General features: G+C 67.1%; 55 protein-coding genes and 3 pseudogenes (1 of these 58 running past the window's edge). 27 read left to right on the top strand and 31 right to left on the bottom strand.

The genetic code is table 11. The features are described 5' to 3' along the window. Nucleotides 1–691 carry the 5' portion of a thymidine kinase gene (locus ACVBEQ_RS23215; protein ID WP_447155767.1) on the bottom strand. 65 nt of this gene lie to the left of the window's left edge, so 691 of the gene's 756 nt are visible here — the first part of the coding sequence; the start codon lies at nt 689–691; the stop codon falls past the left edge of the window. 30 nt (nt 692–721) lie between these two features. After that, the gene (locus ACVBEQ_RS23210; RefSeq protein WP_447155766.1) at nt 722–1,480 is read right to left on the bottom strand and encodes a glycerophosphodiester phosphodiesterase family protein; all 759 of its coding nucleotides are present in this window, start codon (nt 1,478–1,480) and stop codon (nt 722–724) included. Nucleotides 1,481–1,662: 182 nt separating this feature from the next. Between ACVBEQ_RS23210 and ACVBEQ_RS23205 the strand changes: the two genes are divergently transcribed. Beyond that, nucleotides 1,663–2,031 carry a hypothetical protein gene (locus ACVBEQ_RS23205; protein ID WP_447155772.1) on the top strand — a complete coding sequence of 123 codons (369 nt, stop codon included), beginning with the start codon at nt 1,663–1,665 and terminating at the stop codon, nt 2,029–2,031. Between the two features lie 275 nt (nt 2,032–2,306). Here the strand turns inward: ACVBEQ_RS23205 and ACVBEQ_RS23200 are convergent, their stop codons facing one another. The 6 genes from ACVBEQ_RS23200 to ACVBEQ_RS23175 form a co-directional block, all read right to left on the bottom strand. Further along, nucleotides 2,307–2,963: a LuxR C-terminal-related transcriptional regulator gene (locus ACVBEQ_RS23200; protein WP_447155765.1), complete on the bottom strand. Its 657-nt coding sequence runs from the start codon at nt 2,961–2,963 to the stop codon at nt 2,307–2,309. A 34-nt stretch (nt 2,964–2,997) separates the two neighbouring features. Then, nucleotides 2,998–4,137 carry a sensor histidine kinase gene (locus tag ACVBEQ_RS23195; protein ID WP_447155764.1) on the bottom strand — a complete coding sequence of 380 codons (1,140 nt, stop codon included), beginning with the start codon at nt 4,135–4,137 and terminating at the stop codon, nt 2,998–3,000. A 92-nt stretch (nt 4,138–4,229) separates the two neighbouring features. Continuing rightward, nucleotides 4,230–5,426 (bottom strand): metallophosphoesterase, encoded by a 1,197-nt coding sequence (locus ACVBEQ_RS23190; RefSeq protein ID WP_447155763.1) that lies wholly within the window; start codon nt 5,424–5,426, stop codon nt 4,230–4,232. Further along, entirely contained in the window at nt 5,423–7,849 is a 2,427-nt protein-coding gene (locus tag ACVBEQ_RS23185; protein ID WP_447155762.1) for an FUSC family protein, read from the bottom strand. Before ACVBEQ_RS23185 ends, ACVBEQ_RS23190 begins: the two co-directional genes overlap by 4 nt. Nucleotides 7,850–7,953: 104 nt before the next feature. Then, a complete protein-coding gene (locus tag ACVBEQ_RS23180) occupies nt 7,954–9,045 on the bottom strand; it encodes an S-adenosylmethionine:tRNA ribosyltransferase-isomerase (protein WP_447155761.1) in 1,092 nt (363 codons plus the stop codon). After that, a complete protein-coding gene (locus ACVBEQ_RS23175; protein WP_473163201.1) occupies nt 9,042–9,878 on the bottom strand; it encodes an SDR family NAD(P)-dependent oxidoreductase in 837 nt (278 codons plus the stop codon). The genes ACVBEQ_RS23180 and ACVBEQ_RS23175 overlap by 4 nt, the downstream gene beginning before the upstream one ends. Nucleotides 9,879–9,922: 44 nt before the next feature. On the opposite strand from ACVBEQ_RS23175, the gene soxR reads away from it, so the two are divergent. Together soxR and ACVBEQ_RS23165 are read left to right on the top strand one after the other, a co-directional pair. Next, a complete protein-coding gene (gene soxR / locus ACVBEQ_RS23170; protein ID WP_447155759.1) occupies nt 9,923–10,423 on the top strand; it encodes a redox-sensitive transcriptional activator SoxR in 501 nt (166 codons plus the stop codon). A gap of 277 nt (nt 10,424–10,700) precedes the next feature. Continuing rightward, the gene (locus tag ACVBEQ_RS23165) at nt 10,701–11,789 is read left to right on the top strand and encodes a winged helix DNA-binding domain-containing protein (RefSeq protein WP_447155758.1); all 1,089 of its coding nucleotides are present in this window, start codon (nt 10,701–10,703) and stop codon (nt 11,787–11,789) included. Between the two features lie 3 nt (nt 11,790–11,792). Here ACVBEQ_RS23165 and ACVBEQ_RS23160 read toward each other — a convergent pair whose 3' ends face one another. Further along, the gene (locus tag ACVBEQ_RS23160) at nt 11,793–13,337 is read right to left on the bottom strand and encodes a DUF4389 domain-containing protein (protein ID WP_447155757.1); all 1,545 of its coding nucleotides are present in this window, start codon (nt 13,335–13,337) and stop codon (nt 11,793–11,795) included. Between the two features lie 133 nt (nt 13,338–13,470). Here ACVBEQ_RS23160 and ACVBEQ_RS23155 point away from each other — a divergent pair, with 133 nt between their 5' ends. The 6 genes and pseudogenes from ACVBEQ_RS23155 to ACVBEQ_RS23130 all read left to right on the top strand — a co-directional run bounded on the left by ACVBEQ_RS23155 (nt 13,471) and on the right by ACVBEQ_RS23130 (nt 19,099). Then, nucleotides 13,471–13,920 carry a helix-turn-helix transcriptional regulator gene (locus ACVBEQ_RS23155; protein WP_447155756.1) on the top strand — a complete coding sequence of 150 codons (450 nt, stop codon included), beginning with the start codon at nt 13,471–13,473 and terminating at the stop codon, nt 13,918–13,920. Between the two features lie 5 nt (nt 13,921–13,925). Then, nucleotides 13,926–14,336, top strand: coding sequence for a VOC family protein (locus ACVBEQ_RS23150; RefSeq protein WP_447155755.1), 411 nt, complete (start codon nt 13,926–13,928; stop codon nt 14,334–14,336). Between the two features lie 53 nt (nt 14,337–14,389). Then, the gene (locus ACVBEQ_RS23145; protein WP_447155754.1) at nt 14,390–14,785 is read left to right on the top strand and encodes a pyridoxamine 5'-phosphate oxidase family protein; all 396 of its coding nucleotides are present in this window, start codon (nt 14,390–14,392) and stop codon (nt 14,783–14,785) included. Between the two features lie 109 nt (nt 14,786–14,894). Then, entirely contained in the window at nt 14,895–17,291 is a 2,397-nt protein-coding gene (locus tag ACVBEQ_RS23140; protein ID WP_447155753.1) for an ATP-binding cassette domain-containing protein, read from the top strand. Between the two features lie 44 nt (nt 17,292–17,335). Continuing rightward, nucleotides 17,336–17,470, top strand: a pseudogene (locus ACVBEQ_RS23135) (DUF4440 domain-containing protein); the annotation flags it as partial. Between the two features lie 243 nt (nt 17,471–17,713). Further along, nucleotides 17,714–19,099 carry an MFS transporter gene (locus ACVBEQ_RS23130; protein WP_447155752.1) on the top strand — a complete coding sequence of 462 codons (1,386 nt, stop codon included), beginning with the start codon at nt 17,714–17,716 and terminating at the stop codon, nt 19,097–19,099. Nucleotides 19,100–20,253: 1,154 nt separating this feature from the next. Here ACVBEQ_RS23130 and ACVBEQ_RS23125 read toward each other — a convergent pair. The 7 genes from ACVBEQ_RS23125 to ACVBEQ_RS23095 form a co-directional block, all read right to left on the bottom strand. Next, entirely contained in the window at nt 20,254–20,664 is a 411-nt protein-coding gene (locus ACVBEQ_RS23125; protein ID WP_447155751.1) for a VOC family protein, read from the bottom strand. Between the two features lie 223 nt (nt 20,665–20,887). Then, the gene (locus ACVBEQ_RS23120; protein WP_447155750.1) at nt 20,888–21,454 is read right to left on the bottom strand and encodes a GNAT family N-acetyltransferase; all 567 of its coding nucleotides are present in this window, start codon (nt 21,452–21,454) and stop codon (nt 20,888–20,890) included. Nucleotides 21,455–21,496: 42 nt separating this feature from the next. Then, a complete protein-coding gene (locus ACVBEQ_RS23115; RefSeq protein WP_447155749.1) occupies nt 21,497–21,661 on the bottom strand; it encodes a hypothetical protein in 165 nt (54 codons plus the stop codon). A gap of 619 nt (nt 21,662–22,280) precedes the next feature. After that, a complete protein-coding gene (locus tag ACVBEQ_RS23110) occupies nt 22,281–22,853 on the bottom strand; it encodes a dihydrofolate reductase family protein (RefSeq protein WP_447155748.1) in 573 nt (190 codons plus the stop codon). Nucleotides 22,854–22,890: 37 nt separating this feature from the next. Further along, the gene (locus ACVBEQ_RS23105; RefSeq protein ID WP_447155771.1) at nt 22,891–23,841 is read right to left on the bottom strand and encodes an RNA polymerase subunit sigma-70; all 951 of its coding nucleotides are present in this window, start codon (nt 23,839–23,841) and stop codon (nt 22,891–22,893) included. Nucleotides 23,842–24,113: 272 nt separating this feature from the next. After that, nucleotides 24,114–24,689: a dihydrofolate reductase family protein gene (locus ACVBEQ_RS23100; protein ID WP_447155747.1), complete on the bottom strand. Its 576-nt coding sequence runs from the start codon at nt 24,687–24,689 to the stop codon at nt 24,114–24,116. Nucleotides 24,690–24,953: 264 nt separating this feature from the next. Beyond that, nucleotides 24,954–25,529: a dihydrofolate reductase family protein gene (locus ACVBEQ_RS23095; RefSeq protein ID WP_447155746.1), complete on the bottom strand. Its 576-nt coding sequence runs from the start codon at nt 25,527–25,529 to the stop codon at nt 24,954–24,956. Nucleotides 25,530–25,593: 64 nt separating this feature from the next. Here ACVBEQ_RS23095 and ACVBEQ_RS23090 point away from each other — a divergent pair. Continuing rightward, a pseudogene (locus ACVBEQ_RS23090) lies at nt 25,594–25,980 on the top strand (dihydrofolate reductase family protein); the annotation flags it as partial. 121 nt (nt 25,981–26,101) lie between these two features. Here the strand turns inward: ACVBEQ_RS23090 and ACVBEQ_RS23085 are convergent. Beyond that, nucleotides 26,102–26,926, bottom strand: coding sequence for a helix-turn-helix domain-containing protein (locus tag ACVBEQ_RS23085; protein ID WP_447155745.1), 825 nt, complete (start codon nt 26,924–26,926; stop codon nt 26,102–26,104). Between the two features lie 143 nt (nt 26,927–27,069). On the opposite strand from ACVBEQ_RS23085, the gene ACVBEQ_RS23080 reads away from it, so the two are divergent. After that, a complete protein-coding gene (locus tag ACVBEQ_RS23080) occupies nt 27,070–28,002 on the top strand; it encodes an SDR family NAD(P)-dependent oxidoreductase (RefSeq protein ID WP_447155744.1) in 933 nt (310 codons plus the stop codon). A 99-nt stretch (nt 28,003–28,101) separates the two neighbouring features. Beyond that, nucleotides 28,102–28,785: a response regulator transcription factor gene (locus ACVBEQ_RS23075; protein WP_447152778.1), complete on the top strand. Its 684-nt coding sequence runs from the start codon at nt 28,102–28,104 to the stop codon at nt 28,783–28,785. A gap of 91 nt (nt 28,786–28,876) precedes the next feature. Here ACVBEQ_RS23075 and ACVBEQ_RS23070 read toward each other — a convergent pair whose 3' ends face one another. Beyond that, on the bottom strand, nt 28,877–30,067 hold the full coding sequence (locus ACVBEQ_RS23070; RefSeq protein WP_447155743.1) for an MFS transporter: 1,191 nt from the start codon (nt 30,065–30,067) through the stop codon (nt 28,877–28,879). A 22-nt stretch (nt 30,068–30,089) separates the two neighbouring features. Between ACVBEQ_RS23070 and ACVBEQ_RS23065 the strand changes: the two genes are divergently transcribed. Beyond that, nucleotides 30,090–30,659, top strand: coding sequence for a TetR/AcrR family transcriptional regulator (locus tag ACVBEQ_RS23065; RefSeq protein WP_447155742.1), 570 nt, complete (start codon nt 30,090–30,092; stop codon nt 30,657–30,659). A 95-nt stretch (nt 30,660–30,754) separates the two neighbouring features. Here ACVBEQ_RS23065 and ACVBEQ_RS23060 read toward each other — a convergent pair whose 3' ends face one another. Next, nucleotides 30,755–31,279: a DUF6326 family protein gene (locus ACVBEQ_RS23060; protein WP_447155770.1), complete on the bottom strand. Its 525-nt coding sequence runs from the start codon at nt 31,277–31,279 to the stop codon at nt 30,755–30,757. A gap of 182 nt (nt 31,280–31,461) precedes the next feature. Here ACVBEQ_RS23060 and ACVBEQ_RS23055 point away from each other — a divergent pair, with 182 nt between their 5' ends. Both ACVBEQ_RS23055 and ACVBEQ_RS23050 read left to right on the top strand, forming a co-directional pair. Continuing rightward, nucleotides 31,462–32,610 (top strand): sensor histidine kinase, encoded by a 1,149-nt coding sequence (locus ACVBEQ_RS23055; RefSeq protein ID WP_447155741.1) that lies wholly within the window; start codon nt 31,462–31,464, stop codon nt 32,608–32,610. Beyond that, complete coding sequence (locus tag ACVBEQ_RS23050) at nt 32,607–33,254, top strand: response regulator (RefSeq protein WP_447155740.1); 648 nt, start codon at nt 32,607–32,609, stop codon at nt 33,252–33,254. The genes ACVBEQ_RS23055 and ACVBEQ_RS23050 overlap by 4 nt, the downstream gene beginning before the upstream one ends. Before the next feature lie 1,145 nt (nt 33,255–34,399). Here ACVBEQ_RS23050 and ACVBEQ_RS23045 read toward each other — a convergent pair. Continuing rightward, complete coding sequence (locus ACVBEQ_RS23045; protein WP_447155739.1) at nt 34,400–35,122, bottom strand: hypothetical protein; 723 nt, start codon at nt 35,120–35,122, stop codon at nt 34,400–34,402. Nucleotides 35,123–35,288: 166 nt separating this feature from the next. After that, nucleotides 35,289–36,155 (bottom strand): GNAT family N-acetyltransferase, encoded by an 867-nt coding sequence (locus ACVBEQ_RS23040; RefSeq protein WP_447155738.1) that lies wholly within the window; start codon nt 36,153–36,155, stop codon nt 35,289–35,291. 130 nt (nt 36,156–36,285) lie between these two features. Between ACVBEQ_RS23040 and ACVBEQ_RS23035 the strand changes: the two genes are divergently transcribed. Then, entirely contained in the window at nt 36,286–36,873 is a 588-nt protein-coding gene (locus ACVBEQ_RS23035) for a DUF1707 SHOCT-like domain-containing protein (protein WP_447155737.1), read from the top strand. Nucleotides 36,874–37,182: 309 nt separating this feature from the next. After that, a complete protein-coding gene (locus ACVBEQ_RS23030) occupies nt 37,183–38,082 on the top strand; it encodes a carbon-nitrogen hydrolase family protein (protein ID WP_447155736.1) in 900 nt (299 codons plus the stop codon). A 37-nt stretch (nt 38,083–38,119) separates the two neighbouring features. Here ACVBEQ_RS23030 and ACVBEQ_RS23025 read toward each other — a convergent pair whose 3' ends face one another. Together ACVBEQ_RS23025 and ACVBEQ_RS23020 are read right to left on the bottom strand one after the other, a co-directional pair. Next, on the bottom strand, nt 38,120–38,692 hold the full coding sequence (locus ACVBEQ_RS23025) for a GNAT family N-acetyltransferase (protein WP_447155735.1): 573 nt from the start codon (nt 38,690–38,692) through the stop codon (nt 38,120–38,122). Between the two features lie 68 nt (nt 38,693–38,760). Then, the gene (locus ACVBEQ_RS23020; protein WP_447155769.1) at nt 38,761–39,630 is read right to left on the bottom strand and encodes an alpha/beta fold hydrolase; all 870 of its coding nucleotides are present in this window, start codon (nt 39,628–39,630) and stop codon (nt 38,761–38,763) included. Nucleotides 39,631–39,797: 167 nt separating this feature from the next. Here ACVBEQ_RS23020 and ACVBEQ_RS23015 point away from each other — a divergent pair, with 167 nt between their 5' ends. Beyond that, on the top strand, nt 39,798–40,058 hold the full coding sequence (locus tag ACVBEQ_RS23015; RefSeq protein WP_447155734.1) for a hypothetical protein: 261 nt from the start codon (nt 39,798–39,800) through the stop codon (nt 40,056–40,058). 173 nt (nt 40,059–40,231) lie between these two features. Here the strand turns inward: ACVBEQ_RS23015 and ACVBEQ_RS23010 are convergent, their stop codons facing one another. From ACVBEQ_RS23010 to ACVBEQ_RS23000, 3 genes are all read right to left on the bottom strand, one after another. Further along, on the bottom strand, nt 40,232–41,377 hold the full coding sequence (locus ACVBEQ_RS23010) for an RNA polymerase sigma factor (RefSeq protein WP_447155768.1): 1,146 nt from the start codon (nt 41,375–41,377) through the stop codon (nt 40,232–40,234). A 26-nt stretch (nt 41,378–41,403) separates the two neighbouring features. Further along, on the bottom strand, nt 41,404–41,811 hold the full coding sequence (locus tag ACVBEQ_RS23005; protein WP_447155733.1) for a YciI family protein: 408 nt from the start codon (nt 41,809–41,811) through the stop codon (nt 41,404–41,406). 96 nt (nt 41,812–41,907) lie between these two features. Next, nucleotides 41,908–42,480, bottom strand: a complete 573-nt coding sequence (locus ACVBEQ_RS23000; RefSeq protein WP_447155732.1) for a hypothetical protein — start codon at nt 42,478–42,480, stop codon at nt 41,908–41,910. A gap of 77 nt (nt 42,481–42,557) precedes the next feature. On the opposite strand from ACVBEQ_RS23000, the gene ACVBEQ_RS22995 reads away from it, so the two are divergent. Continuing rightward, nucleotides 42,558–43,166, top strand: a complete 609-nt coding sequence (locus ACVBEQ_RS22995) for a TetR/AcrR family transcriptional regulator (RefSeq protein ID WP_447155731.1) — start codon at nt 42,558–42,560, stop codon at nt 43,164–43,166. A gap of 8 nt (nt 43,167–43,174) precedes the next feature. On the opposite strand, the gene ACVBEQ_RS22990 is transcribed toward ACVBEQ_RS22995, so the two are convergent. Next, complete coding sequence (locus tag ACVBEQ_RS22990; RefSeq protein WP_447155730.1) at nt 43,175–44,203, bottom strand: Atu2307/SP_0267 family LLM class monooxygenase; 1,029 nt, start codon at nt 44,201–44,203, stop codon at nt 43,175–43,177. 162 nt (nt 44,204–44,365) lie between these two features. Between ACVBEQ_RS22990 and ACVBEQ_RS22985 the strand changes: the two genes are divergently transcribed. Continuing rightward, nucleotides 44,366–44,833, top strand: a complete 468-nt coding sequence (locus tag ACVBEQ_RS22985; RefSeq protein ID WP_447155729.1) for an iron chaperone — start codon at nt 44,366–44,368, stop codon at nt 44,831–44,833. Between the two features lie 134 nt (nt 44,834–44,967). Beyond that, nucleotides 44,968–48,111: a M14 family metallopeptidase gene (locus ACVBEQ_RS22980; protein ID WP_447155728.1), complete on the top strand. Its 3,144-nt coding sequence runs from the start codon at nt 44,968–44,970 to the stop codon at nt 48,109–48,111. A gap of 127 nt (nt 48,112–48,238) precedes the next feature. Here the strand turns inward: ACVBEQ_RS22980 and ACVBEQ_RS22975 are convergent, their stop codons facing one another. Next, on the bottom strand, nt 48,239–48,589 hold the full coding sequence (locus ACVBEQ_RS22975; protein WP_447155727.1) for a hypothetical protein: 351 nt from the start codon (nt 48,587–48,589) through the stop codon (nt 48,239–48,241). An 83-nt stretch (nt 48,590–48,672) separates the two neighbouring features. Here ACVBEQ_RS22975 and ACVBEQ_RS22970 point away from each other — a divergent pair, with 83 nt between their 5' ends. Both ACVBEQ_RS22970 and ACVBEQ_RS22965 read left to right on the top strand, forming a co-directional pair. Then, complete coding sequence (locus ACVBEQ_RS22970) at nt 48,673–48,888, top strand: VOC family protein (RefSeq protein ID WP_447155726.1); 216 nt, start codon at nt 48,673–48,675, stop codon at nt 48,886–48,888. Next, nucleotides 48,885–49,055, top strand: a complete 171-nt coding sequence (locus tag ACVBEQ_RS22965; RefSeq protein WP_447155725.1) for a VOC family protein — start codon at nt 48,885–48,887, stop codon at nt 49,053–49,055. Before ACVBEQ_RS22970 ends, ACVBEQ_RS22965 begins: the two co-directional genes overlap by 4 nt. A 7-nt stretch (nt 49,056–49,062) precedes the next feature. Here ACVBEQ_RS22965 and ACVBEQ_RS22960 read toward each other — a convergent pair whose 3' ends face one another. Next, on the bottom strand, nt 49,063–49,506 hold the full coding sequence (locus ACVBEQ_RS22960) for an SRPBCC family protein (protein ID WP_447155724.1): 444 nt from the start codon (nt 49,504–49,506) through the stop codon (nt 49,063–49,065). A gap of 262 nt (nt 49,507–49,768) precedes the next feature. Between ACVBEQ_RS22960 and ACVBEQ_RS22955 the strand changes: the two genes are divergently transcribed. Continuing rightward, nucleotides 49,769–50,785, top strand: coding sequence for a TIGR00341 family protein (locus ACVBEQ_RS22955; protein WP_447155723.1), 1,017 nt, complete (start codon nt 49,769–49,771; stop codon nt 50,783–50,785). 17 nt (nt 50,786–50,802) lie between these two features. On the opposite strand, the gene ACVBEQ_RS22950 is transcribed toward ACVBEQ_RS22955, so the two are convergent. Further along, nucleotides 50,803–51,561: a class I SAM-dependent methyltransferase gene (locus ACVBEQ_RS22950; protein ID WP_447155722.1), complete on the bottom strand. Its 759-nt coding sequence runs from the start codon at nt 51,559–51,561 to the stop codon at nt 50,803–50,805. Between the two features lie 161 nt (nt 51,562–51,722). On the opposite strand from ACVBEQ_RS22950, the pseudogene ACVBEQ_RS22945 reads away from it, so the two are divergent. After that, nucleotides 51,723–52,277, top strand: a pseudogene (locus ACVBEQ_RS22945) (pyridoxal-phosphate dependent enzyme); the annotation flags it as partial. 6 nt (nt 52,278–52,283) lie between these two features. Here ACVBEQ_RS22945 and ACVBEQ_RS22940 read toward each other — a convergent pair. Next, on the bottom strand, nt 52,284–53,183 hold the full coding sequence (locus tag ACVBEQ_RS22940; protein ID WP_447155721.1) for an NADP-dependent oxidoreductase: 900 nt from the start codon (nt 53,181–53,183) through the stop codon (nt 52,284–52,286). Nucleotides 53,184–53,566: 383 nt separating this feature from the next. Here ACVBEQ_RS22940 and ACVBEQ_RS22935 point away from each other — a divergent pair, with 383 nt between their 5' ends. Continuing rightward, complete coding sequence (locus ACVBEQ_RS22935) at nt 53,567–54,313, top strand: hypothetical protein (RefSeq protein WP_473163200.1); 747 nt, start codon at nt 53,567–53,569, stop codon at nt 54,311–54,313. Between the two features lie 534 nt (nt 54,314–54,847). Further along, nucleotides 54,848–55,534, top strand: a complete 687-nt coding sequence (locus tag ACVBEQ_RS22930) for a methyltransferase domain-containing protein (protein ID WP_473163199.1) — start codon at nt 54,848–54,850, stop codon at nt 55,532–55,534. The last annotated feature ends 277 nt before the right edge of the window (nt 55,535–55,811 follow it).

Below are 55,811 nucleotides of genomic sequence, written 5' to 3'. Positions count from 1 at the left end.
GGATCCGGCAGAGCACCTGATAGCGGGCGACAGCGTTGTCGCCCGACCGGGTGTCAGCCACCATCACGGTGGCTCCCTCGCGGGCGATGCGGCCGTCGAGCACCCGCGCGTTGAACCGGCCGATGCGACCGCACCAGCACAGCACCTCCACCTGCAGCGGGGCCACCTCGTCAGCCAGTTCGAACAACCGGGCCGATCCCGGGAACAGCCGGCCGCGGAAGTCGGTGGCGATACCGAAGGCATAGACGTCGATCTGCACCTCGTCGGCCAGAACGGCCAGCTGATCGATCTGTTCCGGCGTGAAGAACTGGGCTTCGTCGACGATCAGGTAGTCGACCCGGGTTCCGCGTGACCACTGCTGCGTCACGAGCTCCCGGATGTCCTGGTCGTCGGAGACCTCGATGGCGGCGCTGCTGATGCCGATCCTCGAGCTGATCGTCGCCGGGCCGGAACGGTCCAGTCGGGTCAGCAGCAGTCCGACCCGCCCCTGCCGGGAGTGGTTGTAGTGCAGTTGCAGCGCCAGGGTGGATTTTCCGCAGTCCATCGGACCGTGGAAGAACTTGACCGCACCACCGGCGAAGCGACCCCGACCGGATCCGGCAGCCGGCACCGCCGACAACGCCGAGTCCCCGTCCGCCGGGTCGGCGTGCCGGTCAGCATGGCGGGCGGCTCCAGGGTCCGTTCTGTGCATTCCGCGCACTGTATCGCCGCTGGTGGCGGCTCACTGCCAAGCGTCCCGCTCGATCAGCACCGCACGCAGGATGTCGGGGCGGTCGGTCATGATGCCGTCCACACCGAGGTCGAGCAGTCGGTGCATCTCGGCCGCATCGTCGATCGTCCAGACGTGCACCTCCAGCCCCGCCGCGTGAGCCGCCGTCAGGAACCGAGGCGTGACGATGGGCACCCGGCGGTAGATCATCGGCACCTGCGCGGCGACCGCGGTCGTCGAGAACTGGCGGCGGACGACGCCCGCCCGGTACAGCCGGAAGGTCTCGGCCGGCCCGAGCGCCCAGGCCGTGCCCGGCCCGACCGCGGTGCGCAGCGCGGCGAGCCGGCGATCGGAGAACGACACCACGCAGACCCGGTCAGCCGCGCCCAGCCGGTGGATCAGCTCGGCCAGCGGCCCGACGGCGGCATCGGACTTCGCGTCGATGTTGAAGTGTGCGTCCGGCAGCGCCTCCAGCAGATCGGCGAGCCGCGGGATCGGCTCCCGGCCGCCCACCCGCGCCGCTCCGACCTCGCTCCACGGCAACGCCGCCAGCGACCCGGAGGCGTCCGTCACCCGGTCAAGGCGCGCGTCGTGGAAGACCACCAGTTCGCCGTCGGCGGTGGCCCGCACGTCGGTCTCCAGGTGGCGGTAGCCCTCGTCGTGAGCCCGCTGGAACGCCGCCAGGGTGTTCTCCAGACCCGCGAGATCATCGATGTGCCAACCCCGGTGGGCGAACGCCCGGGGCGGGCTGCCGACGAGGTAGGCGCTCACGGCAGGAGTGTGGCACGACGGAGCCGACGGTCCGCGCTGCGCCTGTCGGCGAGCCGGGACGTCCGCGGCGCACCGCTGACGGTCCTGTTGCCCTGCCTCCGGTATGTCGTCACGGTGACGGACGGCTGCTCGCATACGGTCGGGCGATGTCCTCATCCGCCGTTGGCTCCGACCTCCGCACGATGACCGTCGAGCGGGGCCCGGCACCCGCGCAGGGTCGTCGGGCGCGGTCCGGTCCGGTGCGCTGCCTGTGGTGCGGCCGCGAGTTGCCGGCCACCAGCGGGGTGGGGCGCCGGCGGAGGTACTGCGCCCAGGCGTGCCGGCAGCGTGCCTACGAGAACCGCAATGCGCTCGAGCGCGGGGCGATCCCGCCCGACGCCGTCGTCCTGACCCAGCAGGAACGGGACGACCTCGCCGACCGGCTGTACCAGGTGCGGTGTGCCGCCGAGGACGTCGCCACGGCGCTGGCCGAGTCGGCCGGTGCGGCCGAGCTCGCGCCGCTGGTGTCGGAGATGGTGGCCGCCGCCCGCTCGGCGGAGCGGATCCGCTGAGACGTCCGTTCCGGCCTAACCCTCAAGTAGAGCTTGAGGTGATCACTGTGGTCCGGTCGAGCCGGCTGGCGCTCTTCGGCTACCGTTGACGCCGTGGCTGGGCGCCGTATCCCCGGGCCTCACAGATACACAGCCTTCGTGGACCACCGCGGTCGCAAGACCGGTCCGGAGCCACGTCGGACAGTCGCCCCGAGGCGACTCGGCGTCCAGTCACTCCATCCGGCCGTGCACCAAGTTGTTCGCTCGCCCACCGGACCGTCGCCGGCCGTGCGGTGTCAGCCCCGCGGGCTGCTCTCCAGGTAGGTCAACACGGCCAGCACCCGGCGGTTGTCGTCTTCGCTCTGCTCGAGGCCGAGCTTGCCGAAGATCGATGCGGTGTGTTTCCCCACCGCCTTCTCCGTGACGAACATCTTGGCGGCGATCGCCGCGTTCGAACGGCCCTCGGCCATGTGCGAGAGCACCTCACGTTCGCGGGGGGTCAGCAAGGCCACCGGCGAGCTGTCCTGGTGACGGGAGAGCAGCTGGCTGATCACCTCCGGGTCCATCGCTGTGCCGCCGGCAGCCACCCGCCGGATGGCGTCGACGAACTGCGTCACGTCCGAGATCCGGTCCTTGAGCAGGTAGCCGACGCCGCCGGTGCCCTGCGAGAGAAGTTCGCGTGCGTACAGCTGCTCGACGTACTGGCTGACCACCAGCACCGGGAGCCCGGGGATCTCCGCACGCGCTGCCAGCGCGGCCCGCAATCCCTCGTCGGTGAACGTCGGTGGCAACCGGACGTCGACGACGGCGACATCCGGCCGGTGCAGGGTCAACGCCCGCAACAGCGACGGGCCGTTGTCCACCGCCTCCACCACGTCGAAGTCATAGGCGGTGAGCAGCCGGATCATGCCGTCCCGGAGCAGCGCGAGATCCTCGGCCAGAACCACTCGCACGTCGGTGACCTTTCCCTGCTGTCCGGAACCGGTGTCAGGCCGGCGCGGCCGCCTTCAGCGTGCACGGCACCTTCATCGTGACGATGGTCGGCCCGCCCAGCGGGCTGGCCAGCGAGAGCGTTCCGTCGAAGGCCGCGAGCCTGCGTTCGATGCCGATCAAACCACCCTCCGGGCTCAACTCCGCGCCGCCGACGCCGTCGTCACCGACCATCACCGTCAGCACCGCCCCGTCGTGCCGTAGCCACACCCAGGAGTTCTGCGCGGCGGCGTGCTTCGCCGAGTTGGTCAGCGCCTCCGCAACAGCGAAGTAAACCGCGGATTCGACCGGTGCGGAAGGCCGGCCGTCGATGTCGGCATCGACCTCCACAGCTCGGGGATGGGCCAGGGCCAGCGCCGCGATCCCGCCGGTCAGACCGCGGTCGGCGAGAACCGGCGGGTGGATGCCGCGCACCAGGGACCGCAGTTCCGACAGCGCGGTGGTGGAGGAGGCGCGGGCCTCGGCGATCAGTGCCGTCGCGGCCGCCGGATCCTTCTCGACCAGTTCCTGTGCCAGTCCGAGGTTCATGCCCAGCGCGACGAGCTGGGCTTGCGCACCGTCGTGCAGGTCCCGTTCGATCCGGCGCAGTTCGGCAGCGGAGTGGTCGACCGTGCTGGCCCGGGAGGACTCGAGCTCGCCGATCCGTTCCTGGAGCCGGCCGTCCTGCGGGCCGACCAGCATGCGGGTGGTGGCAGCGTCGGTGCGCAGCAGCAGTGGTGATCCCCACCAGCCCAGCGGCAGGAACGGGAACGCGATGAGCGCAGCCAGTTGGAGCGCGAACCCGATGCTCTGCACCTCGAGCAGCCACGCGAGTTCCCGCCAGGTGTTCCGGTCGCCGAGCCGGAACCGCAGGGCGTCCAAGAGGCCCAGCCGGCCCGATGGCCCGGGCGGGTCGGCGATCTCGACCCCCAGCACCTGGCCCGCCAGCCTGCGGTGCACTCGTGCGAAGGCCCGGAGGAAGGCCAGGCAGGCGAGAAGGAGCGGGATGCCGATCCAGATGATCATCAGCGCGATGGACGCGATCAGCACGCCGAAGAGAACGAACCCGGCGATGCGCAGACCGAGCAATGCGAAGGCAATACCCAGCAACGCCCACCGGGACGCGGGTGGTGGTTGGGCACTGAGGGTCTCGGTCATGCCTTCATCTTGGCCGCGGCCGGCACGCAGCGGAGTAGGGATAACCCCCGGATCGGTAGGGGTGGGAACCTCCGCCGGCACCCGTCGCAGGCTCATCTGCCGACCGCACCGGCACGCAGGGTCAGCAGGCTGATCTCGCTGGGCGCGAACACCCGGAACGGTGGCCCCCAGAACCCGGCACCTCTGCTGACGTACAGCTGGGTGCGTGGTCCGTGCCGCGAAACACCCTGCAGCACACCTTGTTCTGCACGCACGATGAGCTGGAACGGCCAGATCTGACCGCCGTGGGTGTGCCCGGACACCTGCAGGTCGACGCCCGCCTCGATCGCCTGACGGACCTGCTTGGGCTGGTGGGCGATCAGCAGCACGGGGACGCCCGGGGGGATGTCGCGCAGTGCGGCCGGCAGGTCCGGCCGATGTCCGGCCACTCCCGAGCCCCCGGCGGTGAGGTCGTCGATCCCGGCGATCGCCAGTTGGTCACCGCCCCGCTCGACCGTCACGTGGCGGTTGTGCAGCACTGTCCAGCCGAGGTCCGCCATGTGCTGCACCCACTCCGCCGCGCCGGAGAAGTATTCGTGGTTGCCGGTGATGTACACCCGCTCGAGGACCGGGACCACCCCGGCCAGCGGGGCCACCTGCGCACGACGCCGGTCGACCGAGCCGTCGGCCAGGTCGCCGGCATGCACGACGACATCCGCCCGCAGGTCGTTGACCGCCGCGACCAGTCGCGCGGACCAGCGGGACCGATCGATCGGGCCGTAGTGGGTGTCGGCGATCACCGCGACGGTCAGTCCGTCCAACCCTGCACCGAGCCGGTCGAGGACCACCTCGGTCCGCCGGATCCGTGGCACCTTCATCGCCTGCCGGAATCCCCAGCAGCTGAGCAGGGTGACCACCGCGAGTACGCCCAGAGCGACGGCGCGCTGACGTCCCGGTGCCCCGACTCCGGCGACCCACAGGACCAAGCCGACCAGTTCGCCGATGACCGTCCAGCTGAAGAGCTGCCAGACGATGCCGAGCCAGCCGTCACCCGCCGCGGCGAGACCGTCGCGGTGACGCCGACCGTGCCCGGCCACCATCGCGACCGGGAAGGCGATCAGCGCAACCACGGCGAGCGCGGAACCGGCGAGGGTGACCGGCAACGGCCAGTCGGGGGCGATCACCAGCCGCCACCACGGAACACCGTGCAGCAACAACAGAACCAGCACGGCGACGGCGATGAAGACCGCCGGCGGGCCGCGCCGGGCGGTGGACCGTCGCTCCGCCGCAGATTCGGCCGGCGCTGTCATGGTGTCGAGCCGACCGGGCTCCGCCGGTCGGCAGGGGCGGGCTCGGCGATCTCGGCAGGCACCGTTCCCGGGGTGGGCGGGGCGTTGATGGTCTCGACGTCCGCCCGCAGGCGTTCCTCAAGGCGCGCGACGTCGTCCACGAACAGCGCCGCCGCCCAGAGTGTTCTGGCCCGCGCGGCAACGGCCGGACGCCCGAGGGCCGCCGCGTCCCGGCGCAGGGCCCGCAGGTACTGCTGTTCGACGGTTGCGTCGGTATCCGCCGGCAGCGCATCGGCGGTACGGCTCAACACGTCGGCGAGGCCGCGGTACCAGCCGGCCGCCTCCGTCGCCGACACGGCAATGTCGGCGCCTGCGTTCTGCAGGGTGCCGGCGGCGGGGGAGTGGGCCGGGATCGCCCCGTCGCGTTCGTCCCCGGCCGCCGGCGGGTCGTCCGACGGGCCAGCGGCCGTGACGGACGGAAACGTCAGCGGCACCGACGGAAGTGGGTCCGTCATCCCGGCCACCGCTTCGGCGGCGAGCCGGACCCGGACCGCCCCGTTGGTCAGTGCGGTGAGCTCGGCGACGGGCACCGACTTGGTGCCTCGCTCGAACAGGTACTCGCGGAGCACATCGTCCAGTCGCAGACTCGCCGACCTGGCATCGGCAATCGTTCGGCCAAGCACGGCGGAATCCCCGCCGGCCCGCCCGGTCAGCCGGTCGACGGCTGCCTCGAGCGCATCGGCCGACCGTCGGTAGTGGTCGCACAGCGCGGCCCGGATCTGCGCGGCGGCCCCCCGCGGCCAGAGCAGGATGCCGGACACCGTGCCGGCCAGGCAGCCGAGGGCGACGTCCTCGATACGGACCAGTCCGACCGACCAGCCGACCGGCTCGATGATGTTGAACAGCACCACCACCATCACGGTGAACGCTGCCTGCCCGGCGATGAACGAGACGGCTTCGGGCAGGTAACCCGCGATCAACACGGACACCGGCAGCAGCACCCACAGGTGCCAGGGCGTGGTGCCGACCGCCAGCATGATGACGGCGCCGACGACGAATCCGGCGAGCGTGCCGACCAGGGCCCGCAGCGCCGTGGAGCCGGTGGTCAGCGCGGTCGTGCGCAGCACGGACATCGCGCCGAGCACCACCCAGAATCCGTGCTGGATCTGGGTGATCTCAGCCAGGAAGACCGCGAACGCCAGCCCCAGCGCACCGCGCAGGCTGTTCTGGAACCACACCGATCGCCGGGTGATGTGACCCGCCGCGATTCGGTGGGCCGCGGCAACCGGGCCGTCGAGGGTGCCGGGGAGCCGCCGGCCGAGCAGCCGGTCCAGCAACGGTCGTGCGTCGGCCGCCGCAGAGACGGCGACGGTCGACCCCGCCAGCAGCGTCGTGTAGGCCAGTTCGTGGGCAACCGCCGGTCGCAGCGACGTGTCGTCGGCGCCCGCCGGCACCGCCGCGGGGTCCGAGCCGGCCGGAGATCCCTGCCGGGCGCCGTCTGCGACGACCTCGAGGAACACGCTGACCCGCGCCCGGTGCTGTTCCAGTTCCCGGATTGCGCCCGCCAGCACCTGTCTGGCCTGAGGACTCGGACGGCTGTCCGCCGCCGCCTGTACCTGCCCGCTGGCGGTGAGGACCGCGGCGCACGACCCGACCAGCTCCACGGTGTGGCTGGGCCAGTGGCGCCGCGAGCCGGCGGGAATCCGCAGCGCCACCGAGTGCAACCACTCCAGGCGGTCGGTGAGCTGCATGAGCACCCGGCTGCCGGAGGTCAGGCCGACCGGCCGGCAGGTGGTGCTCCGGAACTGGCGGCGCAACGCGATGATCGCCTGCTGCGCACCTGTATCCGCCCCCGGCGCGTCGGTGTCGCCGTTCACCCGAGCCGTCAACTGTGCGGCCAACGCGGCGCAGGCTTCCGCGCCGCGGCGGCGGAGCTTCTGGTGGTCCGCCGGTGGCCACACCAGGATGGCAACGGGAACGGCCATGGCGGCGGCGAGGAACCAGCCGCCGAGCCGGAACACCATGTCCGTCGCGGTCCCCGGCACGGTGACCGGGAGGATGAAGGTGAGCAGCGCCGCCCGCGTGGCCCCGGCGGCCGCAGCGCTGAGCACGCCGGCGAACAGGATGACGAAACCGGCGACCGCCATGCCCACCACCGCCAGCCATGGCGTGTTCGATGCGAGGGTGCCCAGGCAGATCAACACGGCGCCGACGAGCACCAGCCCGATGTAGGCGCCGAGCCGGGCGGAGCGGCCGCCGGGGAAATCCGCGAACAACAGCAGCGCGACTCCGCCGAAGCTGGCGAACAAGGTCAACTGGCCGTTGCCCAGGTAGCTGCCGATAGCGACCCCGATGGTGACGACGACCGCGACCTTGACCGCCTTGCGCAGCGCGTACCAATCCGGGTCGTGCCGACGCATCCAGCCGATGATCGGGTCCGACATGTTCACCTACCGCTCAGCAGGCTGATCCCCGGGTTGACCGGATCGCCGGAATCTATCAGCCACCCCCGACACCGCGGCCGATGTCGGGCGCCGCCAGGTTCTTCTCAGGTCGCTCGCCGGCCACCCGCATCACGGAGAAGCAGTCCGGCGTCACCGAACTCGTGCCACAGGTAGTGCTCCGCGACGGCCGCGTCATAGGCGCGTTGGGTCAGTTCGGTCCCGGCGACCGCCTCGACCAGCAACAGATGGGACGCCTCCGGATCGTGCCACCCGGTGATCAGACCGTCGACGATCCTGACCCCCCGCCGCGGCTCGATCACGAGATTCGTCCATCCCGCTGCCGCCGCGATCGTCCCGTCATCGGCCGTGGCGCTTTCCAGCGCCCGGGTCACCGTGGTGCCGACGGCGATCACCCGGCCGCCCGCACGGCGGGCGGTGGTGACCGCCCACGCCGTCGAGGCCGGTACCCGGAACCATTCCGACTGCGGCGCTTCGCCGGCGTCCTGCGAGGACACGCCGGTGTGCAGGGTGATGGGCAGCAGCGAGATGCCGGCAGCGATCAGCCCGGTCACCAGGTCGGCGGTGAACGGCCTTGCCGCGCTGGGCATCTCCGCACTGCCGGGTTCGGACGCGAAGACCGTCTGGTAGTCGGCGAGCGGGAACCGCTGCCGCAGATAGCCGTAGGCGATCGGGCGACCCCAGCGGTGCAGGTACGGCAGGACGGGTCCGGTGCCGGTGATCCGGGCGCGCCAGAGCCGATTGCCGACGCCGGTGGGACTCGAGCGCTGACCGCTGTGTGGCGCGAGGAGGCGCAGCGTGGCACCGCCGGGCAGCCGGACCAGCTCGCCCCGGTCGGCGTCCAGCACCTGGGTCGAGGCATCGGGGGCGCCGCGCAACTCGACGATCCAGCGGCCGTCACGCAGGTCCGTCGCCAGATGCACGATCACCGGCCGGCCGCCGCGCCGGGTGCCGTCGAGTTGCGCCGGCAGCGTCGCGGAGTTGTTGATGACCACCACGTCACCGGGGCGGAGGTGGTCCCGCAGTGCGCTGAAAACGGTGTGCTCGATGGCGTTGTCGGTGGCGACCAGGAGTCTGACGCCGTCCCGTCCCAGGCCGCGGTGTTCGGGCGGTGCCGTTGCGGTCCGGTCCGTTGCCTGGGGGAAGACGGTGGACGGGGTCGCCAGGGCCGTGCTCACCGGCCGGCCGCCGCAACGGACGGGGCCGAATCGATCCGGGACGGGTCATCCGGGTTTGCCCGCATGAAGTCCGCCGCGCGATACCTCCCGCTCGGTGGTCGCCGGTCGAGCAATGCGAGCAGCGCGGTCACCACGTCGGCGGGGTCGGTCCGGTCGCTGATGTCCTCGCCGCGGAATGCCGCCTGCTGCAGGTCGGTGCGCATGTCCCCGGGATCGACGGCGTACCAGCTGGTCTCGGGATTCTCCACGGCCAGGGTGAGGGTCAGGTGATCGAGCGCTGCCTTGCTCGCCCCGTACGCGCCCCACCGCGGGTAGTGCTCGACGGCCGCGTCCGAGGAGATGTTGAGCACCGCGCCGTTCGCCGTGCGCAGCAACGGCAGCAACGCGGTGCTCAGCGCCACAGGGCCGGTGACGTTGACCGCGAAGACCTCGTCGATGGCAGCGGGGGAGAGGCCGGTGACCGGCAGCAGCGGCGTCGGGCCGAGGATACTGGCGTTGTTCACCAGAAGGTCGAGCGACCCGCGGGTCGCAGCGGCGGCAGCCACGTCGCGCCGGTGGGCCGCGTCCGCGACGTCGCCGGCCACCGCCGTGACCCGACCCGCGCCGGACAGGTCTGTGCCGGACAGGTCTGTGCCGGACAGGTCGCCGCCGGACAGCTCCCGCGCGACGGCGGCGAGCCGGTCCGCCCTGCGGCCGGTGATGATGAGGTCCCAACCTCTCTCGGCCAGTACAGCCGCGAGTGCCTTGCCGAGTCCGGCCGATCCGCCGGTGATGACTGCGCTTGGCATGGAATGCCTTTCGTCGATGGAGTTCACACCGTTGTCCGTGTCCATCCTGAAAGTTGAAGTCAACTTGAAGTCAAGCTAGCTTTGCCGGCATGCCGCCGAAGACGATGCTCACCGTTGCGGACGTGGCTGCGCGCAGCGGTTTCGCGCCGTCGGCGCTGCGGTACTACGAGCGCGAGCAGCTGATCGTTGCCGCACGCACTTCCGGCAACCAGCGGCGTTACGAACGAATCGTGTTGCGGCGGTTGGCCTTCATCAGGGCGGCCCGCAACGTCGGCCTCACTCTCGACGAGATCAGGGCCGAGCTTGCCCACCTGCCCGTCGACCGTGCCCCGACAACCTCCGATTGGCGGCGCATCTCCAAGGACTGGCGGGATCGGCTGAACGAGCGGATCGCTGCGATCGAGGCGTTGCGCGACCGGCTCGACTCCTGCATCGGCTGCGGCTGCCTGTCGCTCAAGGTGTGTGCGCTCTACAACCCCGACGACCGGCTGGCCGGCCAGGTGCAGCCACCGGGCGCGGCGCTGCTCCCGGCGCTGCTCCGGCGGCCGGTCGGTGCGGAGGCAACACCGATGTCGCCGGGCGTGCCGTAGCCGCGCCCGGGCTCCGCCCCCTCGGATGCACGATGTGGCGCACGTCACCTGAGTACACGGAAGATGCCTGCGCCACCGCCGGTTGTACAGACTGACGGTCCCCGGTACATGCCCCGGGCTCCACCCCTTTAGTCGCCAAGAGCGACCACGTGCCGAGAGGCGCACTGTCCGGGGATCGTCCGCCATGGTCGCCCGATGCCTCCCGCGTCGGGCGGCCTTCTTGGTTTCTTGGGGTGCTTGTGGGTGCGCTGTCGGGGCGGTGCGCAACGATGCACCGGTGACCCTCGCCGCGAAGGACGCCCGCCGGTTGCGCCGGCTGCGGCTCACCGCCCAACGAATCGGCGGTTCCGGGTTGTCCGGCCCGGCAGAGGTGGTCCGCTGGATGCTCGCCCTGCAGGCGCAGGACCTCCCCGGAGCGAAGTGGTCGGTCGGTCTGCGCACGCCCGGTTCGACCCTGGCGGACGTGGACGACGCTCTCGGTCGCGGCGAGATCATCCGTTCCTGGCCGATGCGCGGGACGCTGCACCTGGTTCCGGCGGACGACATCGGCTGGATGCTCGAGTTGACCGCACCCAGGACGCTCCGTGCGTTGACCTCCCGGCACCGCGAGTTGGGCATCGACGAAGCGGCGATTGGAGCCGCGGCCGACGTTGCGGCTTCCCTGCTGGCGGGTGGCGGTTCGGCCGGCCGTGCCGACATCCTGACCGCGTTCGAGGAAGCGGGTGTCAGCACGGCCGGCCAGCGCGGCATTCATCTGTTGGGCGCACTGCACCAGAAGCGACTGCTCTGCCAGGGTCCGATGCGCGGTGCCGAGCAGCTCTTTGTGCTGCTCGACGAGTGGGTGCCCCGGCCGCGCCGATTACACGGCGACGAGGCGCTGGGGGAGTTCGTCGGTCGGTATCTCGCCGGACATGGTCCCGCGACGATCGCCGACTTCTGCTGGTGGACAAAGCTTCCCGTCAAGGACGCGAGGGCCGGGCTGGCCGCGACAGAGGTACCGCTCGAAGAGTTGGTGATCGATGGGGTGACCTACTGGATGGCGCCAGGACTCGAGGAACGGCCCGCCGGGTCGGTCGCGGCACTGCCCGGCTTCGACGAATTGCTGCTCGGCTATCGGGACCGGTCGGCCAACCTGCCCGAGGCGTATGCGGGCGCCATCGTTCCCGGCAACAACGGGATGTTCCTGTCCACGATCGTGTCGGACGGTCGGGTCGTCGGCACCTGGCGACGCCGCAAGACCGCGGCCGGTGTGACCGTGACGCCGTCTTCGCTGGAGCCGCTGTCGGCACGAGTGCTCGCCCGGTTCGCCGACGCGGTCGACCGGTACGGCCGATTCCTCGGCGTACCGGTCACCGTGTCCGGTTGAACGTCAGCTGTGCACCAGGGGGCGGTCCACAGCGTCCGGCACCATCGGCGGGGGAGTGTTGCGTCGCCGACCGCTGACCGAACCGACCACGATCAGCACCGTGCCGACGATCAACAGCACACCGCCGCCGACGACCAGTGCCCACGCCATCGGGATGAGCACCGGAAGGTCCGCGCCGACGCTCAGGTCCACCGTGACTCCGGGGATGGCGTCGGCGTTCATCACCACGAGCATCCAGCGACCCGGCTGCGGATCCCAGGTCAGCGTCTTCGCACCCAACCCGGACGCCTGCGCCGCCCAGAAGGTCTGGTCCATCGGCAGCTCAGCCGGAGCCGAGCCCGCGTGCGAAGAGTACTTCGCCGTGAACGGGAACAGGCTGAAATCCGTCACCCGGTCGGTCTGCACCCCGCCGAGGTACCTGGAGACGTCGGCCGTACGGGCGATCCCGACGAAGACCGGCACGTCCGAGGAAGCATTTTCCGCCGTCGCCCGGACCTGGCCGAGCCAATCCGCGTTGGCCGCCCAGCCGGCCTGCGTCCAGTTCAGCTCGGCGGCGCCGAACTCGATGGCATAGCCGGATCCGCTGAACTGCTCGGTGGGCGTGGTGTAGCTGCCGTCGTCGGCCCGGGTGGCAGCGGCCGCCACGAAGATCGCGGTGCCGCCGGCCGCGGATCCCAGACCGCCGAGCACAAGCAGGGAACCGATGAGAATTGCTGCGACGCTGCCTGCCGACCACCGGCGTGCCTGCGCCCGCGGCGGGGGCGGTGGGGGAAACTCGCCGGTCCACAGGCTCTGTGCCGGCGGACCTGCCGGCGCTGGCATGGTCGCCGTCAGCCCGTCAGAGGTGCCGAAACCGGTGGGATCCTCGCCGCCCGCGTCCAGCCGGAACGGCGGGTACTCATCGGTCATGAGCAGGACGTACGCCCCGACCCGGAGGACCCAGCGGTCCAGACCGAGGATGAAATCGAACAGCCCGCGCGGGTACCGGCCGGTGAACAGCAACGCGATGGCCGCAAAGCAGACCAGGATGCTGACCAGGCCACCGCCCGCCGAGTACAGCCATTGACCTGCCTGGGCAGCGAGATACGTGCTGCCGCCGATGAAAACGGTCACGATGATCAGCTGCGGCAACGCCAGGAGCCACTTCACGAGCACGAGTCCGTTGGTCAGATGCTGTGGGTAGGTCACATCGAGGGTGGCCGGATACTCCGGATGTTCCTCGAGACTGAAGGGCGGGTACCGGTCCGTCCCGAGCGCTCCGTACCCGTAGTACGCCACCCGCCAGGTCCATCGGAGCACACCGACGTTGAAGTCGAACAGCGGCCGCGGGTACCGGCCGGTGAAGAGGATCGCGAAGAACGCGATGACGGTGAGCACCCAGAACGCCACCCACAGCAAGGCGAGGACGATCAGGTGCGGGATCAGTAAGAGCCATTTGACCAGCCACAGTCCTCGGCTCAATGGTTCGTCGAGGCGGCCCTGCAGGCGGACCGGGGAACGTGTCGTGGGGAAGGGTGGCGTCGGGGAAGTGGTTGCCGGGGAAGTCATATCGCATCTCCCAAGGTGGAGCCCCTGGCAGAGGGGTCAACTCAGGCATAGTGCACTTCGCCTACCCCTGCCAGGGGGGTTGGGCACGGTGCGGCGGGACCAAGGTCCCGCCGGTCGTGGCACGATCTGAAACGTGACGAGCAGACCGATCGACGCGCAGCGGCTGCGCGACCTCGCGTTGCTGCGCCGCGTTCGTGACCGGATCGATCGTGAGTACGCGCAGCCGCTCAACGTGGAGGCGCTGGCCCGTGGCGCGAGCATGTCGGCCGGGCACCTGAGCCGGGAATTCAAACTCGCGTTCGGCGAGTCCCCGTATTCGTACCTGATGACCCGGCGCATCGAGCGTGCCATGGCCCTGCTGCGGTGCGGCGACATGAGCGTGACGGAAGTGTGTTTCGCGGTCGGCTGCTCATCGCTCGGCACCTTCAGCATCCGCTTCTCCGAACTCGTCGGCATGCCGCCCAGCGTCTACCGCCGGGAGGCGCAGCAGGCGACGGCGGGGATGCCGTCGTGCGTCGCGAAACAGGTCACCAGACCGGTCAGGATTCGAGAAGCGGTGGGCACCGAGCCGCACCTAGCGTGAGCGCCATGGACATCACCATTCACCAGAGCTACCTCCCGCAGACCGACCCGGACGCCGCCGTGGCCTTCTACCGCGACGCCCTCGGCTTCGAGGTCCGGATGGACGTCGGATATCAGGGGATGCGCTGGATCACCGTGGGACCGCCCAAACAACCGGACACCGGCGTCGTGCTGTTCCCGCCGGAGGCCACCCCCGGGCTGACCGACGAGGAGCGGCGCACCATCCAGGAGCTGATCGCCAAGGGCAGCTACTTCGCGATCAACCTGGCCACCACCGACCTCGACGACACCTTCGCGAAGCTGGAGGCAACCGGGGCCGAGGTCATCCAGGAGCCGACCGACCAGCCGTATGGCGTCCGGGACTGCGCGTTCCGCGACCCGTCGGGCAACATGCTCCGAATCCAGGAACTGCGCTGAGCGGCGCCGCACCGCGCACGCGCGCGCAGCGTCGCCTCGACAGCGAACACCGGTTGACCCACGACATCGACCTGTGGGTCGCCACCGCTTCCCGCGATGGCGTGCCGTACCTGGTGCCGTTGTCCTTCGATTGGGACGGCGAGACGGTCCTGCTTGCCACCCCGGCGAGCAGCCCGACCGGTCGAAACCTGGCCGCCGGCCCGCAGGTTCGACTGGGCTTGGGCCCCACCCGCGACGTCTGCATGATCGAGGGCGACGTCGAGGTCCTGGAAATGGACGGGTTGGATCGCGAACGGGGGGATCGATTCGCTGCGCGCACCGGGTTCGACCCACGCACCCTGACGACCGCCTACCGTTGGTTCCGGGTCACCCCGCGACGCATCCAGGCCTGGCGGGAGGTCGACGAGCTGCCCCACCGGGAGCTGATGCGGGACGGGCGGTGGCTCTGACCTCGGCGATGATCCGTCGGTGCGACCGGATATTTCAGCGGGCCTGCGCCGTCGATCTGATAGACAGCGGAACGAGTGCGCGAAACCGCGCCACACGGATGGAGACACGTTGAGCATCGCGACCAGATCGGACGCGCAGACGCCTGCGCGACATGTTGCCGACAGCCACGATCTGATCCGGGTGCACGGTGCGCGGGAGAACAATCTCAAGGACATCAGCATCGACCTCCCGAAGCGCCGGTTGACGGTCTTCACCGGTGTCTCCGGCTCGGGCAAGAGCTCCCTGGTGTTCGGCACGATCGCCGCCGAGTCCCAGCGGATGATCAACGAGACCTACAGCGCATTCGTGCAGGGCTTCATGCCGACGTTGGCCCGGCCGGACGTCGACGTCATGGACGGGTTGACGACCGCGATCATCGTCGATCAGGAACGGATGGGCGCCAACGTCCGCTCCACCGTCGGCACCGCCACCGACGCCAATGCGATGCTGCGCATCCTGTTCAGCCGGCTCGGCAGGCCGCACATCGGTTCGTCGCAAGCGTTCTCGTTCAATGTCGCGTCGATCAGCGGGTCGGGCGCGGTCACCTTCGAGCGCGGCGGCAACACGACGAAGGAGCGGCGCAGCTTCAGCGTGCTCGGCGGCATGTGCCCTCGCTGCGAGGGCCGCGGCTCGGTCACCGATTTCGATCTGACCCAGCTCTACGACGACAGCAAGTCGCTGCTCGAGGGGGCGCTCACCATCCCCGGCTACAGCGTCGACGGGTGGTACGGCCGCATCTTCAGCGGTTCCGGCTTCCTCGATCCGGACAAGCCGATCCGCAAGTTCACCAAACGCGAACTCAACGACCTGCTGTACAAGGAACCGACCAAGATCAAGGTCGACGGCATCAACCTGACCTACGAGGGATTGATCCCGAAGATCCAGAAGTCCTTCCTGTCCAAGGATATCGAGGCGATGCAGCCGCACATCCGGGCCTTCGTCGAGCGCGTGGTGACGTTCACCGTCTGCCCCGACTGTGACGGCACCAGGCTGTCCGAGGCGGCCAGGTCCTCCAAGATCAAAGGCATCAGCATCGCCGACGCGTGCATGATGCAGATCAGCGATCTCGCCGAATGGGTGCGCGGTGTCAAGGACCGCTCGGTGGCACCGCTGCTCGAGAACCTGCTGCAGACGCTCGACTCGTTCGTCGAGATCGGGTTGGGCTACCTCTCTCTCGACCGGCCGTCCGGGACGCTGTCGGGCGGGGAAGCCCAGCGGATCAAGATGATCCGCCACCTCGGCTCGTCGCTGACCGACGTCACGTACGTGTTCGACGAGCCCACGATCGGCCTGCACCCGCACGACATCCAACGGATGAACGACCTGCTGCTGCAGTTGCGTGACAAGGGCAACACGGTGCTGGTGGTGGAACACAAGCCCGAGGCCATCGCCATCGCCGACCACGTCGTCGACCTCGGCCCGGGCGCCGGAACCGCCGGCGGCGAGGTCGTCTTCGAGGGCACCGTGGAGGGACTGCGGGCCAGCGACACACTGACCGGCCGGCACCTGGACTACCGCGCTCGCGTCAAGCCGTCCGTGCGGACGCCGTCGGGCGCCATGGAGGTGCGCGGCGCGAGCAACCACAATCTCCGCGACCTCGATGTCGACATCCCGCTGGGCGTGCTCGTCGTGCTGACCGGCGTGGCCGGCTCGGGGAAGAGCTCGCTGATCCAGGGCTCGGTGTCCGGCCGGGAGGGGGTGGTCACGGTCGACCAGGCGGCGATCAAAGGATCACGACGCAGCAACCCGGCCACCTACACCGGGCTCCTGGAACCGATCCGGAAGGCGTTCGCCAAGGCCAACGGCGTCAAGCCGGCGCTGTTCAGCGCCAACTCCGAGGGCGCCTGCCCGACCTGTAACGGCGCCGGTGTCATCTACACCGACCTGGCGATGATGGCGGGCGTTGCCACCATGTGCGAGGAGTGCGAGGGCAAGCGGTTCCAGGCCTCGGTGCTGGAGTACCACCTCGGCGGCAAGAACATCAGTGACGTGCTGGCCATGTCGGTGACCGACGCCGAGAAGTTCTTCGGAGCGGGGGAGGCGCGGACGCCGGCCGCGCACACCATCCTCGATCGACTCGTGGACGTCGGCTTGGGGTACCTCAGTCTCGGTCAGCCGCTGACGACGTTGTCCGGTGGTGAGCGGCAACGGCTGAAGCTGGCGACGCGGATGGTGGAGAAGAGCGGCGGCTCCAGCGTCTACGTGCTGGACGAGCCGACCACCGGCCTGCATCTCGCCGACGTCGAGAACCTGCTGGGGCTGCTCGACCGGCTCGTCGACTCGGGCAAGTCGGTGATCGTCATCGAGCATCACCAGGCGGTCATGGCGCACGCGGACTGGATCATCGACTTGGGTCCGGGAGCCGGTCACGACGGCGGCAGGTTGGTCTTCGCCGGCACACCGGCCGACCTGGTGGCCGCCCGCTCCACTCTCACCGGGCAGCACCTGGCGGCGTACGTCGGCTGACCGGTCGGCTCTCCGCGCGTCAGGTGCCGAGGATCGTCTTTGGCCGGGTGGTGAACACAGCGCACTTCGGTGGCACGGCCTTCGACGCCGACGAGTGGACGACAGACGTATTTGTCCGCCGCGATCAACGCTGGCTGTGCGTCCACACCCACGTAACACCTGTTGCTGTCACCCAATGACGACGAGTTTCGCGTTTTCGGATGTTGCGGCATCGACCCGCGCCGCGCTGCCGGATCGTTGAGTACAGAAGGGACTTATCGGCAAGAAAGGCCAAATAAGCCCAAAATGGGGTAAAGGTTATGCGGACCGCATTCCCACCGCAGAGTAATTGGCGACAAACCATGTCAGTGGTTTGATGCTCCGGTCAGTTCGAGTCCGGCGTCGTCGCCAATCTTGGCCGCGAAAGGGATGAAGGGCACATCATGACCAAGGCACACCCTGACGGATCGGCGCCCACGCAGGCACCTGTCAGCACGCAGCGGGCAATCCTGAACACCATCAAGGGTGCGGCCGGCAATCTGGTCGAGTGGTACGACGTCTATATCTACACAGTGTTCGCGGTCTACTTCGAGGCTGCCTTCTTCGATTCGGCGGACAAGAACTCGACAATCTACGTTTACGGGATCTTCGCCGTGACGTTCATCATGCGACCGATCGGTTCGTGGTTCTTCGGGCGGTTCGCCGACCGGCGCGGCCGACGGGCGGCGCTCACGGTCAGCATCACCCTGATGTCCGCCTGCTCGTTGATCGTCGCGGTCATGCCGACACGGGAGTCGATCGGCGCGTGGGCGGCGGTCATCCTCATTGCCGCCCGCCTCGTGCAGGGCTTCGCCACCGGTGGCGAGTACGGCACGTCGGCCACCTATATGTCCGAGGCGGCGACCGCAAATCGTCGCGGCTTCTTCTCGTCCTTCCAATACGTCACGTTGGTTGGCGGCCATGTCCTGGCGCAGTTGACCCTGCTCATTCTGATCAGCTTCATGCCGGTGGACGACATCAAGGACTGGGGCTGGCGAATCGGGTTCTTCATCGGCGGCATCGGGGCGCTGATCGTGCTGTGGATCCGTCGGACCATGGACGAATCGTTGTCTCCGGAGTACCTGGCAGCCGTGAAATCCGGCCAGGACACGTCCTCCGGATCGATGAAGGCACTGCTCACCACTTATTGGCGTCCGCTGGTGTGGGTCTTCCTCGTCACCGCCGGCGGCACGATCGCTTTCTACACCTACAGCGTGAATGCGCCGGCCATCGTGAAGAAGGCGTTCGGCGAAGACGGCGCGACCGCGGCCACGTGGGTCAATCTGCTCGGCCTCATCCTGCTCATGGTGATCCAGCCGATCGGCGGCCTGATCAGCGACCGGGTGGGCCGCAAACCGCTGCTGGTGTTCTTCGGCGTGGGCGGTGTCCTGTACACCTGGGTGCTGATCAGCTTCCTGCCGCAGACCACGTCGCCGATCATGGCGTTCCTGCTGACCGCGATCGGGTACGTCATCCTGACCGGCTATACCTCGGTCAACGCCATCGTCAAGGCCGAGGTTTTTCCTGCGCACATCAGGGCGCTGGGCGTCGGTCTGGGTTACGCGCTGGCCAACTCCATCTTCGGCGGCACCGCACCGGTCATCTACCAAGCATCCTCGGCTGCCGGCAAGACCAATCTGTTCATTGTCTACGTCACGGCGGTCATCGCAGTCAGCCTCGTGGTGTACGTCTTCTTCATGAAGAACCGGAGCGTCACAGCCTTGGACCGGGAGCAGGGCACCGCATGGGCCGGTACGGTACCGGCGACTCGGGCCGGTGTTCGGAGTTGACGTTCGTCAAGTGCCGCAACAGTTGTCGCACCAAGAACAACCAATGACCATACGAAGACCTGGTCCTGATTTCGTCACGTGACGAATCGACCGTCGGTAAACCGGCCGAGGCAGCATGGTCGGGCGCAGCGCACGGCCCGACCATGCTGCCAATGCCGCATGCCGCCTGAGCACTTGATTCATGGTGCGGCCGGCTACGGCGCCGGCGTCGCGGGCAACAACGACAGGACACCGGTCCGCAACCAATGATCAACACGTGTGGTCAGGTCAGTGGTGCAGATCATCACTACGGCGCGAACTGGTGAATGAATGTCAGCGGCGCGTGGTGCAAGGTGTCCGGGGTCCGGCCCGCAGCACAGATCGAGTGCCGATAAGTGAGATTATGTCAAGTAGACAGAGCAATATTGCAACGGATGCACGACCCGCCCTCTCCTCAGTCCGCGATCTGGTTCGGCAAGTCCCGCCGCCAACCGTTGCCGCCCAGCTCGGCTACAGCAACCAAGTCGCCTTCACGCACGCCGCGGTCGCAACCGAACCACTCGTTCCATACGCGGATACCGCGGCCGTCCACCATCAACGGACCTAGCAACTCCTTTGAACAACAGTCAGCGCGAGCTTGCACCAACTCAGCCTGCACGTGCCGAAACTGCACCATTGTTGCCGCGGGGTGAACCGGGCAAGTACTCAACATGAGACCCTTACGCATGCAACAGACGGTGCCATCGGGTAAGTCCGCACTCCAGCGGTGGACCGCTCGCTGGAATGGGCCGATCTTTGTCGCGGTGGGTCTGGTCTGGTTGGCCATGATCCCATTCACTTCCGGTGTGTTGGTCCTCCGTTGGACCCTCGGGATTATGTTCTTGCTGGTCGGAATCAGCACCACCGTCAGCTACCTTCGGTCGCGAAGCGAAGGCGACTCAACGGACCCCACACCTGGCGAGGGACGCGCATAGGATCACAGGCCCCGCCCCGTCCCGAGGCGGACTGCACGCGCAATCTCGCACGATAATGCAGGACTTAACATTGCTTGTTACCAGTGAACCATTATGCATCGGAAGCGACGAGCGCAAATGCACTTCTGCTCTCGGGCGACCGAGCAGCGGTACCTGCCAGGAGTTGCGAGCGTTGTGGGCGTTGAGTCGTTGCTCTAGACGCTAGCCCAGCCGTTCCCTGACGAACGCAGCCAGCGCCTTCTCCGACGGCTGCCCCCAGCCGATGCAGAACGGGTGGCCAGCCGGGTCTGCGTACACCTGGTGGCCCTGCGGCTGACGAAGGTCCGAGGCTTGCAGGAGGCGGGCGCCCAACCTCACCGCTTGCTGGTGCGCCGACGCCGGGTCGTTGACGTGAAAGTCGAGGTGCATTTGCTGAGGGGCACCGTCAGGCCAGTCCGGGGCAACATGCAGTGGCGCGAGCTGCACTCCGACCCGCCATTCTCCTGCCGCGTCGATGACGCTGTGGAACGTGTCGTCCTCGAAGACGTGGCCATCGAGCATCCCCGCCCAGAAGCCACTCTCGGCGTGCAGGTCGGCGGCATCAAAGACGACAACAGTCCTGATGGTGTCCATGGCTCCAGGCTAGGGAATCCGGTGAGGCAGGAGAAGGCGGGTTCTGGATCGGCCTCACCGCGGTGTGTCCGGGCATTCGGCTCATGGCAGCAGTGTGCGTAGATGCGACCCGGTCCTGCCCAACTGCCTCCACGGACACGCGACCACCGCCCCTCCGCGACGCCGTCTGGGCGTCGCTCCCCCGACTTGCCGTCATCGATGAATCCCGTCGATGCAGTCGGCATCAAGCCGGCGGGACCGTCTTTCGCATGACGGTCTTGCTCTTTCCGATGTGACGCTCGAAGGTGAAGCCGGCCTTCTCGAACATGGCCCTCGTGCCGTTGTGGAGGAACGATGACGACGTCCTTTTGCCGGGTGGGAGCTCATTCGGGAAAGAGACCACCTCGCCCCCGCCGGCCCTCACGATCAGCTCGAGCGCCCCGTCCAACGCCTCCCGCGCTACTCCTGAGCGCCGGTGGTCGCGGTCGACGAAGAAGCAGGTGATACGCCACGGTGCCGGGTTCTTCTCGCCGGCGTCGTATTGCTTGCGGTGGTAGATGCCCGGCAATTCGAGCGGACTGCCGTACTCGCACCACGCGATCGCATCTTGCCCGTCGAAGACCAGTGCGGCGTGCGCGACGCCCTCGTTCACAAGCCGCTCCTTGAACGTCGGCCCGTCGTACTCTCTCTTCACGGTCTGCTCGGTGTCGCCATGGAAGTACGAGCAGTAGCACCCTCCCCAGACACCGTTGTGCTTCTGCGCCAGCGCCAACCACGCCGGGAAGGTCTCGGGCGTGAGGGGTTTGATCATATGTGGAGTCGTCACACGCACCTCCGGGGCTTTTGCAGAACGTCAGGAAGCAGACTGTGCCGTAGCGGACTCGGCAACGCACAGTATTTCTCTGTTGCGGTCTTGGTCGGCGATGACGGTGAGCGCAGGCGTTTCGCTGTCATCGACGACGGTTGCGCCCGCGGCGACGACAACGGCCATCTGTTGCTCGGCGACCTCGGCCGGCACGTAGACCTCGACGTAAAACCGCTTACTCCGCTTGTCATCTCGTCGACGTCCCGGAACCACAGATTGGGGACGCGGCCCGTGGCGTCCCGACCCTGCGCCAACTTGCGACAGTCAGTCAGATCCGCTTCGGCGATCGCTTCGCCGCTCAACATTTCCACGTTTCAGGCCCTCAAATCTGATCTGGGGTCAGCGCTCGGGTTCGTCGTCCGAATGTGCATCTGGTACCTGTGACACGTGCACCCGAGATCACAGCATGGTACTTAGCGAGAAACAAGACAGCGGTCGTGACCACGGCGCGGACAGCGGACCGCGGCTCGCGGGAGGCGATGGCTCGAAGCGGACGTCGTTGATTGCGGCGCCGGAATGAGCCCCTTCATGAGTGCACGATGACCCCATTCCTACGGAACCTGGGAAGACATCCTAGATCGAGGAAGAGCATCATAATCTTGTCGCCTGTTCACAGACGGCCGACCGCAAGATTGATGTGGTGTGCGCCGTCGCCTGGACTTGCACGAGAATTGTCGAAGGCGAGTTGGAAAGATTAGCGTGCAAGTTGCCGGTCGAATTCATCATGTCTCCCGACGCTGACTTGTTCTCGACGCCTGCTTGCGCCGGATCATCAGGCGAAGGTGTAGCGCAGCTCGAGCGCGCCGCTCGCCAGCGGGTGCGCCCTGTCCAACCGCATTGCCAGGTGCCCGGTGGGCAGGTGCATGTCCTCGAAGAGCCGCGCGCCGGAACCAACGATGATCGGGAGCACGGTGAACGTCAACGCGTCCAGCAGCTTGCGAGCCAGCAGCCAACGCACGAGTGTCGGGCTGCCGAGCACGAGTATGTCTTTGCCGGGCTCGGTGCGCAGGAGAGCGAGCTCTGCCTCGAGTTGGTCCCTGAGCACTGTCGTCCCCGGCCACCCGACCTCGGCCAGCGTGGTCGACGCCACGTACTTCGGTACGGAGTCCAAGAACTGGACCGCGGGTGAGTCAGGGTGATCATGCCGCAGCCGGTCGTAACCGGCGAACGAGCGCCTGCCCATGAGGACGGCGCCCGCACTGGCCCAGCCCGCGGTGATGCCTGCGAACAGCTCGTCGTCGAAGTAGGCGAACTGCCAGTCGTCATCGGCCTCGACGATGCCGTCGAGGGAGACGAAGAGGCCTGTCACGAGCTGCCGCGTGCCGTGCGTTGGTGTGGAGGTCATCTCGGGGTGGACCGGACTCGTCCCACATATTGATCGGTCAGCGGTGAATCGACGGCGGGAGTCCGTGCACCGGGAGAAGCGAGCCGTCGATGAAGCTGACGATGGCCGTGATCTGGTCACCTCGGATGGTCAGTACGTCCAACGCGTAGGCGACATGCGCCCCAGCGCTCTTGCTCCACGCGTAACAGCCGACCGCCAGCTGGCCGTTCGCCATCGCTGCGCAGTGCCGCCAGTCCACGTGAAACGGCGCGGCCGCCAGGAATCCCGCTATTGCGTCGCGCCCGTGGAACCAATTCATCAGCGGCGGCATCGCCCAGGTCGCGTCCGCGGTCACCAGCGCGAGCATCCCCTCGACATCATGTGCGCGCAGCGCGGCTGTGTAGCGGGCGACCAGTTCCCGCTGCCCCTGCTCGCCGAGGCGAGCAAGAGCCACCTGCTGGCTCGGTTCGTCCTGACATCGATCAGCGAGGACCTTGCGAGCCCGCTGCAATGCGGCCCTCACCGACGCCGGGGTCGTGGCCATCATCACCGCGATCTCGGCCGCCGAGAAGCCGAGCACGTCGAAGAGGATCACCGCAGCGCGTTGATTTGCAGCCAACCGCTGGAGAGCGCAAATGAACGCCAGCTCGACACTCTCCTTTCCGACAGCGCTCAGCTCGGGATCGTCCGGGTAAGGCTGAATCCACAGAAACTCCCCCGCAGGCTCACGCATCGCCTCGTCCGGCCCGGCAGCGCCGAACACGTCCATCGGCAGAACGCGCCGCTCCTTGCGCTCCAACTCGTTCAGGCAGGCATTGATCGCGATGCGGTGCATCCACGTTCGAAGTGAGCTCCGGCCCTCGAAGCCGGCGCGCCCGCGCCACACGCGGACGCTCACCTCCTGCAGCACGTCCTCGGCATCCTGCAACGAACCCAGCATGCGGTAGCAGTGCGCGCGGAGTTCACTCCGAAAGGGCGCCAACGGGTCCTGTTGGCCAGACCCAGCCATTGATGGTGGTGTCACCAGTACAGGTTTGCAAAGCTCGGTTCCGCCGCAGCCACCTGGTCCCCGTCCCGGTGGTGGACACCCGGGGGTTCCGCGCCGGACGGCGGCCAGCAGCATCTGCGCGACGTCCACGACCTCGACGCTCTCGGGTGCGAAGGCGGCGGCCTGCTGGGACGTCAGGGCGTCGGACAACATCACCTGGCAGGGTTTCACCGTCGTCTGCCCGGACCTGCCGGCTACGGCGAAGGTGGACGTCTTGGTGAGGGACCCGAGGGCTATGGCTGTTCCTGCATGGGCGGCCCGTCGAGCACGGTGGGCGCGAACTCGAAGAGCTGGAGGGAGCCGTCGAAGGTGCGCGTGGTGAGGAGCTCGAGCGCAACGTCGGGCCAGCCGTCGTAGATGCGGTCGCGACCGGTCACGCCGTTCACGACGGGAAAGACGACGACCCGGTAGCGATCGACCAGACCCGCTATCAACAGCGAGCGGCTCAGGCTCGGGCTGCCGATCGTGCGTAGCGCTGTGGCACCCCGGCTTTTCATGGCGCGTACAGCGTCCACCGCGTCGTCCGAGACCAGCGTGGTATTGGCCCATTGCGGGGAATCCTGCATGGTGCGGGAGAAGACGACTTTCGGTCTCGCAGTGAGTTCCTCGAAGCCTTCCGCGTCCGACTCGGCCATGCCGGCGAAAAGGCGATAGGTGTTGGCGCCCATCAACAGGGTGTACTCGAGCTTGGAGTCCTCTTGCAGGAACGAAAGGTACTCCGGTCCGCCCATCCCCCAAAGGCCCGGCCACCCCTCGGCGGCACCGAAGCCGTCAAGAGAAGTGATGTAGTCCAGCATCAGTTCGGGCATGTCGGTTGTCCTTTCCAGTCGAGGAAAACGAATTCGCTTGATGAGGCTGCACTGCGCATGTTGCTGGCCGGCACAACATGGATGTGTCGGTTCATCCTGGACCAGGATGGTGAGCGAGCAGACGTTGAGAAGCCATACCGTTCAGACCCGGGGGGAACCGAAATTCACCGGTAATGCGCTGAGACGTCAGAGACGTCCTTGTCCGCCAGCAATCTCCAGTCGCAGAGCCCGCTGACAGCTGTCCACCACAACGTCCGGCCGAGCTCAGGAAGTGCCGAGCGGCTTCGCCAGGACGGTCGGGACGTAGACCAGTTGCTGGATCTGTCCGTCGAGGAGCCTCGACTCAACCAGCTCGAGGTCGATGTCAGGCAGGTCGGCCAGGACCGGATCTGAACCCGACGCGCCGGTGATGATGGGAAACACCAGGATCTCCAGCCTGTCCACCAGGCCGGCGGCGAGCAGCGCGCGATTCATCGAGATGCTGCCGTGCGAGCGCAGCGGGCGGTGCGACTCGCGCTTCAGGCGCAAGACGGCCGCGACCGCGTCTTCGGCGATGAGCGTCGAGTTCGCCCATCTCAACGGCGTCTCGAGCGTGCGAGAGATGACCAACTTCGAGCGGGCGGTCAGGGCCCGAAAGTCTGGATTGTCGGCAGCGTGAGCCGCGAACTGTTCCATCGCGCGATACGTGTTCGCACCGAGAACCAGCGTCTCACCGTCACCCTCGAAGAAGACCCGCGTCCGCTCCGCTGACAGCTCGGGCCCGCCTTTGCCCCAGTAGCCGATGGGCCCAGTACCGAAGCCGTCGAGGCTCATGAACAGATCTGCGGTGTAGGTGGTCACGGCGCTCCTCTCTTCTGGTATCCAACGAAATCCAGACCCCTCCCGGGACCGTTAATCATCGCGAGACGCCAGCGGTTACTGGCCTCAGCAGGCGGACGACACGACCGGCGTGACCGCACACCTCAACCATGTCGCAAAGTACGTCATCTCCTCAACGATGACCGATCCCAACTGGCAGCACAGCACCGTCATCAGCGGGGACCTTGTTGAGGGCGTGAGGGCCCTCAAAGACCAGCGCGGCGGTGACATCGTGGTGACCGGCAGCATCACGCTGTGCCACGCCCTGATCATTGCAGGAATGGTGGACCAGTACCGGCTCTTCACGTACCCAGTGGTGCAAGGACGAGGGCGGCGGCTGTTTCCTGAGGGCCAGGAGGTGCCGGCGCTCCGACGGCTGGCGTCGCGGAGCTTCGCCAATGGCATCACCTACGCGCGGTACGCGCCGGCCTGAGAGGTGCCGCCCGCCCCGTATTCAGCGATGACTATTTGTGCCTTTCCTATGGAATTTCTCTGAGCAGCCCGCTCCTGGTCCGACACGTAGGGGACCCTCGTCTAAACCTGCTGCGCACGGGTCACGTTGGTTCAGCGCTCACCGACGCCAACCGGCGCAGTGCCTCCTGCGAGGGTGATCCGGGCTCGGCGTGATAAATGACCAGGATCTGGTTGTCCCGGCCGGTCACCAGGAACTTCTCGTGGCGGAGTTCGAGCTGCCCGACGAGCGGGTGTAGGAAAAGGCTGACCCCGCCCACCTTCTGGCGGACGTCGTGGCGCTCCCACAGGCTGCGAAAGCGGTCGCTGGCCGCGGACAACTCGTCCACGAGTTCCGTTAGTTGCGGATGGTCCAGGTCGGTTCCCGCCGACGCGCGTAGACCGGAAACCGCCTCCCGAGTCGCGCGCTCCCAGTCCTGATGCAGCACGCGGTCTTCCGGGTCGAGGAAGACGGCGCGCAAGACGTTGACGCCCTTCCGGTAGTGGGGCGAAAGCGCTTCGGCCAACGGGTTTGCGGCCAGGACGTCCATCCACCGACCCTGCACGAACGCCGGTAGCGGCAACTCGTCGATGAGCTGCGCGACTCCGGGAGGAGCGCTCTCGGTGGCCTGTATGCCGCGTCTGTCTGTGGGTGCGGACCGAGCCAGTCGGTGCAGGTAGGCCGCCGCCTCGGCGTCGAGTTGCAGCACCGCGGCCAGCGAATCGAGCACTGAAGCGCTGGGGTTGTGGTCTCTCCCCTGCTCCAGGCGGAGGTAGTACTCGGGGCTGATCGTGGCCAGCAGGGCGACCTCTTCGCGTCGCAGCCCCGCGACCCGTCGTCGGCTCCCCCGCGGGATTCCCGCTTGCTCCGGAGTGACCAGCCGCCGCCGCGCCTTGAGGTAGTTACCGAACGAGTTCGTGCTGTCCACCGAGCAAAAATAGCCTTCTTCAGCCGCATCGTGGCCCTGGCAGGACCCTGCCTTGGTGGGGTGTCACGTCACGTGTGGGCGTGAACCGACGATGGAGCCACGGCCAGCGCCACACGGCCCCTGATTCGCATTCGGAGGAAGTCATGAGGTCGCTGATCAACAGTCCCTTCACCGGGGACGACACCGCGGACGTCGTCAGTGAAGGCATCGACCTGACCGGGCGGCGGGCCGTCGTCACCGGCGCAGCTTCCGGTATCGGGGTCGAGACGGCCCGAACCTTGGCCCGCCGCGGCGCCGAGGTCACCATCGCCGCGCGTCGTTTGCCGGCCGCGCAGCAGGTCGCGGACGAGATCGCCCGGACGACGGGAAACCCGAACGTTCACGCGGCGTTCCTGGAACTGACCGATCGGCGGTCGGTCGCGTCCTTCGCCGACGCCTGGTCCGGACCACTGGATCTGTTGATCAACAACGCCGGGGTGATGCTGATCCAGCAGCTCACGCGGGACGCCGGTGGTCACGAGATGCAGTTCTCAACAAATCATCTCGGTCATTTCGATCTCACGACCCGGCTGCACTCGGCGTTGGCCGCGGCCGACGGCGCACGTGTGGTGATGCTCAGTTCGTCCGGTCATTTGTTCGGGCCGGTGGTGTTCGACGATGTCGACTACCGCTTCCGCAACTACGATCCGCTGTCGGCCTATGCGCAGTCGAAGACCGCAGAGATCCTCTTTGCCGTCGGTGCGACCGCCCGTTGGGCCGGCGACGGAATCTTCGTCAACGCTGTCAATCCAGGCGCCATCGCGACCAATCTCCAGCGGCATGTCAGCGGCACGCTGGCCACTCCTGCCAACCAGCAGAAGAGCGTGCAGCAGGGTGCATCGACCAGCGTTTTCGCCGCCGTCTCACCACTTCTGGCCGAAATCGGAGGGCGCTACTTCAACGACAACACCGAGGCCATCACGGTCCAAGAGCGACCCGAGGATCCCCGGGTCCTCGTCACGACCGTTGCCCATTACGCGCTCGACCCGGCTGCCGCCGACCGTCTATGGGCGTTGTCGGAGGCTTTCCTGCGCTGATGGTTGAGCGCCTCCTGTACGCGCTACTCCCTCGCGGATGGTGTCGCTCAAATGACCCGACTCACCACTCTCGCCGTTGGATCGAACAGGGCTGATCAGATGGCGTCGACACTGCCCAGGCAGGGGCTGCGGGTGTGCATCGGTGAGGACGATGTGCTGCTGCGGGAAGGGATCGTCCGGATCCTGGTGGGCGCTGGGCTCGACGTGGTGGCGCAATCGGGCGATGCCGAGGAGTTGTTGCGTGAGGTACTGGCCTTCCGGCCGGACGTGGCGATCTTCGACGTGCGCATGCCGCCGCGGCACGAGGACGACGGATTGGTCGCTGCCATGCAGGTGCGCCGGCAGCTGCCCGGCACCGGTGTGCTGATCCTGTCTCAGTTCTGCGAGCCGAGTTTCGTCATCGATCTGATCGGTGATCGTCCGGAGGGTGTCGGGTATCTGCTCAAGGAACGGGTCGGTGATGTCTCGGCCTTTCTCGATGCCGTCGAGCGGGTGGCCGGCGGTGGAAGCGCGCTCGATCCCGAGGTCGTCGCCCGGATGTTGGGGCGTCCCGCACCGGGTGACGCGCTGTATCCGCTGACGCCGCGCGAGCGGAGCGTTCTGGCCGCCATGGCGGAAGGCCTGTCGAACCTGGGGATCTCGAGGTCGTTGCTGATGAGCCAGGCGGCGGTGGAGAAACATGTGACGGCGATCTTCCGCAAGTTGGGTATCGCCGCCGCGGACACCGAGCACCGGCGGGTGCTGGCCGCTCTCACCTATCTGCATTCCCGGGACCGCCGGTGACACACACCGGCGCAGGCCGGGATCTCCGCGCCGCACAGCAATTAGGTCAAATTATTCTGGACGGTCTGCCCGCGCGTCACCCGTCGAAGGGTCAATCCACGGGGACGTCGGGCTGTTCCATCAGTGCTCTCCGCCATAGCGGAAATGCCGCCGCGGCGAGGGTTACCGTCGACGCGGTGAGGAAAGCAAAGACAAAGCCGCTTGACGAGGCAAGCGCCCCGATGGCGGCAGCCCCTAGCGCCTGACCGAAGACCAGAACGACGAACAGTACCGCTGTCCCCGCCGGAGCCCGAGCATCGTCTATCTGAGCTGTCCAGGCGATGAGTGCACCCGTTGCAGCGGTGTAACCCCAGCCGAACGCCCCGCAAGCCGCAAGAACGACCATATTGGCGTCCGGGGCCAGCGCGAGGGTGGCGGTTGCTGCGGCAACGGTGAGGGTCGTGATGGTCCAGGCCGTGCGTGGAGGACGGGCACTCATCGATCGTGCGGTGCCGATGACTGCTGTGCCGCCGACACCCAGAGCGATCCAGGCCGCCACCGACGCGGCTTCGCCGGCGCCTGCGTCCGTCAAATGTAATCTGCCGTAATTCCAGACAGCGGCCGAGCCGGCGCCCAGCAACAAGGTAGCCAGGATGATGGAACGGTGATCCCTGAACCACGAACCGGGCGGCACCGGAGGCCCGTTGGAGGTGACGTTCGCAGCCTCTCGGCTCCTGTACCGATCGAGACCCAGGACAGTGGCACCGATGGCGAGCGTCAAGCCCGCAACGATGAACCAAGCCAGTCGCCAGTTCGGCAACAGCATGAGCGCGAGAATGCCGGCGGCAACCAGCCCAGGTCCGGTGCCGGCGTTCACCATTGCCTGACTGCGGTCTTCGATGCCAGCAGGCACGTTGCGCTGGACGATGCTCACCATCCCAGGGGAAGCAAGGCCCGCGCCGGCCGAACTCACGATGGCGAAGAACGCGAAAGCAGCTGTGCTGGGTGAGGCTGCCATTCCGGTTGCGCCGACGCTTGCGCACAACGCGGCAGCCACGATGAGACTACGAGGGCGTTTGGACGCGACAAAGAAGCCGACAATCGCACCCGAGCAGTACATCACCGACGCACCAGAGGAAATCAGTCCTGCCGCCGCTGCGGCGAAGGACAGCTCCGCCTGAACATCGGGTAGGAACAGCCCATAGGCCAGCCGGACCAACCCGTAGGTCGCCGCAATGAGGCCAGAACCCGCAGCAACCAGGCCGACGGCAGGCATATCGAACGACGAAAACGATCGTTTCACATTGACAGTCTAGGGTGCGGACATGGGTATCCGAGCAAGCACCGAGGCGAAGCTACTGGACGCCGCCGACGAGCTGTTCTTCTCGCACGGAATTGCCGCCACGCCGATTGATGCCGTTCTCGCGCGCGCAGGCGTCTCCGCAGCAACCCTGTATCGCGGGTACGCCAGCAAGGAGGAGCTGGTCGGCGCCGCCTTGGAGCGGCGGCACCGTGCCTGGCTCGAAGTGTGGGACCAGGCAATCGCTCGAGCCGAAACGCCCCGGGACAAGCTGCTCGCCGTCTTCGACGCACTCGACAAAGTCAGGTCCCGTCCCGACAGCGCGCGCTGGTGCGCTTTTCTTGGGTCCGCAGCGGAATACGCCGATCCGCCCGAGGAAATCGGCCGAGCAGTCGCAAGAGACACCAACACACTCCGAGAAAGGCTACTCGAACTCGCCGAAACCGTGGTGGGCGACAACTCGCCGGCGCTGACGGAGAAACTGCTGCTGATCGTCAGTGGCGACCTTGCCATGCGGTTGAGAAATCCCGGCCACCAAACGGCCACTGCCCGCTCGATTGCTGCCGCCGTGATCGAGGGCACCCGGACGGGCTGACAGCAGCTGGCTCCTTCACCCATAGCAGTTTCGGTCGGGCGTGGCGCCGGAGCGGGATGCCTACCCCGGCGGCCCGCTCGGCTACCGGCGGGCAGTCACGCCTGCTGAGGTGCGCGGAGTGACTCGCCGTCGAGGCTGGCTGCCGGGGTCGCCGGCGATGCGGTCCGGCGTGGCCAGGTCCAGGCGGAACGCACGATGAAGGCCAGAATCAGCACCTCGAGTCCGATGGAGAAGCCGTAGTAGAAGGCCCAGTCCCAAGACGCCCCAGCCGCGTTGAAAATCATGACTGGGATGTAGATCGATGCCACGACCAGGTTGGTCGTGCGGTTCACTCGGCCGGGCAGCGTCACGGAGAGCATCACCATCAGGGCCGGGATACCTATGACCACGAGGAAAATCGTCACCAATGTCGGGGTGATGTCGAACTCAAAGATTCCGCCACCCCGGATTTGGTCGATGGCGCCGGGCTGGTAAAGGTGGAAGTAATCGATGTAAATGACGAAGAACATCAAGCTGGTCCATGCTGCAGCGAGCTTGGCCTGCACCGGAATGCGTAATTCGGCCAGCGTGCTCTGGGACGCCGGATTCTGCGGCGCGGTGTGGGATTGACGCGTTCTCATCACAATGCTCCTTGCTTGGTCGGGTGCTTGATCGGGGCTTGATCGGGTGGGTGCTTTCACCTTCACGGACGCCTGCGGCCGATGCATCAGCCCCGGAGCCTGATTCGACCTGGCCGTTGGCACAGTTGTGCTCTTGTACTTTCGGCGGATACGTCGAGCACGCGGCTGCCTAGGCTTGTCGGATGGCCACCAGTGCACTCCGCTCGCTGTGGGCCGAACCTCGACCCGCGAATGCCCCGGAGCGCGGGCCCCGGGACTGGGCCCTGGTCGCGGTACTGATCTGCTGGTCGGTGCTGGAAGTAGTGCTTCGCGAGGACCTGGCGCCGCCCCCGTTGCTGCTGATCGCGGTGCTCGCGGTCGTCGGCCCCCTGCTGTGGCGACGCACGCACCCGCTGGTCGCGGTTGCGGTCTCCTTCGGCACGTTGACGATCGTCGACAGCGTCAGGATCCTCACCGGGTCGCAAGGCACCCTGCTGAACAGCAGCATCGCGGTGCTGATCCTGGCCTACGCCCTGTTCCGGTGGGGCTCCGGTCGGGAAGCGGCATGCGGCCTCGCCGTCATCCTGCTCTGGCTGGCCGTCACCATCCGCGCCGCCGACCCCACCACCCTGGCGGAGGCGGTTGCTGGATACGCGTTCTTCCTGTTCGCGGCCGCGCTGGGCGCGGCGATCCGCTTTCGCGCGAAGATCCGCATCCGCGACATCGACCAAGCCAAGGCCCGCGAACGCGCACAGCTCGCTCGGGAACTGCACGACACCGTCGCCCACCACGTCTCGGGCATCGCCATCCAGGCCCAAGCGGGACGTGCCGTCGCGGCCTCCCACCCTGAGCGTGCCATCGAGGCCCTGGCTGTCATCGAGGACGCGGCGACCCGCACCCTCACCGAGCTGCGCGCCATCGTCGGCGTGCTCCGCGCCTCACAGGACACCGAGTTCGCGCCGCAGCCCGGCGTGGCAGAGGTCGAGCAGCTAGCCACCGATGGCCGGACGCATCCCTGCGTCGAGGTGACGCTCTCGGGCCAGTTCGACGACCTCAGCCCGGCAGTCGGCGCCGCGATCTACCGGCTGGCTCAGGAATCCGTCACCAACGCTCGACGGCACGCCCGTCACGCCACCCAGGTCATCGTCGCCGTCACCGGTGACGCCGACCAGGTACGGCTGACCATCGACGACGACGGCTCCCCCGCCGGCGGCCGCGCCTCGGCAGGCTTTGGCCTGGTGGGCATGCGGGAACGCGCCTCACTGCTCGGAGGCACCTTCCACGCAGGCCCCGCCGCCGAGCGGGGCTGGCGGGTAGAGGCGGTCCTGCCCCGCACCGGGACGCCACGATGACCATCAGGGTCCTCATCGCCGACGACCAGCCCATCGTGCGCACCGGGCTGACGATGCTGCTCGACGCCCAACCCGACATCGAAGTGGTCGGCGCGGCCGCCGACGGGCACGAGGCAGTCCGCCTGGCGCTCCAGCTGCGCCCCGACGTCGGCTTGTTCGACATCCGGATGCCGCTGATGGACGGCATCGAAGCCACCCGACGCCTCGCCGGCCCCGACGTCACCGACCCCCTGCCGATCGTGGTCATCACCACCTTCGACCTCGACGAGTATGTTCACGAGGCCCTCAAAGCGGGCGCCCGCGGTTTCCTGCTCAAGGACGCCGGACCCGCCCTGCTGACCCAGGCCATCCACGCCGCCGCCGACGGAAACGCACTGATCGCACCCAGCGTGACAGTCCGGCTGCTCGCAGCGTTCGCCCACTCACAGACCTCACGACCGAGGCAGCCCATAGAACCGCTCACCGCCCGCGAGGAGGAAGTTCTCGTGCCGGTCGCCAAGGGCCGCACCAACAATGAGATCGCCGGCGAGCTTTACATCACCCCCAGCACCGTCAAAGCCCACCTCGCCAGCCTCATGCGCAAGCTCGGCGCCCGAAACCGCGTCGAGGTCGCCATGTGGGCACACGAGACCGGCCGCATCTGACGAGGCAACCAACGATCCGGCAGGCGCTGGTCGACATCGGTGTCCGCGTCAGCACTCTGGACCGCACCATTCTCGACGGTTCAGGTCTCGGCCCAGTCGGTGGCCACACGATTAACGGCATATCGCACATGTGCCCACCACCCTGAAGAGCGCCCAAAGCGTGCGTGCCTGTACCTGCGAGTTCCGCTCGACAAGACCGGACAGGGCTCGGCGTCCAGCGTGAGGAGAAGGCTTGCCGTCAGCTGGCGAAGACCCGGGGGTGGACCGTGGTCGAGGTCGTCAGCGAGAACGACACGTCGGCCAGCAAGGGTGTGCGGCCCAAAATACCAGGCCCGCCAGCGATAGGCGGTCAGCCCGTTCTCATTAAGCGAATTGCAGCGGGGCGGTGCCGGTCGTACACGCGGCAACGTTTCGGGGTGCGAAGTTATCGAAAGGCCTATTACGTTTCATGCTTATGCGCTTCATGCTGACTTATGACCGGGTTTTACCCAGCGGCAACGCCGCGAAGACCGAGACAAAGCAACGGATCCGGCAAACTCTCCATCCTCAGCTCCGTGGTTCATGGGAGCACGAGCCGTTGGACCTATACAAAGAATATCTGCAACCGGCAGCCAACGATTAGATTTGTCCGTTCTGGATGTCATTGAGGGGCACGCCTTTGCGGCACTGATTCGCCCGAGGTTGCTCCTGTTGGCAGGACTTGACATTTTGCTCTTGCGCCCCACAGAAACCGGGAGGATTTGTCAAAACCAGGGGACATCGACAACAAGTTGAAACCCTTTTCGATGCTCTGCGGATGCCGTCATCGGACCAGGAGATAAAAGCGGGGGTGATGTCGTCCAGCATCGAAACGCCGACTCACACCTTGTTGAAGGATGACAACCAGATCACCCGTGTCAGCGTCGAGACGGATCGCCCGCTCGGCGCGTCCGACCCCGACTTACCCCGCCTAATAATCAGGGTTACGGTGTTTCCTAGCAGCTCCTCGCCGGGACTCCCCCTTCCTCGCCTGATTTCGGCATCGGGCCGTTACTCCGGCGGAGTCTCTGACTGCTTGCAGGGCTGAGGCTTCTCACAGGCGGCGCCCTTGCGTAGTCGGCGGCGGTCGGCTCGCCCGGGTGGGCGGCGACGCCCTGCCGATGGGACTAGAGGATGTTGATCGCCCGGGCAATCACGAGTGCGGCCAGCGACAGGGAGACCATCGACTCGACAATCATCATCAGCTTTGCCCAGACGCGCACCGCGGACACATCGGTGGGACTGAAGGCCAGAGCCGTGTTGAATGACAGAACCAGGTAATCAGGAAAAGTCGGATACCAGGATTCGTGAACGTACTCCCGCATCGTCATCTCGGGGAAGATGAAGGCCGGCCTCGTCGGTTGGGTCGCAGCAGCCCGGGATGCGGCGCCACCGGCGTCGAGATCCCAGTACCACAGGGCGAATGCGATCGCATTGGTGAGCCATATGCAGCCTCCGATGACCAGCAATTGGCTGGCGGTGGTGAAGGCTGCGTCGGTGAAGATCCCGGCGACCAGGCGGACTGCGGCGGTCGCCGTCACGAGGGTGATCAGGCCGAACATCAACAGTGTCGTGACGCGGAGCCACCGGCGTTGCCGGTCGATTCGTCCGGGGTCGCCGATCACCAATACGACCATGAAACACAGCAGCGCGAGCGGATAGGCATACCTCGGCAGAATGCGGAAGTCGTCAGGTATCAGCTCCTGCAGGACCCCGACACTGAGCACCGCGGTGGCCATCGGCCAGCGCCGCTCCCCCTGTCGGCCGCCGGTCGGAGCAATGTGCGAGCCGAGATCATGTTCCTCGTCATCGTCGCCGGTCGACGCCGGCTGATCGCGAGACGTGGTCATGGGCCATCCTGAGGTCAACTGCGAGTACGAACCAATGCGGTGTGATGCGTCAATCGGCAGTGCTGAACACGCCACATTTGTTTCAGTCTAGTCCCTGCGTATTGCATTTGATGGGACATCGACTCCCCCCGCCTCGGCCTGAACTCGGAGTCCGTTGAATGCGCTTTCAGCTCGGGCGGCGGAAGTCCGTGACATCCGGGAGCCTTGTGAAGCCGGCCGAGACGTACGTCGCCACGGCGCCGACGTTGCTGCTCGGGGTACACACCGCCGCGGAGGACGATCCCAACTCTTGCAGTGCCGCGGCCGCCGCTACGGCGATGGCGCGGCCGTAGCCATGGCCACGGTGATCGCGATGCACGCCCAGTGGCTCGAGCAGACCCGGGCGCCCCCTCCCGGCCGACCATACGGTGACAGTGGCGACCGCATCGCCGGCTCGGCTGTAACCGACCAGGCACCGGGCCCGTCGGTACGGCCTGGCCGCCGCCATCGCGTGCCACTGCTCGGGGGTGAACGTCGAGTTCGAGAAGGCAGCCCGCTGCACCGCGACCCGGTCCGCGACGTTGCGCGCGTCGACGACCCGGACTGTGAGGTCGCAGTCCCCCACCGCCGCGGGGAGATCACGGCGCAGCCCGGTCCAGGGCTCGTCGCTGCTCCACCCGCTGCGCCGCAACAGGTCTCGTAGCGCAATGCCGCATCGGGCCTCGAGTGCCCCGTCGCCTGCGGGTAGCACACCGCGCAGTGGATCCGACAGGTCCGCCAGCAGTTGCTCGGCCAATGGTTCGTCGTCATCGGCGCTCGGTGCGATGGCCAGCCGGATCAACCCCGGGTGATCGACGAGGCCGACGGCCACCGTACGGCCGTCTCGTCGCCAAACCCAAACCGCCCCGGCAACCACCTGCGCACCCAGTCTCCAGTGCCAGCCGAGGTCACCGGGGTGAAGCTGGACCGGTCCGTGGTCGCGTTGCCAGCCCGATACCGCTTCGACAATGTCGTCCAATGAATCCGGCGTCGCGCGCTGCAGCGTGGTCGACATGCGCCGATCCAACAACACCGGGCGTCCGTGCTCATCTCATTTGTCTTTGAGAGCGCGAATCTTCCGGGCAGTGAATCCGGAGGCGGCATGCACTATGGTTCCGAGCCTGCGCATCGGTAAGATTCCGTCGATGACTCAGCCCGACAACCCGGATGCTATCCGCGTCGGCGACCGGGAGCGCGAGCAGGCGATCTCCGTTCTGCACGATGCCGTGGGCGGCGGGTACCTCGACCTGCAGGAGTTCGAGGAGCGTTCCCAGACGGTCTACGCCGCCAAGACCCGGGGGGACCTGCGCGCCGCTCTCGCGGACCTGCCGGCAGGCGCCCAGCTGTTTCCACCGTTCGCACCGCCCGGTGCGGTTGGCGCGTACGTGATGCCGAAGGCAGACACCATCAACGTCGACTGGACGACGGTCAAGCGGGGAGGGTCGTGGCAAGTGCCGGCCCACCTGGTCGTCACCGGCTCGCTGGGCACCGCGGACCTCGACCTGAGCCGAGCGACGATCCCTATGACCGGGTGCCTGATCGAGGTTCTGGCGTCGTGGAGCACCGTCAAGCTCCGGCTCGGCGACTCGATCGTTGCCAGAACGGAAGACTTCGACGGCGGTTCAATGACGACGCTCAAGGACAAGGCCGGTCCGCCCTCGACGCCCGGCGGCCCCGTCGTCGACATTCGCGGGCACGCCAATTGGACCACGGTCGTGCTGCGACGAAATTGAGCGCGTCAATGCCACAGTCCGTTTGACACCGCGCTGTTTCGATTCGGCACTGCGGGCCGAACCGAAACGCCCGTGACAACCTGCTGGGCCCGCAGGACAATCACCCTGTTCTGGGAAGCCCGAGAGCGAGGACCGTCGTGCCGAACGGCGTCCGATGGACCCTATCGGGATCCGCTCCAAGAAAGGGACGGCTATGGCAACTGTGACGGTCGCCGCCGTGCAGGCGGCGTACATCCTGATGGACAACGCGCCTGCGTCGACAAGGCGATCACGCTGCTTCGACAGGCAGCCGCCGAAGGCGCTGAGATCGTGGTGTTCCCCGAAGCGTTCATTCCCGGAACACCCATCTGGATCGACTCCCGACCGATCTGGGACGGTGACGGGGATTGGTACGCAATGCTTGTCGATCAGGCCGTCGTCGTGCCCGGCCCGATCACCGACGCGCTCGGCGCCGCCGCGCGTGCTGCCGGGGCCTATGTGGTGATCGGGGTGCAGGAACGCGACCGCCACGGCGCCACCATCTACAACACGACGCTGTATTTCGGGCCGGACGGCGCCCTGTTGGGCAAGCACCGCAAACTCATCCCCACCGGCTCCGAGCGGACGGTATGGGGAATGGGTGACGGCTCTACCCTGCCCGTCATCGACACCCCGCACGGCAGGCTGTCCGGCTTGACCTGCTGGGAGAACTTCATGCCGCTGGCCCGTTACTACCTCTACAGCCAGGGCGTCGACATCTGGGCAGCCCCGACCCTCGCTCCCAGCGACGGTTGGATCGCGACCATGCGACACATCGCGCTGGAAGGGCGGTGCTACGTCATCGGCGTCAACCCGTGCCTTCACATGGACCAGATCCCGGCCGACTTTCCGCATCGTGATCGCGTATGGGCCGTCGGTGACGATGGCCCAGGTTGGGTGGAATCCGGTAACAGCGTCATCGTCGATCCAACCGGAAAGATCCTGGCCGGTCCTGCCCGGCACGAAGAGACCATTCTGTACGCCGAGGCGGACCTCGCCGCAGTACGCGCCGCGCGCCGGTTCTTCGACCCGGTTGGCCACTACAGCCGACCGGACATCTTCCAACTCCATGTCGATACTCACTCGCGGCAACCCGTGGTGCAGGACCGGCTGACAACGGGAGTGGGTGATGGATGGCCGACACCGCGGCCGAAACCTGATGTAGTGCAGGGCACAGGAGTCGATCGGTGACCGTCGTTGCTCAACCGGCCCTGTCGGGCGCCAGGATTCAGAGTGACCGGCGCATGATCAGCCGCGGCAGTTTCGAGGCGACAGCGTCTGTCGTGCCGATGACCTCGAAGCCGACCCGCTCGAACATCGCCCGGGTGCCGACAAACGCCATGGTCGTGTCCATCCGGCCCTCGGGGTCGACGGGATAGGCCTCGACCGCCGGCGCGCCGCGAGATGCCGCGTAGTCGACCGCGCCCTGGATGAGGTGCGGGGTGACGCCCTTCTTGCGGTGGCCTCCCCTGACCACCACGCAGATGATGCTCCAGACCGGCACCGTGTCGACGGGACGGATGAGCTTCGACCCATTCAGACGTGGTATCTCGGCACGCGGTCCGATGTTGCACCAGCCGACCGGTGTGCCGTCGAGGTAGGTGACCACCCCCGGCGGGTTTTCCCGCTCGCAGAGCCGTCGCATCGCCAACTGGCGATCGCCGCCGCCGAGTTCCTCGATATCCCTGACGCGCAGGCGATGCGACAGACACCAGCAATGGGTGGCGCGGCGGTTCGGGTTGATGACGTCGGCGAAGTCCTCGAAACGCTCTGGCGTCAGCGGGTGGCTTTCCCAACTCATCGGCCCATCGAACCACCGACCCCACCGCAGAGCCGCCGTGATGGCTCAGAAACACCGAGGGCGTCAGGTCAGCTGCTGCCGTCCAAGACGGTCCGCAGCTTCTGCGCGAAGGCCTCCGGCTGCCCGGCGTACCCGAATTCGCCGCCCATGAAGCCGCCGTGGTGGCTCGGAAATACCGTGGCCTGCTGACCGAGTAATTCGGCGGTGGCCAGGGAGGTGCGGGCGGTGAAGGTGCCGGCGGATTCTTCCCCCACCGCGATGACCACCCGGGTCGGTGCCGCGGCGAGCGCCGGGATGTCGGGGGAATAGGCGCTGACCGCGGTGGATCGTTCTGACAGCAGCGGATCGTCGCGGGATCCGTTGTCCTCGCTGGGCATTCCGAACATCGCCGGATCCGGTGCGGGCTGCGCGAAGTAGTCGTCGGTGAACTCGCCCTGCCACGACGTCATCGCGATGAAGGCCGCCATTCCTGCCCCAGACCCATTGGCCTGGTACACCTCTCGAACACATTTAAAGGCGCGATCGGCGGCGGCGGCGTCCGGGAGTACTGGGATCATGGGTGGTTCGTGGGCCACCAGGGTGCTGACGTCTTCCGGGTGGGCGGCCACCAGGGCAAGGGCGGTGACCGCGCCGCCGCTGCTGGCGAACATCTCAACCGGTCCGGCGCCGAGCGCCGTGATGACGGCGTGCACGTCACCTGCCTGCGCCGCCGGCACCGCTGTGTCCCCGCCGTCTTTCCGCTTGCTCCGGCCAAGGCCGCGCGGGTCATAGGTGACCACGGTGCGGTCTGGAAAGTACGAAGCCAAGGTGCGGAAGCCGGTGGCGTCCATCGGCTGACCGATCATCAACAACGGCGGGCGCCCGTCTGCGGTGGGCAGGGGCCCGTCCACGTCGTAGACGAGGTCGACGTCGGGGGTGTCGAGGACGTGCGTTGTCATCATGCAGCAATCGACCTCAACCACGGCGTGAACTCATCGGGTGCGCCAGCTCTGTGTTCGTCCACCTCGACGCGGACCCGGCGTCGGCCATGAGGCATGACGGCAGGTTGACCGGCCGAGTATCTCGACGGTGGTTGAACTCCAGCTGGTTCGGGAATCCAAAGAAGATGACTCGACCCGAGGACCTCACTGCGGACCAGCACGCAATCGTCGACCAGTCCGACGACGTACACGACCCTGCCGACGACTCTGACGAGATGAACGACCCGGCGAAGATGGCCGACACCTACCCAGAGGCGCTGGACCGCAAACTCGAGGAGGCGGAGGGGGCCATCGATGCCCACCGGTCGGAGTCGGACGCTCGCAGCATCTCGGGTAACGGCCGCACCCGTGCCGAGGAAGCGTCAGGCCTCAGCAACCGCCCTTGACCTCACGGACCGACATTCACCGATTGGGCGCTCAACGCCGGGTTGAGACCACCGCCGCCGGCGGAACTCGGTCTGGTCAGGTCCGGCGACGTTCCACTGACCGAAGCCGACCGCCAGGAGGTGAGAGTCGGCGCCCCTGAACGTGTCTCCGATTTAGGGGAACCTCCGCCGGCTCACCCGCGGAGCAACTGATTGATCCTCGCCGCCTGCAGAGTGAGATGGTCCCGCTCGGCAACGGCGGTGGCGGACCGGGCGGCGTCGGCGTAGAGCCGGGCCGCAGTCGTCAGGTCCCCCGCTTTTTCGTGCAGGTACGCCGAGGCGGCGGTGTGGCGGGGCAGGGCGGAATCCACTGTGGCCAGTGCCGCGAGACCGGCGTGGGCGCCGTCGGCCTCGCCGATCGCGACCGCCCGGTTGAGCTGGACGACCGGGCTGCCGGTGAGCCGGAGCAGTTCGTCGTACCAGCCGACGATCTGCACCCAATCGGTCTCCTCCACGTGCTGCGCGTCGGCGTGCAGCGCGGCGATGGCCGCCTGGGCCTGGAACTCCCCCAGCCGGTCCCTACTCAGCGCGGACTGTAGGACTTCGACGCCCTCGGCGATGAGCCGGGTGTCCCAGCGGGACCGGTCCTGCTCGGCGAGGGGAACGAGGCTGCCGTCGGGCCGGGTCCGCGCAGACCGCCGGGCGTGGTGCAGCAGCATCAACGCCAGCAGCCCCGCCGTCTCCTCGTCGTCGGTCATCGACGCCAACTGTCGGGTGAGCCGGATCGCCTCGGCCGCCAGGTCGACGTCACCGGTGTACCCCTCGTTGAACACGAGGTACAGCACCCGCAGCACCGTGGCCAGATCACCGGGTGCGTCGAACCGCACGGCGCCGACCGTCCGTTTGGCCCGGCTGATCCGCTGCGCCATCGTCGCCTCCGGCACGAGGTAGGCCCGGGCGATCTGCTTGGTGGTCAGCCCGCCGACCGCGCGGAGCGTGAGGGCCACTGCCGACGCCGGGCTGAGCGTCGGGTGTGCGCACAGGAAGAACAGGTGCAGCGTGTCATCCGCCGACTCGGCCGGCCCTGCCGGTGGCTCGACCTCGACCCGCAGCTCACGTTCCCGGCGGGACGCCTCGGCCCGGTGGGCATCCAGGAACTTCCGCCAGGCGACGGTGACCAACCAGCCCTTGGGGTCGGCAGGCGGCCGGTCGGGCCAGGTCAGGGCGGCTTGGAGAAGGGCCTCCTGCACGGCGTCCTCGGCCGTCGCGAAGTCGACCCCGCGACGAACGAGGACGCCGATCACCGCGGGAGTCAGCTCCCGCAGCAGCATCTCGTCCATCTGCAGCCCTGACCTGGCCGGCCGGGTCACTCGGTGACCGTCGACGGCTCACTCAGGAACGGGCGCAGCTCGAGCCACTCGTGGATGGGGTTGCCGCCGGCCCCGGGAGCGGCCGACAGCTCGCCGGCAAGCTCCACAGCGCGGTCGTAGGTGTCGACGTCGATGACCATCCATCCCGCGATCAGGTCCTTGGTCTCGGCGAACGGTCCGTCGGTGACCGGGGGCCGGCCCTCCCCGTCGTACCGGACGAAGGTGCCCTCGGGTGAGAGTGCCTGACCGTCGACGTACTCGCCGGTTCCTTCGAGCTTGGCGGCGAAGTCGGCCATGTACTGGATGTGGTTGGTGACCTCTTCCGGCGTCCACTGGTCCATCGGGATGTTGTTGACGGGCTGCGGAGCGCCGCGATAGTGCTTGAGAAGCAGGTACTTGGTCATGGTGGTCTCCTTCGGTGTGATGCGGCCATCGTCGCCGCGTCCGCCCCTGGGACGGAGCCGCCCCGCCGATCTCGACATCGTCCGCCGACTTTCTTCTCAACCGGCAGACAGCTGGGCCAATCTCCGCAGAGTCCGGAACTGCTTGCGCATCATGATCAGATCACCCCACGCCAGCGCGTGATACCGGAGGTGTTCCCACGGCTTGTCGGGCTCGTGCAGGACCAAACGTGCGACCAGTCGGCTGGTGTGCTCTGACGTAGCGGTGACCCGGTAGGTCAGGGCGACCAGCCCGAACAGCCGCTCTGCTGCCGGGTATGCCAGCAAGGTGACGTGCTGGTCCGGCACGAACGCGGCCAGCGTGCCGATCAGGAAGTCCTGCCCGAGGGTCAGTCGATCGACGCCGGGTGTCAGTTCGCGCGGGCTTCGCCGCCCGGCGTTGTCGATCCAGTCGTAGCTGTACGGCGCGACCCGGAGCTGACACAGCCACCGAAATGTCACCGCGGCGGGCGCTGCGACGTCGATCGCCCTGGTCAGGACGCGAGCGCCGGTGCCCGCCAGCTGGTCGCAGGAATCATCCGTCGCGATCTCGGCGGCCGTCGTCTGCCAGTGCTCGGGCAGGAGACGCAGCCCGGGCGGCGGGCCATGCAGGACAGGGAACTCGGCATTCATAACATTGGAACGTACGCTCTAGCGCGTTCGCTCCACAAGAGTCGGTGGCCCGATCCCGCAAAGGCTATGGTGTCCGCATGACGCAGCCCGTACGCCGAGCGCGGCGATCGCATTCCGACGACGAGATGCTCTCCGCAGTCAGGGATCTCCTGCTGGAACACGGCTCCCGCGGGGTGACGACAGCCGCCATCAGCGAGCGTAGCGGTGCACCGACAGGTTCCCTCTATCACCGCTTCGGTTCCCGGTCGAACATGGTTGCAGAGCTCTGGATCCGCACGATCCAGAAGTTTCACGCCGAGCTCTTCGCCGCGACCGACGCCGCGGAACCAGGAATGGACCGCGCGATCGCCGGCGTCCTCGCGATCGTGGACTTCTGCTCGAAGAACCAGGCGGATGCCCGATTGATGCTCGTCGCAAGTGTGGCGGAATTGAAGAATGACGAGTCGCTGCCGCCGGCATTGGCGGAGTCGTTGCGCACTTTGAACGACCCGGTTGAGGTGCTGATGAGGCAACTCGCCCGCGAGTTGTACGGCAGGGCCAATCGCGGCGCATTGGATCGCGTGTCGATCGGCGTGATGGGCCTGCCGTACACGGCCGTTCGCCGGTGCCTGCTGCAGGGCAGGGACCCTGCGCAGGTGCGGGACTTGGTGGAACAGTCCGCGCGGGCGATCCTGTCGGTGCAATGACGGTGCGCTCAGAGATCGGCCACCCGCGGCGCCACCTCGGTGCCCAGCAACTCGATCCCGCGCAACAGGTCAGCGTGGGCGAGCCTCGGATTCGTCATCTGCAGCGAAACCCGGTTCACCCCACCGAGTTGCTCCGACACCCGGCGCAATTTGGTGACAATGGTGTCCGGATCCCCTAGGAAGAAGGCACCGTTGGGACCGCTGGTCGCATCGAACTGGGCTCGGGTCGGGGTCGGGAAGCCGCGTTCCCGCGAGACCTGGGTGAACATCTGGTGCCAACCCGGGTAGATGGTGTCGGCGGCCGAGGCAACGCTGTCTCCGACGAAACCGAACACGTGCAGCCCCACCTTGAGACTTTCCGGGGCGTGACCAGCCTGCGCACCGGCCCGACGGTAGAGATCGACGAGCGGCGCGAACTGCCGCGGCTCCCCGCCGATGATCGCCACCATCAGCGGCAGCCCGAGCAGTCCCGCCCGCACGAACGATTCAGGTGTGCCACCGACTCCCACCCAGATCGGCAGGGGATTCTGCGCCGGCCGCGGGTAGATCCCCTGGCCGGTCAGCGCCGGTCGGTGACGACCGGACCAGGTCACGTGCGCCGAATCCCGGATCTTCAGGAGCAGGTCGAGTTTCTCGGCGAACAACGAGTCGTAATCGGCCAGGTCCAATCCGAACAGCGGGAAGGCCTCGGTGAACGAGCCACGCCCGACGACGAGGTCGATGCGGCCCTTCGAGATCAGGTCGAGGGTGGCGAACTGCTGGAAGACCCGTACCGGGTCGGCGGCGCTGAGGACCGTCACCGCGCTGCCCAATCGAATCCGGGCCGTCCGGGCGGCGGCGGCCCCGAGGATCACCGGCGGTGCGGAGTCGTAGTACTCCTCGCGGTGATGTTCACCGATCCCGAACGAGTACAGCCCGGATGCGTCCGCGAGCGCGATCTCCTCCAGCAGGTGTTCGATGCGCTCTTCCGGCCCGACCTGGCGACCGGACTCCGGGTCCGTCACGGTTGAGACGAAACTGTCGACACCGACGTGCATGCTGTTCTCCTGACTGGGGCGGTCCTGCGCGTTCCATCGACGACGGTACTGACGGCGTCTGCAGCGCACCGGTCGACATCGGTCAGGTTTCGAGAAGCACCGTCCCTGCGCGCCGCTGAGAATCATGGGCGTATCCGACGGGACCACACAGGGAGACGCGCCATGACCGAGTCGAAGGCAGCCGGAGCCACCAGCGACACCGAGGAAGACGCGGACGGATTCAGTGCGGCGGAACGGGCCGCCATCAAGGAACGTGCGCAGGAGGTCAGGGCGGGCAAGCGCACTCGCGGAAAGAAGGTGGATCCAGAAACGGCGCTGCTCGAGAAGATCGCCGAGATGTCCCAACCGGATCGCGGGATGGCCGAGCGCATCCACCTTCTGGTGATGTCGAACGCTCCGGAACTCCAGCCGAAGCCCTGGTACGGGATGCCCGCCTACGCGCTCGACGGCAAGGTCGTCTGCTTCTTCCAGCCGGCGCAGAAGTTCGACACCCGGTACTCGACGCTCGGCTTCAACGACATCGCGAAGCTGGACGACGGTGACATGTGGCCGGCCGCCTATGCCGTGACGAAGATGACGCCGGCCGTCGAGAAGGAGATCGCGGCCTTGGTGAAGAAAGCTGTCGGCTGAACCGTTCGAACCGAGCCTGACCTTCCACCTTTGGCCGATTGACACGGGGCGTGCCGATGCGGTCCGATGCGGTGGATTTGCCGGGAGTGGCCGAATGGTCACATCTCGCGCCCCACAGAGAAGTGAGGGAAGCGATGAGGGCTCGGTCCATTGCATTTCTGGTCTGCGCGTTGGTGGCCGGGCTTCTCGGCGTCGCCGCTCCCACGGCGTCGGCGGCGCCACCTCCGGAAGCGGGACCCACGGTGTATGTCGGTGAGCTCACCACCGACCAGTTGAAGCAGGTCGCCGATCTCGGCCTGGACCACGGCACCGTGACGAGCAGCGGCGCCGCGGCGGACGGCAAGGTTGCGGTGGAGGTTGTCCTCACCCGGCAGCAGGCCCAGAAACTCAATGCCCTCGGCCTTGCCCTCGCGGAGAAGCAGGTTGCCGGTGAGGCGGTGTCTCAGCGGTTGGACGCGCAGGCTGCGAGTGGCTACGAGGTCTTCCGTTCCTACAGCGAGCCGGGTGGCATTCGTGACGAGTTGATCGGCCTCACCCGTCAGTACCCGCGACTGACCAAGCTCGTCACCATCGGCAAGACCGTCCAGGGCCAAGACATCCTCGCCGTCAAGGTCACCCGGAACGCCGCCGGCCTTCGGGACGGGCTCCGGCCCGCGGTGCTCTACTCCTCCGCGCAGCATGCCCGTGAGTGGATCACGCCCGAGATGAACCGGCGTCTGCTACGCCATTACCTCGAGAATTACCGGACGGACCCCAAGATCAGGAAGATCGTCGACACCACAGAGTTGTGGTTCCTCCCGGTGGCGAACCCGGACGGCTATGACTACACCTTCACCGAGGGCAACCGGCTGTGGCGCAAGAACCTTCGTGACAACGACGGCGACGGAGTCATCACCGGTCTCGACGGTGTGGACCTCAATCGCAACTTCCCCTACCGCTGGGGATATGACAACGAGGGATCGTCGCCGTCGTTCGGCAGCGACACGTACCGGGGTGCGCGGCCGGCGTCCGAGCCGGAAACCCGTGCGTTGGACCGCCTGCTGCGCAGGGTCGGCTTCGAGTTCCAGATCAACTATCACTCCGCCGCTGAGCTCCTCTTGTACGGCGTCGGCTGGCAGGTGGCGACTCCGAGCCCGGACGACCTGCTGTACGAGACCCTGGCCGGCGATGACGCCCGCCCGGCGGTTCCCGGGTACGACCCGGATATCGCCGCCGAGCTGTACACCACCAACGGCGAGACCACCGAGCACGCGCACAACGTCTACGGCACCTTGGCTTTCACCCCGGAAATGTCGACGTGCGAAACGGCCAGCGCCGTCGATCCTGATGATGCCTTCGACCCGGCAGACTGCGAGAGCGTGTTCAACTTCCCCGACTCCGAGGCGCTGGTGCAGGCCGAGTTCGAGAAGAACATCCCCTTCGCGCTGTCGGTGGCTCGGTCGGCCCAGGACCCGGACGATCCGGTGTCGGTGGTCGGGCGGAAGGCGCCCGACTTCCAGGTGGACAGCTTCGCCGTCTCCTACGGAGACCCGCAGACCGTGGCGGTCACCGCGCGCCGTGACCTGCGGAACCTCGCCATGCGGTACTCCATCAACGGTGGACGGAGCTACCGCGTCCCGGTCCGGGAATGGGCGGGCGGCGAGCGATACGGCGACGAGGCAGACCGGTATTACGCCGAATTCCGCGGCAAGGTCCAGGGCGCTCGACCGGGCGACAAGGTCCGCGTGTGGTTCACCGGCAACCGTCCAGGAAAGGGACTGCGCACAAGTGAGGCATTCACCTATCGCGTCGCCGAGGACACCAGGAACACCGTGCTGGTCGTTGCCAATGAGGATTACGAGGGCGTCAACCCGGATTATCCCGCGTCGGTGACGGCACCCAAGTACGCGAACAGCTACGTGGCCGCGCTCCGCGCGCAGGGCATCAGGGCGTCGGTGTGGGACGTGTCCCGCCAGGGTGTGCCACATCATCTCGGTGTGCTGTCGCACTTCCGCGGCGTCGTCTGGTACCTCGGCGACAACCGGTTGACGCAGGATCCGGAGGACGCGCTCACCCAGATCGGCAGCCAGCAGATCCCGGACGCCGCGGTCGCCGAACGGCAGCAGTACCTGACCATCTCCGTCCGCGACTACCTGAACGAGCGGGGAAAGCTGGTCCACACCGGCGAGACTGCCGGGTACTTCGGGTTCCTGGGAGGCACGGTCGGCGGCATCTACTACGGGCTGGATGGGGACCCGACCGCGGACTGTGTGGTGACCGCGGACCTGTTCTCGGACTGCCTGCTGCTCGCCGACGACTTCTTCCAGTACTACCTCGGTGCGTACTCGAGGTCACCGGTGCCGTCGCCGACCGGGTTCGCGGGTCTCGGGGACCTGGCCGACGCCACCGGGACCTTCGGCGGCCAGGCGGTCGCCGACAATCCCTTGGACGAGCCCGGGACCTTCACGGTCACCAGTGACGTGCTACCGGTCGACCAATTCCCGCAGTTCGCGAGCGAAGCCGCCGGTACGTACCGGGGCTCGGCCGGCGGCGGGTTCGATCCCTACGAGGGCGCCTGGTATGTCGGCGGTGTCACCATCAACGACTCCTATATGCGGCTCGCCAGGACGGTCGACCTCACCGGCGTCAGCGCCACGGACAATCCGCTGCTCAGAGCGCGGTTGTCCTTCGACACTGAACCCGGCTACGACAATGTGATCGTCGAGGCACACACGGTCGGCAATGACGATTGGACCACGCTGCCGGAAGCCGGCGGACTCACCACCACGGAAGTTCCCGCCGAATGCGAAGCCGGGTTCCTCGTCGAGGAGCACCCGTTCCTGCTGAACTACCTGACGCTCGGCGAGACAGCATGCACGCCGACGGGGACGACCGGCGAGTGGAACGCGATGACCGGCAACTCCGGTGGCTGGCAGCCGGCCGAGTTCGACCTGTCGGCCTACGCCGGCCAGCAGGTCGAGGTGTCCATCAGCTACGTCACCGATCCGTCCACCACCGGCGTCGGGGCGTTCATCGACGACACCAGCATCGTGGTCGGCGGTGCCGTCCGCGAGAGCGAGGGATTCGAAGCCGGCCTGGGCCCATGGTCCCTGCCCGGTCCGCCGCCGGGAAGCCCGCCGGCGGGAGGTGACTTCCGTCGCGCCGAAGGACTGCTGTTCGGAGCGGTGACCACCGCGGACACGGTGCTGTTCGGCTTCGGCATCGAGCAGATCGCGTCTCCGGCGGAGCGCGCGGCAGTCCTCGGAAAGGCGGTCAGGTACCTGTTGCCGGCGTCCTGACACGGCCGACCGGCCGACTGCCGCTCCGCTCAGGGGCGGCCGTCGGCCGGCCCGTCCCACGACCGCCGCGGGATGGGCAGGCCGGCGGGGACGTCATCCGCGGATTCGGTGAGCCCAACCCCGCGGGTCAGGCCGTCCGCTTGTCGAGCAACTGCAGAAGGTCGTGCGCGGCGAGTTCGATGTCCTTGTGACGCCATTCCGATGCCCGGTAGACGCAGGCGATCAGCCCGGTCCGGTGCACCCGGCGCAGGTCGCCGTACACAAAGGCGTACCGGGCCTTCGTGTGGTCATTCGCGCCGTCGGTCAATCCGAGATGCCACGCGGCATATTCGTCCCAGGAATGGCTCTTGAGAAAGTCGTTCTCCGCATCGGCCTTCGGTTGGACCTCACCCCAGTCGCTGTTCAGCACGTACTGGCGAGCCTCGATCAGTTCCCGGGCGCGGACGACCGCCTCGTCGTTCAGCAGGTATTTGGCCACCACACCGAGGGTAGGCGGTGGCGCAACCGGAGACCACCCTGGGACTGCCAGCAGCTGGGCTGAGGAGGCATATCGTGCAACACATGTCGACGCTCTGGACGCTCGGATGTGACGCCGCGGACCCGCACCGGCTGGCAGCCTTCTGGGCACTCGCGCTCGGGTATGTGGACGAGCCCGGTTATGACGATCCCGACGGCGCGTCGATCGTCGATCCGGACCGCGAACGCCCCGCGATCAGCTTCCTTCGCGTGCCCGAACCGAAGACCGCCAAGAACCGAGTGCACATCGATGTCAGGTGACCGGTGAACCTCCGTGGGATGCTCAGGGGAAAGAGCTCCTGATTCGCTCGAAGGTCACCGACCTCGCCGGTGCGGGCGCGACGTTCGTTCGCGAGCAGTTCTACGGGCGGACACTCGGTCATGTCGTGATGCTCGACCCCGAGGGCAACGAGTTCTGCGTCGCCTGAAAAGCAATCAGTTCCAGTTGTCGATCTTCAGGTCATGCGGCGCCGGCGCACCCTTGCCGTTCTCCACCAATGACTTGAGGCTCATCATGAAGACGCCCCATTTGGTGCTGCAGTGGTACATGAACTCCACCGGCTCCGCCCAGCCCTTGTGCGCGAACAGGACGACGGTGTAGTCGTCCTCCCTCTTGAGCGTCCAGTCGACGGTGGTGCCGATCCACTCTGCCGGACCGTCGACCACCTGCCAGCGGACGTGCCGTGCCGGGTCCAGTTCGACGACCTTCATGGAGATGTCGCCCGGTTCGAAGTGGAACTGCAGGACGTCGCCCACGCCCGATGCCCCCTCGGTGTTGGTGGTCCACCAGCCGGCGAGACCGTCGCGAGTTGTCAACGCCTCGTAGACCTCGTTTTCCGACGACGACTGGATTCCGACCTTGTGCAGGATGTCGACCATTTCTCGTTCCTCTTTCCGGTGTTGGTGCACTACGTGCAACCTGTGGTTGCGTCTCACCATAACTGGGTGCGCGTGGTGACGCAACGATTGGTTGCGTGGCATCGCGAGGTGGCCGCCCGAGTTGTAGTGGGTACTGTTCGTCTGGGGAAGACCTTGCCCACGGTGGTGATGGAATTCCAGACGATCGCAGCGGCGAACAACTACTGGCGGCAGTAATCCGGCGAACGCAGTGAAGACGCCGCACCTGCGTGATCATGTGTCCATGCGCCAGAAATTTGCCCGTTTCCTCCTCCCCGAGTCCCAGCGCCGGACGTTGGGCGAGCTGACCGGGGATCTCGATCTCTCGGCCGGGGACGCCGAGTCCAAGAGGTCCGCCTTCTGGATCATGCTGACCCTGTCGGCGGTGATCGCGTCGGCCGGCGTACTGGCAGACTCGACCGCCACCGTGATCGGCGCGATGATCATCGCGCCGCTGTCGACGCCCATCATGGGTATCGCCCTCGGCATCGCGAAGCAGGAGGCGGGAGCTGCCGGCCGGGCGGGCCGCTTCGTCTTCGGCGGTGCCGTTCTGGTGGTCCTGATCGGAATCGTCTTCGCGCTGGTGGTTCCTGGTTCGTCGGACCTGTTGGGCAACAGTCAGATCGCCAGCCGGACGTCACCGGACATGCTCGACCTCGTCGCAGCTATTGCGACCGGGTTCGCCGGCGCCATCGCGCTCTCCCGCCGTGACGTGGCCGCCGTGCTGCCGGGTGTGGCCATCGCCATCTCGTTGGTCCCGCCGCTGGCGGTGGTGGGCGTGTGCCTGGGCCACGGTGCTGTCGGCCTGGCGCTCGGGGCGTTGGTGCTGTTCCTGTCCAACCTGGTGGCGCTGGTGCTGGCCGGCACCCTCGTCTACACCGCCGTCGGCTACAGCACCGAGGCGGCCGAGGAAAGGCCTCGCACGTCGCGGCGAAAGGCGTACTTCACCCTCGGCCTGGTATTGATCGTGGTCATCATTCCGCTGCTGGCCAACACCGTCGCCACCTACATCCTGTCGGTGCTGGCCGAGCGGGTTCAGTCAACCGCGACCGGCTGGATCTCCGCTGTCCCCGGCGCCAGCATCGAGGGAGTCGACTTCGCCTCGACCAACATGTATGTGCACGTCCAGACCCCGGACCGGGTACCTCCCGTCGCGGACCTGATGACGGAGCTCGAAGCCATTGTCCCGGATGGCATCTCGGTGATCGTCAGTACCTCGCTCGGCGAACAGATCAATGCCGGGAGCATCGGCAGCCGTTGAGCGTCGCGGTCATCGGGTCAGACCCTGCCGACCGCGGCCCACGCGGATGCGGTGATCTCGAACGGAGCCGCCGGCAGCAGGGCGGTGCACTCCGCGGCAAGTGCGGCCCGACCCCCGGCATCCAGTCCGGCGACATACCTGCCGGCCGGTCCGACGCCGAGGGTGAACGGCTCCCACCATTCATCGAAGCCGGCAAAGGGGACGCGAACAGTCAGCCTCATTGCGTCGATCTGACTGAGTCCGGCTCGCTCGAACAACTCGACCAGGTGTCCCTCGCGCGCACCGGCGAGGCCGGCCTCATCCGGCGCTCCCGGATCGAGGGTCTTGACCGCACGCCAGAAAGCGCTGAGCGGACCGGTTTCTCCTGCGTGGTCCCAGACACACGCGGCGACCGCTCCCCCGGCGTTGGTGACCCGGGCCATCTCGATGATGCCGGCGACCGGATCCTTCATGAAATGCACGACCAATTGAGCGGCAGCGCAATCGAAATGCCTGTCGGCGAAAGGCATGTCCTCGGCGGCCGCTCGGTGCACGTCGATCGACGGTATCCGCGATCGGACCGCGGCAACGAACGATTCCGACGGGTCGACAGCGGTGACGGCGTCGGCCCCGAGGCGTCGGACCAGGCGTTCGGTCAGCGCACCCGGCCCACAACCGACGTCCAGGGCTCGCTGGCCGTCTCGGAGATCGAGCAGTTCGACGAACTGGTCGGCCAGCGGCTCGGAGTACCGGCCCATGAAGCGGGAGTAGGCGTTAGCCGTGACCTCGAAGCTCACGTGGTCAAACTACTCCCGGGGCGAACAGCGTGATGGCATCCGCTTTCCTGCGGATTTGCACCGCACGACGCCGATGAATTCGGCATGCAGCGGGAGTCCTACCCTCCCGACAGCATCCTGAGGAGGACCGCGGTGACGGACGAGGAACAGATCCGCGGTGTGGAACTCCGTACGCGATCCCGGCCGGTGGGTCCGATCACCGGCTCGGTGGCCTGGGCTTCGCGAATTGGGCCGACGAGGTACAGGAGCAGGAACGGCGGCTGGGCGTCTTCTTCGACACGATCGTCGTCTGCAGCGTCACCGGCAGCACGCAGGCCGGCATGATCGCCGGATTCGCCGGACAGGACCGGCCGCGCCGGATCCTGGGCATCGATGCATCGGCGAAGCTCGACGAGACCAGAGCCCAGGTGGAGAAGATCGCCCGCAACACGGCCGACCTGATCGGACTGGGCAGGGATCTGCGGGACGACGAGATCACCGTCCTGGAGGGCTGGGCCGGCGACTACTACGGCATCCCGGTGGATTCCACCCATGACGCCATCCGGCTGACCGGCTCACTCGAGGGCATGATCATCGACCCCGTCTACGAGGGAAAGTCCATGGCGGGCCTCATCGACCTCGTTCGCAGCGGCGACATACCCCGGGACTCGACCGTGCTGTACGCGCATCTGGGCGGCCAGCCCGCCCTCAACGCGTACAGCGCGCTCTTCCGCTGACGTTCGTCACGGCAGCAGCACCAGCTTTCCGCGGAGGTGGCCGTGCTGGCTGATCTCGTGCGCCTCCGCCGCCCGGGTGAGCGGGAAGGTCTGGATCTTCACGACGAGCTTGTTCTGCTCCAGCAGCCCGGCCGTCTGTTCCAGTGCCTGCTTCGCGTTCTCCGAACGACCCGTCGTGAGCTGGATACCCAAATCACCGGCGCTGAAATTGGCAATGCTGACGACCTGTGAGGGCTCGGTGACGAGGCTGATCAGATCCTCTGCCGGCGACTTGCCGGCAACGTCGAACACGGCGTCGAACCCGCGCGGAGCCGCCGCCTTCGCGCGGTCGACGAGGCCGTCGCCGTACAGCACGGGAATTGCGCCGATCTCGCGCAGGTAGTCCTGGTTCGACTCGCCGGCCGACGCGATCACGGTGGCGCCACGGGCCTGGGCTACCTGGACGGCCACCGCATCGACGCCGCCCGCTCCGCCGTCGATCAGCACAGTGCTGCCGGCGGTGACCCCGACGAGGTCGAGGGCACGGATGGATGTCTCGGCCGCAACGCCCGCGGCCGCGGCAACTGCCCAGTCCACCGAGGCCGGCTTCTTGGCGTACGTATCGAGGACCGCGTACTCGGCGGCGGTGTTCGACCCGAGGCCGAAGACGTCGTCGCCGACGGCAACATCGGTGACTCCTTCACCCACCTCGTCCACGACGCCGGCCGCGTCAAATCCCAGATACCCGATTCCCTGCAGCGGCGAGCCGCCGGCCATCAGGCCCGCCCTCATCTTCCAGTCGAGGGGATTCACGCTGGCCGCGCGCACGATCACCCGCACCTGACCCGCGCCCGGGTGGACCTCGGGCGCGTCGCCGACCTCGAGAACTTCTGGGCCGCCGTAGCTCTTGAACTGGAGTGCGCGCATGCAGACATCCTTCCGCCGCGGACGACCGGTCACTGCCGTCCTGCTCGTTGCGATCGGCGGAGCACCGATCCGCGTCCATCCCACAACTTCGGCGTCCGTGGGCCTATTCCCGCAGCGAGGCAATTGGGTGAAATTTGGTCGCGGTCGGATTCGCATGCCCGCCGACGGTGGCGTCAGGGCGAATGGGCAACGGTCATTTCGACCCAATCGAAACCTCGGACACCACCCTTCCGGCGGCGTCAGACCGGTGATGCTGCGGTGCGGGCTGCGGCCCGGACGTAGCGGGTGATGCGGAAGGGATGGCTCAGGTGAATACTCGCTTTTGAATTCGAGTGACGCATTCCGGAATCCTACGTTCATCAAATGATCGGCGGTGCATTTCCATGAGGCGCTCTGCAATCCATCGGCTGATTCTGGTTCTGTTTGCCTGCGTACTCGGCTCTCTGTTGGTAGCTCCCGCCAATGCCGCCGCGTCCGCCCCGGTCGCTCACGGTATCCGGGTCAGTCCGATCGGGCACCCGACCTGGAAACTGGTCGACTTTCATCTCTTCTCGGCGCCGATCGGCACGGCGGCGACCGGATATGCGGAGTTCGGCCAGACGGCCGAGGCTCTGCTGCCGCCGCCCGACCACCGGCCGCACCCTCAACTGGGAATCGGACCCGGCTATGCTCACCAAGGTCCCTACGACAACGAGTTGGCCGAAGGAGTTGCGGCACAGCGATATTCCGAGGGGGTGAGATTCCACACCGATCAGTTCTCCGACGGCCTGGGTGTGTGGGCTGTGTGGATGGCGGTACCCGCGCCCGGCGTCATCGGTTCCTCTCCCGACTTCTCGGCCGGGCCCATCATTCCCAATAACCTCTTCCCAATCCATGTCCTCGGTACGGCCACTCACAATGGCGCACCGTTATCCAAGATCGCCAAGTTCGACGTTCCTGCCCTCGTCAGCAAATTGACACCACCGTTTGATGTTGACGGTGCGAGCCACACACCCTTCTTCTTCGCCGACAACGCCGATTTCGCGTTGTCCGACCGTAACCTCCGTGGCAGTTACCGCTGGCAATTCACCCTGGTCGACGCGACCGGCAACGGCTGGTCCGTGGCGGTCCATTTCACCGTCGCTCCGTGACACTGACGCTCCCTGACTCAGCGAGCCGTGCCGGCATCGTCGGCGCGGGGTGCGCGGAGCGCGGAGCGCTGTGGTCGGTGGTCGGTGGAATGGCGGTCGCAACCATGACCGGGCTGGCTGGGCCGGCTCGCGGCTGCTCCGACACCTGAACCAGCCGGAGCAATATCGCAATATTCAGTGGCAGGGATGAGTGCCGAGTTGCTAGCGTCGTGCACGCAGGTCGGGGAATCCGACCGCCCACAACGGAGGATGCCATGGCTACCCGGGAAACGTCCCGGGTCCGCACATCCCGGATCGATGCCGGTCCGGTGATGGTTCGAACGCGAGCTTGATCAGCACGATGTGCTGATCGCTGGCGGATCGACGGTGCCCCGGACATCACGCTGTTCATGTTGATCCCCGTTGTGAGGAGCACCCGCGTTGTCAGTTTCACCCTCTCCTGTCCAACAGCGTCCCCAGTCAGAGTCCGACGACTTCGGATCCGACTGGTACGCCGACTTCTTCACCGAAGTCACAAATGAGTTCTGGCGCCGGATGGCGACGCCAGAAATGACCGCCGACGACGTCGCGTTAGTTGTCAACAAACTCACGCTCGAACCGGGAGCGGCAATTCTCGATGCGCCGTGCGGTAGCGGACGGCACAGCATCGCATTCGCCGGCCTCGGGCATCGTGTCACCGGCATCGACATCTCGGCGGAGGCGATCACCTTCGCTCGGCGGGAGGCCGCCGCCGAGGGAGTCGACGTTTCATTCCAGGTCGGAGACATGAGAAGTGTTCCGATGAACGTGGCGTTCGATGCCGCGGTGTGCCTCGGGAACAGCTTCGGCTACCTCGACATCATCGGCACCAAAGCGTTTCTCGCCGCGCTTGCACGGGCGATCCGGCCTGGCGGTGGACTCGTCATCGATGCCAACATCGCGGCAGAGACCATCCTGCCGGGTTTCACCGGTGAAGCCCGGACCATGCGCGCCGGCGACATCACGGTTGAGGCGACGACCGAGTACGACGTCACTCACAGCCGGCTGATCAGCCATTATCACTACACGCGGGGCGCTGAGCAGTGGGCAGGCACCGCGCTGCATCACCTTTATACCGTCGCGCATATCCGAGAATTGCTGACCGACGCCGGGTTCGACGGGATCGAGCTCTATGACGGACCTGACGGGCGGCCGTACCGCCTGGGCGCCCACCGACTGCTGGTAGTGGCCCGCCGTCGCTGAGTTCGACCGGTCCGCGCACGCCTGTGCGCACGTCGGTGTTGGTCGCCGCTTGCGTGACGACCAGCACCGGCTGCGCACAGGCCAGCGCGTCGGTGGTCGTCGCGGCTTCTCAATGGCGCTAGCGCCGGACGCGATAGGTCAGCTGTTGCGTATCTGCCGCCCATGACCTATGATTAGTACACACGTGCGAACGGTGGTGATGGTCATGAGCGACAAGCCGAAGGCTGGGCGGTGGGCCGGGCACGCCACCGGCCCCGCCGGACCGGCGTCGTTGGCC

Source organism: Nakamurella sp. GG22, from assembly GCF_052976845.2.
This window is presented reverse-complemented; position numbering and strand designations above follow the sequence as displayed.

Excerpts from the sequence above, each read along its gene's own strand:
- ACVBEQ_RS23205 (WP_447155772.1), top strand. The coding sequence starts at position 1,663 with ATGACCGTCGAGCGGGGCCCGGCACCCGCGCAGGGTCGTCGGGCGCGG.
- ACVBEQ_RS23195 (WP_447155764.1), bottom strand. The coding sequence starts at position 4,137 with ATGACCGAGACCCTCAGTGCCCAACCACCACCCGCGTCCCGGTGGGCG.
- ACVBEQ_RS23190 (WP_447155763.1), bottom strand. The coding sequence starts at position 5,426 with ATGACAGCGCCGGCCGAATCTGCGGCGGAGCGACGGTCCACCGCCCGG.
- ACVBEQ_RS23185 (WP_447155762.1), bottom strand. The coding sequence starts at position 7,849 with ATGTCGGACCCGATCATCGGCTGGATGCGTCGGCACGACCCGGATTGG.
- ACVBEQ_RS23175 (WP_473163201.1), bottom strand. The coding sequence starts at position 9,878 with ATGGACACGGACAACGGTGTGAACTCCATCGACGAAAGGCATTCCATG.
- soxR (WP_447155759.1), top strand. The coding sequence starts at position 9,923 with ATGCCGCCGAAGACGATGCTCACCGTTGCGGACGTGGCTGCGCGCAGC.
- ACVBEQ_RS23160 (WP_447155757.1), bottom strand. The coding sequence starts at position 13,337 with ATGACTTCCCCGGCAACCACTTCCCCGACGCCACCCTTCCCCACGACA.
- ACVBEQ_RS23150 (WP_447155755.1), top strand. The coding sequence starts at position 13,926 with ATGGACATCACCATTCACCAGAGCTACCTCCCGCAGACCGACCCGGAC.
- ACVBEQ_RS23130 (WP_447155752.1), top strand. The coding sequence starts at position 17,714 with ATGACCAAGGCACACCCTGACGGATCGGCGCCCACGCAGGCACCTGTC.
- ACVBEQ_RS23125 (WP_447155751.1), bottom strand. The coding sequence starts at position 20,664 with ATGGACACCATCAGGACTGTTGTCGTCTTTGATGCCGCCGACCTGCAC.
- ACVBEQ_RS23120 (WP_447155750.1), bottom strand. The coding sequence starts at position 21,454 with ATGATCAAACCCCTCACGCCCGAGACCTTCCCGGCGTGGTTGGCGCTG.
- ACVBEQ_RS23110 (WP_447155748.1), bottom strand. The coding sequence starts at position 22,853 with ATGACCTCCACACCAACGCACGGCACGCGGCAGCTCGTGACAGGCCTC.
- ACVBEQ_RS23105 (WP_447155771.1), bottom strand. The coding sequence starts at position 23,841 with ATGGCTGGGTCTGGCCAACAGGACCCGTTGGCGCCCTTTCGGAGTGAA.
- ACVBEQ_RS23100 (WP_447155747.1), bottom strand. The coding sequence starts at position 24,689 with ATGCCCGAACTGATGCTGGACTACATCACTTCTCTTGACGGCTTCGGT.
- ACVBEQ_RS23080 (WP_447155744.1), top strand. The coding sequence starts at position 27,070 with ATGAGGTCGCTGATCAACAGTCCCTTCACCGGGGACGACACCGCGGAC.
- ACVBEQ_RS23075 (WP_447152778.1), top strand. The coding sequence starts at position 28,102 with ATGGCGTCGACACTGCCCAGGCAGGGGCTGCGGGTGTGCATCGGTGAG.
- ACVBEQ_RS23065 (WP_447155742.1), top strand. The coding sequence starts at position 30,090 with ATGGGTATCCGAGCAAGCACCGAGGCGAAGCTACTGGACGCCGCCGAC.
- ACVBEQ_RS23060 (WP_447155770.1), bottom strand. The coding sequence starts at position 31,279 with ATGAGAACGCGTCAATCCCACACCGCGCCGCAGAATCCGGCGTCCCAG.
- ACVBEQ_RS23055 (WP_447155741.1), top strand. The coding sequence starts at position 31,462 with ATGGCCACCAGTGCACTCCGCTCGCTGTGGGCCGAACCTCGACCCGCG.
- ACVBEQ_RS23050 (WP_447155740.1), top strand. The coding sequence starts at position 32,607 with ATGACCATCAGGGTCCTCATCGCCGACGACCAGCCCATCGTGCGCACC.
- ACVBEQ_RS23045 (WP_447155739.1), bottom strand. The coding sequence starts at position 35,122 with ATGACCACGTCTCGCGATCAGCCGGCGTCGACCGGCGACGATGACGAG.
- ACVBEQ_RS23040 (WP_447155738.1), bottom strand. The coding sequence starts at position 36,155 with ATGTCGACCACGCTGCAGCGCGCGACGCCGGATTCATTGGACGACATT.
- ACVBEQ_RS23035 (WP_447155737.1), top strand. The coding sequence starts at position 36,286 with ATGACTCAGCCCGACAACCCGGATGCTATCCGCGTCGGCGACCGGGAG.
- ACVBEQ_RS23025 (WP_447155735.1), bottom strand. The coding sequence starts at position 38,692 with ATGAGTTGGGAAAGCCACCCGCTGACGCCAGAGCGTTTCGAGGACTTC.
- ACVBEQ_RS23020 (WP_447155769.1), bottom strand. The coding sequence starts at position 39,630 with ATGACAACGCACGTCCTCGACACCCCCGACGTCGACCTCGTCTACGAC.
- ACVBEQ_RS23015 (WP_447155734.1), top strand. The coding sequence starts at position 39,798 with ATGACTCGACCCGAGGACCTCACTGCGGACCAGCACGCAATCGTCGAC.
- ACVBEQ_RS23010 (WP_447155768.1), bottom strand. The coding sequence starts at position 41,377 with ATGGACGAGATGCTGCTGCGGGAGCTGACTCCCGCGGTGATCGGCGTC.
- ACVBEQ_RS23005 (WP_447155733.1), bottom strand. The coding sequence starts at position 41,811 with ATGACCAAGTACCTGCTTCTCAAGCACTATCGCGGCGCTCCGCAGCCC.
- ACVBEQ_RS23000 (WP_447155732.1), bottom strand. The coding sequence starts at position 42,480 with ATGAATGCCGAGTTCCCTGTCCTGCATGGCCCGCCGCCCGGGCTGCGT.
- ACVBEQ_RS22995 (WP_447155731.1), top strand. The coding sequence starts at position 42,558 with ATGACGCAGCCCGTACGCCGAGCGCGGCGATCGCATTCCGACGACGAG.
- ACVBEQ_RS22990 (WP_447155730.1), bottom strand. The coding sequence starts at position 44,203 with ATGCACGTCGGTGTCGACAGTTTCGTCTCAACCGTGACGGACCCGGAG.
- ACVBEQ_RS22985 (WP_447155729.1), top strand. The coding sequence starts at position 44,366 with ATGACCGAGTCGAAGGCAGCCGGAGCCACCAGCGACACCGAGGAAGAC.
- ACVBEQ_RS22980 (WP_447155728.1), top strand. The coding sequence starts at position 44,968 with ATGAGGGCTCGGTCCATTGCATTTCTGGTCTGCGCGTTGGTGGCCGGG.
- ACVBEQ_RS22970 (WP_447155726.1), top strand. The coding sequence starts at position 48,673 with ATGTCGACGCTCTGGACGCTCGGATGTGACGCCGCGGACCCGCACCGG.
- ACVBEQ_RS22960 (WP_447155724.1), bottom strand. The coding sequence starts at position 49,506 with ATGGTCGACATCCTGCACAAGGTCGGAATCCAGTCGTCGTCGGAAAAC.
- ACVBEQ_RS22955 (WP_447155723.1), top strand. The coding sequence starts at position 49,769 with ATGCGCCAGAAATTTGCCCGTTTCCTCCTCCCCGAGTCCCAGCGCCGG.
- ACVBEQ_RS22940 (WP_447155721.1), bottom strand. The coding sequence starts at position 53,183 with ATGCGCGCACTCCAGTTCAAGAGCTACGGCGGCCCAGAAGTTCTCGAG.
- ACVBEQ_RS22935 (WP_473163200.1), top strand. The coding sequence starts at position 53,567 with ATGAGGCGCTCTGCAATCCATCGGCTGATTCTGGTTCTGTTTGCCTGC.
- ACVBEQ_RS22930 (WP_473163199.1), top strand. The coding sequence starts at position 54,848 with ATGGCGACGCCAGAAATGACCGCCGACGACGTCGCGTTAGTTGTCAAC.